36 protein-coding genes and 1 pseudogene are annotated in these 46,027 nt (G+C 41.3%); 14 read left to right on the forward strand and 23 right to left on the reverse strand.

The window, feature by feature from the left end:
* Positions 1-69: 69 nt before the first annotated feature.
* From EWV66_RS24295 to EWV66_RS01340, 3 genes and pseudogenes are all read left to right on the forward strand, one after another.
* Positions 70-732, forward strand: a pseudogene (locus EWV66_RS24295) (calcium-binding protein); the annotation flags it as partial.
* A gap of 491 nt (positions 733-1,223) precedes the next feature.
* A complete protein-coding gene (locus EWV66_RS01335) occupies positions 1,224-4,223 on the forward strand; it encodes a beta strand repeat-containing protein (protein WP_502706141.1) in 3,000 nt (999 codons plus the stop codon).
* A 736-nt stretch (positions 4,224-4,959) separates the two neighbouring features.
* A complete protein-coding gene (locus EWV66_RS01340; RefSeq protein WP_287108602.1) occupies positions 4,960-5,430 on the forward strand; it encodes a hypothetical protein in 471 nt (156 codons plus the stop codon).
* 29 nt (positions 5,431-5,459) lie between these two features.
* Here the strand turns inward: EWV66_RS01340 and EWV66_RS01345 are convergent, their stop codons facing one another.
* Positions 5,460-7,349 carry an ABC-F family ATP-binding cassette domain-containing protein gene (locus EWV66_RS01345; RefSeq protein ID WP_287108603.1) on the reverse strand — a complete coding sequence of 630 codons (1,890 nt, stop codon included), beginning with the start codon at positions 7,347-7,349 and terminating at the stop codon, positions 5,460-5,462.
* Between the two features lie 190 nt (positions 7,350-7,539).
* Positions 7,540-9,213 (reverse strand): chaperonin GroEL, encoded by a 1,674-nt coding sequence (gene groL / locus EWV66_RS01350; RefSeq protein ID WP_016516009.1) that lies wholly within the window; start codon positions 9,211-9,213, stop codon positions 7,540-7,542.
* 264 nt (positions 9,214-9,477) lie between these two features.
* Here groL and EWV66_RS01355 point away from each other — a divergent pair, with 264 nt between their 5' ends.
* Positions 9,478-11,262: a hypothetical protein gene (locus tag EWV66_RS01355; protein WP_287108605.1), complete on the forward strand. Its 1,785-nt coding sequence runs from the start codon at positions 9,478-9,480 to the stop codon at positions 11,260-11,262.
* Positions 11,263-11,449: 187 nt separating this feature from the next.
* Here EWV66_RS01355 and EWV66_RS01360 read toward each other — a convergent pair whose 3' ends face one another.
* From EWV66_RS01360 to EWV66_RS01380, 5 genes are all read right to left on the reverse strand, one after another.
* Positions 11,450-13,474: a potassium channel family protein gene (locus EWV66_RS01360; RefSeq protein ID WP_287108607.1), complete on the reverse strand. Its 2,025-nt coding sequence runs from the start codon at positions 13,472-13,474 to the stop codon at positions 11,450-11,452.
* A 283-nt stretch (positions 13,475-13,757) separates the two neighbouring features.
* On the reverse strand, positions 13,758-14,183 hold the full coding sequence (locus tag EWV66_RS01365) for a hypothetical protein (RefSeq protein WP_052275502.1): 426 nt from the start codon (positions 14,181-14,183) through the stop codon (positions 13,758-13,760).
* On the reverse strand, positions 14,183-15,454 hold the full coding sequence (locus EWV66_RS01370) for an AAA family ATPase (RefSeq protein WP_185236761.1): 1,272 nt from the start codon (positions 15,452-15,454) through the stop codon (positions 14,183-14,185). Before EWV66_RS01370 ends, EWV66_RS01365 begins: the two co-directional genes overlap by 1 nt.
* A 225-nt stretch (positions 15,455-15,679) precedes the next feature.
* Positions 15,680-16,519: an SWIM zinc finger family protein gene (locus EWV66_RS01375; RefSeq protein WP_052275500.1), complete on the reverse strand. Its 840-nt coding sequence runs from the start codon at positions 16,517-16,519 to the stop codon at positions 15,680-15,682.
* A gap of 13 nt (positions 16,520-16,532) precedes the next feature.
* Positions 16,533-19,655, reverse strand: a complete 3,123-nt coding sequence (locus EWV66_RS01380; protein ID WP_052275499.1) for a DEAD/DEAH box helicase — start codon at positions 19,653-19,655, stop codon at positions 16,533-16,535.
* 392 nt (positions 19,656-20,047) lie between these two features.
* On the opposite strand from EWV66_RS01380, the gene EWV66_RS01385 reads away from it, so the two are divergent.
* The 3 genes from EWV66_RS01385 (at position 20,048) to EWV66_RS01395 (ending at position 24,363) form a co-directional block, all read left to right on the forward strand.
* Positions 20,048-21,490 carry a sensor histidine kinase gene (locus tag EWV66_RS01385; RefSeq protein WP_072924422.1) on the forward strand — a complete coding sequence of 481 codons (1,443 nt, stop codon included), beginning with the start codon at positions 20,048-20,050 and terminating at the stop codon, positions 21,488-21,490.
* A gap of 89 nt (positions 21,491-21,579) precedes the next feature.
* Entirely contained in the window at positions 21,580-22,677 is a 1,098-nt protein-coding gene (locus EWV66_RS01390; RefSeq protein WP_052275497.1) for a saccharopine dehydrogenase family protein, read from the forward strand.
* Between the two features lie 3 nt (positions 22,678-22,680).
* The gene (locus EWV66_RS01395; protein ID WP_185236760.1) at positions 22,681-24,363 is read left to right on the forward strand and encodes a mechanosensitive ion channel family protein; all 1,683 of its coding nucleotides are present in this window, start codon (positions 22,681-22,683) and stop codon (positions 24,361-24,363) included.
* Here the strand turns inward: EWV66_RS01395 and EWV66_RS01400 are convergent.
* The gene (locus EWV66_RS01400; protein ID WP_052275495.1) at positions 24,290-24,793 is read right to left on the reverse strand and encodes a hydrogenase maturation protease; all 504 of its coding nucleotides are present in this window, start codon (positions 24,791-24,793) and stop codon (positions 24,290-24,292) included. The genes EWV66_RS01395 and EWV66_RS01400 overlap by 74 nt on opposite strands.
* A gap of 138 nt (positions 24,794-24,931) precedes the next feature.
* Positions 24,932-25,573 (reverse strand): Uma2 family endonuclease, encoded by a 642-nt coding sequence (locus tag EWV66_RS01405; RefSeq protein WP_052275494.1) that lies wholly within the window; start codon positions 25,571-25,573, stop codon positions 24,932-24,934.
* A gap of 155 nt (positions 25,574-25,728) precedes the next feature.
* Between EWV66_RS01405 and EWV66_RS01410 the strand changes: the two genes are divergently transcribed.
* Positions 25,729-26,412 carry a Uma2 family endonuclease gene (locus tag EWV66_RS01410; protein WP_193958667.1) on the forward strand — a complete coding sequence of 228 codons (684 nt, stop codon included), beginning with the start codon at positions 25,729-25,731 and terminating at the stop codon, positions 26,410-26,412.
* Between the two features lie 94 nt (positions 26,413-26,506).
* Here EWV66_RS01410 and EWV66_RS01415 read toward each other — a convergent pair whose 3' ends face one another.
* Entirely contained in the window at positions 26,507-27,919 is a 1,413-nt protein-coding gene (locus EWV66_RS01415) for an LCP family protein (protein WP_002770582.1), read from the reverse strand.
* A gap of 350 nt (positions 27,920-28,269) precedes the next feature.
* Positions 28,270-28,890 (reverse strand): GNAT family N-acetyltransferase, encoded by a 621-nt coding sequence (locus EWV66_RS01420; protein ID WP_052275491.1) that lies wholly within the window; start codon positions 28,888-28,890, stop codon positions 28,270-28,272.
* A 307-nt stretch (positions 28,891-29,197) separates the two neighbouring features.
* Here EWV66_RS01420 and EWV66_RS01425 point away from each other — a divergent pair, with 307 nt between their 5' ends.
* Positions 29,198-30,439 carry an AmpG family muropeptide MFS transporter gene (locus EWV66_RS01425; RefSeq protein ID WP_287108613.1) on the forward strand — a complete coding sequence of 414 codons (1,242 nt, stop codon included), beginning with the start codon at positions 29,198-29,200 and terminating at the stop codon, positions 30,437-30,439.
* 28 nt (positions 30,440-30,467) lie between these two features.
* On the opposite strand, the gene EWV66_RS01430 is transcribed toward EWV66_RS01425, so the two are convergent.
* Positions 30,468-31,892 carry a PP2C family protein-serine/threonine phosphatase gene (locus tag EWV66_RS01430; RefSeq protein ID WP_287108614.1) on the reverse strand — a complete coding sequence of 475 codons (1,425 nt, stop codon included), beginning with the start codon at positions 31,890-31,892 and terminating at the stop codon, positions 30,468-30,470.
* Between the two features lie 459 nt (positions 31,893-32,351).
* On the opposite strand from EWV66_RS01430, the gene EWV66_RS01435 reads away from it, so the two are divergent.
* A complete protein-coding gene (locus EWV66_RS01435) occupies positions 32,352-33,002 on the forward strand; it encodes a nitroreductase family protein (protein WP_190719405.1) in 651 nt (216 codons plus the stop codon).
* A gap of 9 nt (positions 33,003-33,011) precedes the next feature.
* Positions 33,012-34,427: a mechanosensitive ion channel domain-containing protein gene (locus EWV66_RS01440; RefSeq protein WP_072924413.1), complete on the forward strand. Its 1,416-nt coding sequence runs from the start codon at positions 33,012-33,014 to the stop codon at positions 34,425-34,427.
* A gap of 318 nt (positions 34,428-34,745) precedes the next feature.
* Here the strand turns inward: EWV66_RS01440 and EWV66_RS01445 are convergent, their stop codons facing one another.
* From EWV66_RS01445 to EWV66_RS01480, 8 genes are all read right to left on the reverse strand, one after another.
* Positions 34,746-35,528 carry a hypothetical protein gene (locus EWV66_RS01445; RefSeq protein WP_052275486.1) on the reverse strand — a complete coding sequence of 261 codons (783 nt, stop codon included), beginning with the start codon at positions 35,526-35,528 and terminating at the stop codon, positions 34,746-34,748.
* A complete protein-coding gene (locus tag EWV66_RS01450) occupies positions 35,525-36,745 on the reverse strand; it encodes a hypothetical protein (RefSeq protein ID WP_052275485.1) in 1,221 nt (406 codons plus the stop codon). Before EWV66_RS01450 ends, EWV66_RS01445 begins: the two co-directional genes overlap by 4 nt.
* 5 nt (positions 36,746-36,750) lie before the next feature.
* Positions 36,751-37,143: a MerR family transcriptional regulator gene (locus EWV66_RS01455; protein WP_052275484.1), complete on the reverse strand. Its 393-nt coding sequence runs from the start codon at positions 37,141-37,143 to the stop codon at positions 36,751-36,753.
* Positions 37,144-37,228: 85 nt separating this feature from the next.
* Positions 37,229-37,783 carry a phycobiliprotein lyase gene (locus EWV66_RS01460; protein WP_052275483.1) on the reverse strand — a complete coding sequence of 185 codons (555 nt, stop codon included), beginning with the start codon at positions 37,781-37,783 and terminating at the stop codon, positions 37,229-37,231.
* 32 nt (positions 37,784-37,815) lie between these two features.
* Positions 37,816-38,793, reverse strand: coding sequence for a glycosyltransferase family 2 protein (locus EWV66_RS01465; protein WP_002788256.1), 978 nt, complete (start codon positions 38,791-38,793; stop codon positions 37,816-37,818).
* A 29-nt stretch (positions 38,794-38,822) separates the two neighbouring features.
* Positions 38,823-40,040 (reverse strand): glycosyltransferase family 4 protein, encoded by a 1,218-nt coding sequence (locus EWV66_RS01470; protein WP_287108620.1) that lies wholly within the window; start codon positions 40,038-40,040, stop codon positions 38,823-38,825.
* A 2-nt stretch (positions 40,041-40,042) separates the two neighbouring features.
* Positions 40,043-41,002, reverse strand: coding sequence for a GDP-mannose 4,6-dehydratase (locus EWV66_RS01475; RefSeq protein ID WP_002770602.1), 960 nt, complete (start codon positions 41,000-41,002; stop codon positions 40,043-40,045).
* Between the two features lie 14 nt (positions 41,003-41,016).
* Positions 41,017-41,937, reverse strand: a complete 921-nt coding sequence (locus tag EWV66_RS01480) for a glycosyltransferase family 2 protein (protein ID WP_052275481.1) — start codon at positions 41,935-41,937, stop codon at positions 41,017-41,019.
* 265 nt (positions 41,938-42,202) lie between these two features.
* On the opposite strand from EWV66_RS01480, the gene EWV66_RS01485 reads away from it, so the two are divergent.
* Positions 42,203-43,186: a glycosyltransferase family 2 protein gene (locus EWV66_RS01485; RefSeq protein WP_287108622.1), complete on the forward strand. Its 984-nt coding sequence runs from the start codon at positions 42,203-42,205 to the stop codon at positions 43,184-43,186.
* Between the two features lie 224 nt (positions 43,187-43,410).
* A complete protein-coding gene (gene folB, locus EWV66_RS01490; protein WP_002770608.1) occupies positions 43,411-43,767 on the forward strand; it encodes a dihydroneopterin aldolase in 357 nt (118 codons plus the stop codon).
* Here the strand turns inward: folB and EWV66_RS01495 are convergent.
* Complete coding sequence (locus tag EWV66_RS01495) at positions 43,754-44,296, reverse strand: NADPH-dependent FMN reductase (protein ID WP_002759793.1); 543 nt, start codon at positions 44,294-44,296, stop codon at positions 43,754-43,756. The two genes, folB and EWV66_RS01495, sit on opposite strands and share 14 nt — an antisense overlap.
* 160 nt (positions 44,297-44,456) lie before the next feature.
* Here EWV66_RS01495 and EWV66_RS01500 point away from each other — a divergent pair, with 160 nt between their 5' ends.
* Positions 44,457-44,783, forward strand: coding sequence for an antibiotic biosynthesis monooxygenase family protein (locus EWV66_RS01500; RefSeq protein ID WP_002759792.1), 327 nt, complete (start codon positions 44,457-44,459; stop codon positions 44,781-44,783).
* On the opposite strand, the gene EWV66_RS01505 is transcribed toward EWV66_RS01500, so the two are convergent.
* Positions 44,780-45,388, reverse strand: a complete 609-nt coding sequence (locus tag EWV66_RS01505) for a rhomboid family intramembrane serine protease (protein ID WP_036401120.1) — start codon at positions 45,386-45,388, stop codon at positions 44,780-44,782. The two genes, EWV66_RS01500 and EWV66_RS01505, sit on opposite strands and share 4 nt — an antisense overlap.
* A gap of 15 nt (positions 45,389-45,403) precedes the next feature.
* Positions 45,404-46,027 (reverse strand): RNA-guided endonuclease InsQ/TnpB family protein (locus EWV66_RS01510; protein ID WP_287108625.1); only part of this gene is annotated, 624 nt, incomplete at its 5' end.

Consider the following 46,027-nt stretch of genomic DNA (forward strand, 5'->3'; position numbering starts at 1 on the left):
ACAGGGGTCTTGAAAGATTTGCGCTTGTTGTGCGAAAATTTTTATCAATAAACTTTTGCTGTTACTGTCATGACTTCTACCCTGTTGCCGATTCTTCCTGCTGTTGACGATGTTTTGTTTAATTTCGCTCAATCTGATGGTTTTTGGGCGAATTTAGAAACCGCTTTTGGCACAAGTTATGATGTGGTTAAGGCGACGGAATTACGACAACAGTGGCAAAGCCGAAATTTTAGTCAAATTCCCTCGATTGAGATACTTAGTGATGAGGTTTTGGGGACGGCGAATGGTGCTTATGCCAGTAGTAAGAATAAGATTTATCTATCAGCATCTTTTTTAAATACAGCTTCGTTAGCAGCGATAGTTAATGTAATTTTAGAAGAAATTGGGCATTATGTGGATGCTCAAATTAATCCAGTGGATAGCGCGGGAGATGAGGGGGCAATTTTTGCGGAGTTGGTGCGGGGAAATAGTCTGGATGTGGCAACCTTAGACGCTTTACGAGTAGAGAATGACCAGACAACAATTATAATAAATGGGGAAATTATTCAAGTAGAACAGGCGAATTTTACGGGGACTAATGGGAATGATAATATTACGGGAACTTCTGACAGTGATAATATTTCTGGTTTAGATGGCAATGATACTTTAAGTGGTTTGGGGGGAAACGATAATATTTATGGAGGTAATGGTAATGACTCTCTTGACGGTGGGGATGGAGATGATTACTTTACCACTGATGCGGGTAATGACACGATAAATGGTGGTAGTGGTAATGATCGCTATGATGCTAACTACAGTAATGCTAGTAGTGGTTTAACCATGACCTACGACAGCGCTACCGGGAGTGGGACAATTACTGTCGGTACGGAAACTGATACCTTTACTTCGATTGAGAGTTTTGAAGGGTTTAAGGGAACTGAGTATAATGATGTCATTTTTGGCGGTACAGCAATGGGAATGATGTCCTCAATGGGGGTGCTGGTAATGATCGGCTTTTTGGTGGTAGTGGGAATGATACCCTACAAGGAACAGATGGCGGTATAGGAGAACAAGATTATCTAGAAGGAGGAACAGGAAACGATCGCTTTATCCTTGCAGATACAACAAAGACCTTTTATGATGACGGTAACAGCACCCTTCCCGGTGATAACGACTACGCGACAATTGCTGACTTTAACACCACTAACGATATAATTCAATTACGGGGTTCAAGTAGTAACTATCTGTTATCGGTTTCTGGTTCTAATACTAAACTCTACATCAACAAACCAGGCAGCGAACCAGATGAACTGATTGCTTATATCACTGATCAAACAGCATTAAGTCTAACTGCTAGTTATTTTAGCTATGTTTCTAGTCCGACTCTTCCCAGTATTACCCTTGCAGTTTCTCCCGCAAGTGTTACTGAAGACGGAACAGCTAACTTAGTCTATACCTTCACCCGTACCGGAGTAACCACTAATCCCTTAACCGTCAATTACACCCTCGGAGGGACAGCTACCCTTAATACCGACTACACTCGTACAGGGACTAACAATACAGTCACCTTTGCTGCTGGTTCATCCACTGCTACCGTCACAATTGACCCCACTCCTGACACAATAGTAGAAAGTAACGAAACCGTTGCTTTAACTCTCGCGACCGGGACAGGTTATACAATAGGTACGACCACCCCAGTGACGGGGACGATTACCAATGATGATTTACCTAGTATCACTCTTGCGGTTGCTCCTAGCAGTGTGACAGAAGATGGTACAACAAATCTGGTTTATACCTTCACCCGTACTGGTGTAACAACAAATGCTTTAACAGTCAATTACACCCTCGGAGGGACAGCTACTCTCAATACCGACTACACTCGTACAGGGACCACCAATACAGTCACCTTTGCTGCTAATGCTACCACTGCGACGGTAACAGTTGACCCTACTGCTGACACAATAGTAGAAAGTAACGAAACTGTTATTTTAACCCTCGCTTCTGGGACAGGTTATACAGTAGGTACGACCACCCCAGTGACGGGAACAATCACCAATGATGATGTCACCCTTCCCAGTATTACTCTTGCAGTTTCCCCCAGTAGTGTTACTGAAGATGGGACAACAAATCTAGTTTATACCTTCACCCGTAGCGGTTCTACTACCAGCGCCTTAACCGCTAACTATACAGTTGGGGGGACAGCTACTAATGGAACCGATTACGCTTCTATTCCCACCAGTGTCACCTTTGCTGCTGGTTCATCCACTGCGACTGTAACCGTTGACCCCACTGCTGATACAACAGTAGAAAGTGATGAGACTGTTATTTTAACTCTTGCTTCCGGGACAGGTTATACAGTAGGTACTCCCAACGCAGCCACGGGAACAATTACCAATGATGATACCAGTGTCACTCTTGCGGTTGCTCCCGCAAGCGTCACCGAAGACGGAACAGCTAATCTGGTTTATACCTTCACCCGCAACGGTGTAACAACAAATGCTTTGACAGTCAATTACACCCTCGGAGGTACAGCGACTCTTAATACCGATTACACTCGTACAGGGACTAACAATACTGTCACCTTTGCTGCTGGTTCATCCACTGCGACGGTAACAGTTAACCCCACTGCTGACACAATAGTAGAAAGTAACGAAACTGTTATTTTAACCCTCGCGACCGGGACAGGTTATACCGTAGGTACTCCTAACGCAGCCACGGGAACAATTACCAATGACGATACCAGTGTCACCCTAGCAGTTTCCCCCGCAAGTGTGACTGAAGACGGGACAACTAATCTGGTTTATACCTTCACTCGTTCTGGTGTAACAACAAATGCTTTAACAGTCAATTACACCCTGGGAGGGACAGCTACTCTTAATACTGACTACACTCGTACCGGGACTAACAATACAGTCACCTTTGCTGCTAATGCTACCACTGCGACGGTAACAGTTGACCCTACTGCTGACACAATAGTAGAAAGTAACGAAACTGTTATTTTAACCCTCGCGACCGGGACAGGTTATACCGTAGGTACTCCTAACGCAGCCACGGGGACAATTACCGATGATGATAGCACTGTCACCTCGCAACTCTCCATCAACGACATCACCGTGGTGGAAGGTCAAAATAGTAGTGCAATCCTCACTGTTACTGTCAATAACCCCAATCCACAACAAATTACTGTCAACTATACCACTGCACCCATTGATGCTACCGCTAATGTAGATTACACTAGCCAGACAGGAACCCTCACCATTGCTGCTAATACTTCCACTGCTACTATTAGCATTCCCATCCTCAATGATAACCTCAATGAACCTGATGAAGCTTTTACAGTAACCCTATCAAATCCGGTTAATGCTACCATCAATCCCGACGAAGCAATTGGACAAGTAATTATTACTGACACCCTACAAAGCGCAATTACTCGCACCTTACCCACTAATGTGGAAAACCTCAGACTAATTGGCAGTAATAATATTAATGGTACGGGTAACGCTGGTGACAATAAAATCACTGGAAATAGCGGTAACAATATCCTCGCTGGTGCTAATGGTAACGATATTTACTGCTTCAATGCTTCAACCCCATTAGGAAGCGATACCATCCAAGAAACTACCACCGGCGGTATCGATACCCTCGACTTTACTGGGACAAATACCGCAGTAAGAGTTAACTTAGGTGTTACTACTGTCCAAACCGCCGTCACCAATAATCTAAGATTGACTTTTTCGGCAAATAACACCATCGAAAATATTATTAGCGATAGCGGTAATGACCGACTAACCGGGAATAGCCTTAATAATACTCTAACTGGTGGTGGTGGCAACGATCAATTAACTGGTCAAGACGGAAACGATAGTTTAATTGGTGGTTCCGGCGATGATTTACTTACTGGTGGTAATGGTAGCGATAATTTTATCTTCAACAGTAGTAATTTAGGCATCGATGCCATCAGCGATTTCACTTCGGGCAGTGATAAAATAGTATTAAGTAAAGCCATCTTTACTGCCTTACAAAGTAGCATCGGCAATGGCTTCAGTCAACCGGCTGAATTTGCCAGCGTCGATGACGATGATTTAGTCGCCACTAGCAGTGCTTTTATCGTTTACAGTAACAGCAGTGGCAGCATCTACTACAATCAAAATGGTAGTGCTGCTGGCTTAGGAAGTGGCTCTGAATTTGCCAGTTTGTTGACTGTTCCTACCCTGATAGCGACTGATTTTGCACTGATAAATTAACCTAGTCACACAGCCACTAATTTTAGGCGTAGGGTGCGTTAGGTGGCTAACAATTCCGTCAAAAAAACACGCATCAACAAGCCGCCGTAACGCACCACCTCTATTATTAAATCGGTGCGTTACGCTATCGCGCTTCACCCCTAAGAGTAAGCGGACAACTCAAATGAACCAAACAACCGCCAATTATACCAATTTTCAATAGTCGTGACTAACATCTAAAAGCGCAATTCCTGTCCGAGAGCGGAATTGCGCTTTGGAATAATCAACTAAGTCTGTCATCACTTTTGAAAAATGATATTATGATGAACCCTGGAAAGAAGCATTAACCGAGTATTTTGAAGCGTTTTTATGCTTCTTTTTTCCCGAAGTTAACCTAGAAAACGGGTTTCTCGGAGAAACCCGTTTTCTGGACTTTAAGACAAAAAAACGTTTCGCTGACAAACTCTATTCAGTTATCAGTTATCAGTGACTAAGTAGGTGGGTGGAATTAAATATAAGATGAACGTAGGTTGGGTTGAAGCATGAAACCCAACTCCCGATTATGTTACGCTACCGCTAACCCATCCTACAAATAATTGTGCCTCCCTACTTAATTGGAAGCAAGTAGCAATCCCTTTGCTATAATAGGGTCTGCTGAAAAGGTTTTTCCTGGTGGCAGGGTGTGGGGTGTGGGGTTTTACCGATTTTGTTCCTACCTCACCATTAGGATAACTGCTGTAAATGAAATAACCGACTAATGAAAAAGATAATATTGACTTTACTATTAGCTTGGCTTTTAGTTGCTAACATGAATAGCCAAGGAGTTTTAGCAGTGACGCTCGATTTTCAATGGTCGGGAAATCAAGGTTATACAGCTAAAGGTTCTTTTAGTTATGATGAAAAAACGGCCCCGACTATCTTTTCGGAAAAAGGTTCGGGAAAAACGCAAGTTTTAGAAAATTTTCAGGTATCTTTTTATGATAACATTGGTCAAGAGATCGCTAAATACGATAATGTCAGCCAGGGAATTTCCTCGGCTAATTATTTTCAGTTTAATTTTAATACCAAAACCGGTCAAGTTTTCGGCTCGATCGATCTGGGGGGTGAAGGGATGGGGGAAATCTATCTTCAAGGGGTGGTTAACGATAATTTGGCACTCTTGCGGGTGGAGTCGGTAGATCTGGTCATGGATGAGGATGATTCACCAGAAATTATCACTCAGTTTTAACTAAATTGATCGGGAAAATAGGGATCATCCTAGCCTAATTTTTCCGCTAATTCTAACCAGCGATCGGTTAAATTATCAATTTTTTGACTTAATTGAGCTAATTCTTCGGTCAGAGCGGTTATTTTAGTAAAATCTTCTAGGGGTTCTCCATAAAGTACCTTTTCAATTTCGGCTTTTTTTGCTTCTAAAATTGGTATTTGTTTTTCGATATCTTCGTATTCTTTTTTCTCTTTAAAAGAGATTTTCTTATTGACGGGTGAGGGAGAAGCTTTAACAGTTTTTGGGGTGACTTTTTTTTCTTTTGGTTCCTCCTCCTCTTTTTTCTGATCGAGATAAAGGGAATAATTACCCGGATATTGACGGATATTACCCCCGGTTTCAAAGGCAAAAATAGTATCAACTACTCGATCGAGAAAATAGCGATCATGGGAAACAACAATCACACAACCGTTAAAGTCCTCTAAATATTCTTCTAAAATTGCTAAAGTCTGCACATCGAGATCATTGGTGGGTTCATCTAAGATTAAAACATTAGGCGCACTCATCAAAACTCGTAGTAAAAATAAGCGTCTTCTTTCTCCTCCAGAAAGTTTATAAATTGGTGCATACTGTTGATCGGGAGGAAAGAGAAATTTTTCTAACATCTGGGAAGCGGTAATCACGCTGCCGTCTAGGGTTTTGACTAATTCGGCCACACTTTTCAGATATTCGATCACTCTTTGATTTTCGTTGATATTGAGATCATCGGATTGTTGATCGAAGTAACCAATATGAATAGTGGAACCGATGTCAACCGTGCCTGAATCGGGGAGAGTTTTCCGGGTAATAATATCCATGAGAGTAGATTTTCCTACCCCGTTACTGCCAATAATACCGATGCGATCTTCAGGGGTAAAAATATAGGTAAAATCTTTAATTAAAGTGCGATCTCCGTAAGCTTTCGAGATATTTTCTACTTCAATAACTTTTTTGCCGATGCGTCTTCCTGCGGTGGCAATATCGACTTTTCCCTCCACCTGTTTAAATTCCTTATTACCCATTACCTGAATGCGATCAATCCGCGCTTTTTGTTTGGTACTGCGCGCTTTTGGTCCCCGGGATAACCATTCTAATTCCCGTCGTAAAACTCCCGCGTGTTTGCGTTGACTACTGGCGATCGATTCTTCCGCTAAAGCTTTTTTTTCTAGATAATAGGCATAATTACCGGAATAAGTAGATAAATCTCCCCGATCGATTTCAATGATGCGATTAGTCACTCGATCGAGAAAATAGCGATCGTGAGTAATTAATAATAATCCTCCCCGAAAACGGGACAAATAACTCTGTAACCACTCCACGGAAAGCGCGTCTAAATGGTTGGTGGGTTCATCCATCAATAAACAGTCAGGATCGGCTAAAAGTGCGGTAGCGATGGCGATTCTTTTGCGATATCCCCCCGATAAATCTCCCACGCGAGCATTAAAATTATCGATGCCCAGTTTACTTAAAATAACTTTAGCATTGGTTTCTAAATCCCAGGCGGCAAGTTTATCAATTTGTTGCGAAACCCTTGACAAACGTTCCATAATAGTATCCAGATTTTCTGGCTCATGGACAAGGCGATCGGACAATTCCTCGTATTCCTTAATTAAAGTCATACTTTCGCCACTATCGGCGAAAACCTGCTCTAAAACCGTTTTATCATTGTCTAGATCGGGTTGCTGGGGTAAATAGACGATTTTCATCCCGGAATTGATTTGAATTTCGCCACCATCGATCGCTTCTAACCCGGCGATCATTTTCAATAGGGTCGATTTTCCCGATCCATTCGTACCGATCAGGCCGACTTTATCGCGATCATCGAGACTAAAACTCGCATCTTTGAGAATTTCCTTGATACCGAAGTCTTTTTTGAGCGATCGAACCGTCAGCAGTGTCATGATTTCTGGGAATAATCCTTCTTTTCTAGTGTAGTGTCTGGACTAATGCAAAGGATAGATTAAGCAGGTTCTGCTGAAAAAGTTTTTCCCGAGGAAAAAAAACCTGTCCCTAATGCCGACGATAACGAGAAAAGGGACAGATTGGCTCAATTGCATGAGATTATTTTCAGGGGCCAGACGGCATTAGGAATTACATCATGCCCATGCCACCCATGCCACCCATGCCGCCCATGCCACCCATGCCGCCCATGCCGCCCATATCGGGGGCTGCGGCTTCTTTAACGGGTTTTTCGACCACGAGGGCTTCCGTAGTTAGGACCATACCGGCGATAGAAGCGGCGTTTTGAACGGCTGACCGTACCACTTTAGCCGGATCGATAATTCCGGCGGCGATTAAGTCTTCGTACTTGCCGGTGAGGACATTGTAACCGACGCTAAAAGCGGTTTCGCGCACACCTTCCACGATCACATCCCCTTCCACACCGGCGTTATTAGCTAACTGACGCAGGGGGGCTTCTAGGGCTTTGGCGACGATATCGGCGGCGACTTTTTCCTCATCGTTAGTCAAAGAAGCTTTGAAAGCCTTCACCTTAGAGGCCAGATGAATCAAGGTTGTACCACCGCCCGGGACGATACCTTCTTCCACGGCGGCTTTGGTGGCATTGAGGGCATCTTCGATGCGGAGTTTGCGATCCTTGAGTTCGGTTTCTGTGGCTGCCCCGACTTTAATCACGGCCACACCGCCGGCTAATTTAGCGATGCGTTCCTGTAATTTTTCCTTATCGAATTCGGAATCGGTTTCTTCTAACTGTTTTTTCAGTTGGGCGAGACGTTTCTGCACATCGGCCTTATTGCGGCTGTCCCCAGAGGCGACAATAATTGTATTGTCTTTCTCTAGGGTGATTTTTGCCGCTTGCCCTAGCAGATCGAGGCTAACCGTGTCAAGACTCAAGCCCACTTCTTCGGAAATCAGACGACCGCCGGTGAGGATGGCGATATCTTGTAAAACCGCCTTGCGACGTTCCCCAAAACTGGGGGCTTTGATAGCGACGACATTTAGGACTCCCCGGGCCTTGTTGACCACTAGAGTGGCTAAGGCTTCGCCGTCCACATCTTCGGCGATAATTAATAGGGGACGACCTTGACGAGCAACGGCTTCGAGGACGGGGACTAATTCAGCGATCGCACTGATTTTTTTATCGGTAATCAGGATCAGGGGGTTGTCGTACTCGACGATCTGTCTTTCTTGATCGGTGATGAAATAGGGAGAGATATAACCGCGATCGATCTGCATCCCTTCCACTACTTCTAATTCGGTGGTTAAGGATTTCGATTCTTCCACGGTGATTACGCCATCGGTGGTGACTTTTTCCATGGCGGCGGCGATCATTTTTCCCACTTCTTCGTCGTTGCCGGAAGAAACGGTGGCCACTTGAGCGATCGCATCTCCGGCGATCGGTTTAGCGACGGCGGCGATTTCTTCCACCAGATAGGCGATAGTTTTGTCTAGTCCGCGTCTTAAAGCGACGGGATTGGCCCCGGCGGTAACGTTTTTGAGACCTTCTTTAATCAAAGCTTGGGCGATGATGGTGGCGGTAGTGGTGCCATCTCCCGCTAAATCTTTGGTTTTTGCCGCTACTTCCTGAATTAATCTCGCCCCGGTGTTTTCGAGGGGATCGGACAATTCGATTTCTTTGGCGACGGTGATGCCGTCATTAACGATCTGGGGGGCGCCGTATTTCTTTTCTAACAAGACATTGCGTCCTTTCGGACCGAGGGTGATTTTTACCGCATCGGCCAAGGCGTTGACACCTCTTTCTAGGGCGCGACGGGATTCATCTTTAAAGGCAATGATTTTGGACATGGTATCGCTGTTGTGATAGGACTCCTTATAGTTAATTTAGCACTCTTAGGGCTTGAGTGCTAAGATGCGGCTGCGGTCATTGAGGAGATAACGATGTTGAGGAGATAACGATGTTATGTCCCTACGGCAGACTGAATTGAGTTAAAAAAATAAAAATTTATCAAGATTTATGAATAATTGCAGAAAATCAATGATAACTATTGTAGCATCTGGAAGCTAACCGAATTTTAGCCCATTTTCGCCTTTTTTTAGGAGAAGACAATCATGATTAATCTAAATCCTGCTATCGAACAAAAAATTAATCAATTTATTCTGGAAACCCAAAATAAATTTAGTCAGGATAAATCAGCTACCCTTGCTAGTTACCAAACAGAAGCCAAAACAATCACTCAAGAGACTAATAATTTAAGAGATGAACTTATTCAAAAACTAGGTGAATTAACTTTTTCAGACCCTTTACCTAGCAGAGAAGAATTAGAAAAACAAATAATAGCCCATACAGATCAGCTTGTGGAGACAATCCACCTTCTATCTACGGGCAAAAATTCAGAAACTCCTCTTGATACTTTCAGCCAAGAAACTGATAGTTTAGTTGCAACAATTACGATTCTATTCGATGCTAATGCTAACGATGCAAACTTGCCAAAACTCAAAGAAAAACTAACTGCTTGGCAAACAAAAGTTAAAGATACTTTGGTTAAATTTTCCACGACTGTGGAATTACAACAGAAAAATGAGTCTTTGATTGCTGAACTGAAGGATAAATTAGACAAATATAGTTCAATTCCTGAAGTAGATGAACCCTTTGAAAAGTTAGTCAAGGAATTTAAAGATAATTTTGCACAACTACAAGTACAAGAAGAAAGTGTTTTATTTCAAACTTTAGACGATTTAATCAATGAAATTAAAGCTAGAGATGAGGGAATCAAACTAAATAAAAGAATTGATATTTTGCTGGAAAAAACCCAAGAACAAGTAGCGGGATTCCCTCAAGAATTAGACCGGGAAGTACAGGGAGAATTAGCCAAATTAATTAAAATACTAGGGATGGCACAGGTGGAACTCAAGAACATTTCCAAACCTGGTGATATCATGCAAGTAAAGTCGGTGGTAGATGCTGGAGAAATTGCGATTAAATCTTTAATAGGTAAACCTAATATTATTCTGGCACAAAAATTACGCTATGCCGCCAGAACGGGATTAAGAAAAACCCAGACAGGTTTTTGGACTCGTCTAGCCGAATTCAGAGATAATCTGTTCCATTCTTTCAAAATACCTACAAAAGTTTTAATTGGATTAGTGTTAGCTCTCCCTTTGAATTGGGGTATTATGAACTCCCTTCCAGTGAAAGATTTGCTTATGTCTTTACCTCCAATCAATACTGAGGGTAAAAGTAACCAAAATACTGAAGACAAAGACGGAAATTTTAGACTCTTGATATTGATATTGATGACAGGCACTTTAGGGGGAGCAGTTAGTCTTCTAACTCGTTTGCAAGATTTTGATAATCCCAAAAACCAAAAATATGACGATGACCTCTTGCCATTTATAATTGGTCTAACTAAGCCGATTTTAGGGGGAAGTTTTGCTTTCTTTATTCTGCTAATTCTTAACTCTAATATTTCTCCCTTAGAAATTCGGGGTGGCACTGAAGATAATCGGAATGGCATCTATTTATATGGACTTTTAACAATGGCTTTTGTGGCTGGATTTAGCGAACGTCTTATTCCCGATTTAATTAATCAAGTGGAGAAAAAAGTAACTGTAGAGGCTAGTTCCACTGGACAGGGACTACCTCCAACGATTCTGATCGCTCCCTCTAGCGCAACTTTAGCATTAAATGGAATCCAAGAATTTATCATTAATCCCGTTGGTAACTACACCATCACAATCTCACCGCCAGACAGCGGTAAAATTGATAAAAATACCACTGATGCCAAATTTACCTACACTGCACCTGCACAAGGAAATAATGGGGATAAAATTACTATTACTGCTACTTCTGATTCTGGACAAACTGCCAAGGCTACGGTCACTTTAACTGCATAAAAAAAGACCAAGAGAGCCTTCTAGTTTGATAAAAAAGGATAAGTAGGTAGGTGTTAAAAGTTGTCAGACACCCCCCTTATTAAGTAGGGCAGGGGGGATCCCCCCGCCTATCGGCACCCCCCTTAATAAGGGGGGGCAGAGGCAAAATCTATCTTCAATTTAATTATAACTACTTACTTAACTCCGATTAACTCGATTTCGGGTTAATGGGAATAGCCAGCGCTTGAACTTGAATTTTTTTTAACTCGGAAACTAATCGAATCGCCTGCTGTTCGTAGAGGGGGGCGCCCAGGGTTGCTGGCAAATTTTCCATGAGATCGCTGGCGGTTTTCAGGGGACAATTAGAAAAACGACTGATTACGGTGGGCGCTTCCGCGGCAATATTGCGATTAAAGGCTTTTTCCACCCGCACGCGCCAAGTTTTGGGAGTGCGACGACCCTGTTCCACCCGTCGCAGTCCGTTGATGGTGGCCAGCACCACAATGCGATCGCCGATGCGTAAGTTGAGATAATCTTCGGGCATTAATTTCGGGGCTTGCCGTTCTCGTTGGTGTAGGATCGGCACGACTCGATAACCGTAGGCAATATCCCCGAGCGAGCTACCATTGAGAGTATCTCCGGCTTCGATCTCGTATTCTGTCACCAGAATCGTTTTTTGCGCCCAACGGAACAGATAGATGATATTTTCTCCGAAAGCCGCTCCCGTAAAGGCTTCTGCCGCCACGGTGTTGGTTCCTAAAATGTGAGAGCGGGGCAGAATTTGACTTAATTGTTGACTAAGGTTGTCGTCGGTGGTGCGGATGACTAAGTAGCTTTGGGGGTTGAGTTTGCGGGTGGTTAGGGCCACTTCTAAATTGAGGATTTCGTCATCAGTAACAATCGCTATACTTTTAGCCCTATCTAAATTGACATTTTTTAAAGATTCTTCGATATTTCCCGTCATCAGGGGCATTTTTGGCAGGATAGTCGCATCAAAATCCCTATTTAAGCTCACCCCAACGATTGCCTGTTGCATTTCTAGTAATAAATTAGCCACTTCTTTGCCGACTCGACCTAAGCCCACAATAACGATATGATTTTGTTGGGGAACTGGGGGACGGTTGGGGATAAATTGAAATCTTGATGATAATAAAGTTTCTGTCAAAATGGCATAGAGAACCCCGATAAAAGCGGTTCCAGCTAAGGTTAAAAAGAGACTAAATAGCTGCATCCACCAGGGAACCGCATTTAAATCTTCGGGGTTAGAGGCACCGAAAACATCACCGTAACCACCTAATAAAAGAATCGCCGTTCCTGAAAGAGCGGAAATAAAGGAAGCTCTCGGGGCGTAGAGATGGAAAAGAAAAGTCCCGATCATTACTAGCAGGATAATGATAAATACTGACAGGAAAGCCACCCGGTGAATTTGCTGCTGAAAACTCAATTGCCAGAATTGTTGGGTTTCTTTGCCTAATTTTTGCCAAAAATGCCGCAACTTCTGGCGAGAATTTGACGGTTTCTGGCGGGTAGCATCGATATTTTGATAGGTAGTTTCGATGGTGGTAATGGTATCACCGGCCCGGATAGTGGTGGTGGGGGACCATTGATAAAATCCGGCCCTTAAAGGTTCATCGGGGGCTGTGTGTGCTAACAGACGACGGGTGGGGGTATTTAAATCACCTAAAAAGCGATCGAGTAAACCATCTTCGGGACTAATTTGTCTCTGGATAATCCGCAATTTCTGACCGTCGAGATGCAAAAAACCGAGGGTTTCTGTGCCTAATGTGGCTAAAGCAAAGGCATTGGCGGGTAGTTGGGTAGGTTCATAGGCGATAAAATTGCCTAAACGTTCCTTAAGTAGCTGATTGAGATTATCTTTAGAAGAACGCACCACTAAGCGGGTATGGGGATTTAATTGCCGAATAATTAGGGCAGTGGTGGCATTAATTCGCTCATCACTGGTGACAATTAAAGCAGCCCGACAGCGATCGATTCCCGCTCTTGCTAAAATGTTTTTTTGACGACAATCACCGATAATTATTTCCTCTAATAAATCGGGAAAATCATTAATTTCCCAACTGGGAGGCTGTATTAGTTCGATACCGACAACGCTAACCCCAAACTCTTTTAAAGATTTGACGCAGTGTTGTCCGAGACTACCCAATCCACAAACTAAAAAGCGATCGGCTAACTTGACATTCCCATGGACAAAGCTGAGAGATTCTTGGTTCATAGATTCTGCTTGTCTTAAAAAATAGAATGCTTTTTCAAACTTCTGATCCCCCTTTAATCCCACTTTAATCTACCCTTAATTTTTTTTTAACCAAGGGGGTATTAGACGATTTTAAACACCTACCTAATTATAACATACCAGCGTTTTTATTGCGTACCCGTTGATACATTTCTTCCATATTTAATTGGGAGGCAACGAAGTAATAAACTTCAGCAATATGTTTACAGGGATTTTGTCAATCGGGACAGGAATAATTAGTTCAGCTTTTTTCTGAGGGAAAAACCTAAATAGTGATTTCAGCTTTCATCGACCTGACTTTTAAACTAACTTCGGGATGAGATTGCTTTAATCTCGCCTGATAAACCTGAACATTGGTTCCAGCTTTTGGTACTCTAGAAGCCACAATATAGCATTCTTTTTTAGATTTTTTATGTCTTTCTTGTAAGTAAGAATGATTTAGAGTTGACAATAATTGATCATAAGCTTGTTCAATATTTTTACCCTTGAGTTCAATATAAAGAGCCAAGCTACAGGGATAATCAATTTCTAACAGCCAGTCGCATCTTTTTCCCTCGATGATTAAACAATTATCTATTTTTATCTTAGTAACTAATTTCTGACTATTATTGTTGACGATGAATTCTTTACCATTTTCTTTAACTTTGACTATTTTATTAGTATTGCATTCAGAACAGTGACTAATATCCATTATTGTTGAGCCTTTCTTTCTAAGATTTCTTCAAACTCTTGACTAAGTTCATCGGAGACAGCATCGAGGTTATTGATACCAATCAAGTTCACCTCTGTATCTAAGATACTTTGAGTTTGTCCGTTGCTAATTGTGTAGGCTGACACATCTTGAAATTGAATAGTATTTTTATAACCTAAAGATTTTTCCGCTTTGACAGGCTCAACGTTAGCCGCCATGATTTTATTATTCAAAGCTGTGAGAATGTAGGGACTATGGGTAGTGAGAAAGAAACGACAATTTTTATTAGCATAAAGTAAGGTAAATAGTTCTACCATATCTCTTTGAGCGGAGGGAAAAAGATGGGTTTCGGGTTCCTCAATAAAGAATTGATTAGATTCGTGAGTGGCAAAAAAGGGGAAAACTAAGAGAATTAATAACATTGGTAAGGCTTCTTGTTGTCCGCTTGAAGCATCAATTAGGTTGATCTTTCTCCCATCGGCATGATAAAGCCAATCTTGATCTTTCTCGCGCGCATAGCTGCCTGATAGAATCTTTTCGCTAATTAATTTAATTTGATCATAAAGTTTTTTATCATCTTTTTTATCTTGGAATAAACTTTCTGATTCATTAATTATTCTGTATAGGCGTTGAGCATTTTCATAATTAGAGCCAAAGTTGATAATCAGAGGATCAAGATCAAAATTATTAGCTAAAAAGGTAAAAATATTATTGGTAAAGTATTTAACAAACAGAGTGCGACTAGCTGGGACAAATAAAATCTTTGTAGAAAAAATTTTTTCATTGCCTTGAAAAAAATCAGCAATATTTTTGACCACACAATCATTCATATATGAATAAATATCTTGAGTGACTTTGTTATTGCTTTTGGCAATTTTACTCACTTGTCTAATTGTTGTATTGTAAAACTTTTTAAAATTATCTGAATAGGTAAATTGTAGTTTAAAATAGCCAGATTTGTCCTTATATCTTTCAATCAAAAAGTTCATGTCATCCAAACGATAAACTATTTTGAATACTTGCTCTTTCCATGCGTATTTAGGAAATAATTCCTCAAATCGCTTCTGTATGTGCCTTTTGAGTTCTTGCTGATCTTGAAGATTAGTGACTAATAATTTAACTTGATAAAACAAAAATGTTTCAAATAAAAAAACTAATTTAGCAATAATACTTTTACCAGTGGACTGTTCACCGATGATAACATTAATTTCTTTTATCTCTATTTCCGCATACTTAATAATCAGAAAATTTTCAATAATTAAGGATTCCATTGTATGTCTCTTATGTCCAGTCTCATAACAATACTAGCAGGTTAGGGGTAGATTTTCAATTACTGTCAGTTGTTAACCTGTTTATTCTAATCTACCCTCCTATGGATAGATACCTAAGTCAAAAAGTCAGCAATTTAGCTACAGCGTTTCTCATCAAGATAAAGTGTAACCTAATTTTGCATCGGGACTGACTCCTGACTCCCCAAAAGGAAAACTTATATTTTTTTAAAGTATCCCTGCATTTTTATTGCGTACCCGTTGATACATTTCTTCCATTACCTCGATAAAGGAAGTATCCTTATCCCAAAATGCAGGATAATCACCAGCTTTTTTAATGACAATTGCGGGAATAGTTGCGGATTTAACTAACTGAGGATTTTCTGGTAAACGGTGATGGGAGTGCCAAAATTCTTTGAGATCAATTATTTCTGATGCTGGTATAGTTTCGGGTTTAGTGTGATAGGAAGTGACAGGGTTAAGAGGAATTTTTTCCTCTTGGATAGAGGAGGAAAGCAGCTTACCGAGGGGAGTTTTTGCTAACTCTTGCAGTAATTTTTGACGAGAGATACCGCGTAATTCAAATAAGAGGAAAGGATCCTGATCTAATTGGGAAGCAACGAGGTAATAAACTCCAGCAATATGTTTACAGGGATTTTCCCAATCGGGACAGGAACAATTGGTGATAAAATCCTTTTGACTGTGGGGTAATAAGTGCAGATTCAGATCGCTAAATGCTTCATCAATATTATCGGGAACTTCTTTGAGCAGCAGTTTAGAGATCATACTCGCTCTTGAACCAAGATTATATAAAGCTTGTGACCACTCTGCTTTAGTAATTGGTTTAATCTCGATACTCACCTTATACAAAGGTTCTTTGTAAACTCCAAAGTAGGGATTAATGGAACCTCGCACCTGAGCAGTAATTAAATTACCGTCAATTTCGTAATTCTTGACTTTATCATTTTTAGCGTAGGAACGTCCTCGACTCAAGCGCGCTGAGTCGGTAAATTCCTCTAATGCTTCTATAAAGCGTTGTCCCCACCAAGTTTTACTAAATTTATTCATAGGTTTACCTCGATTAAATAATTGTCTGTTTATTCAATGCGATTAACTGACGAAAACTTTCGTTATCTAATTCCGTTAACCAGGATTCATCATTACTAACAATAGCATTAGCTACCTTTTTCTTTTCCTCGATCATTTCATCAATTCTTTCCTCTAAGGTTCCCAAAGTAACAAATTTATGCACGAAAACATTTTTTTGTTGACCAATTCTAAAAGCGCGATCGGTTGCTTGATTTTCCACCGCAGGATTCCACCAACGATCAAAATGAAAAACATGATTTGCTTTGGTTAAAGTAATCCCCACTCCCCCAGCTTTTAGGGATAAAATAAATACGGAAGGTTCTGTTTCGGGATGTTGAAATTCTTCGATCATTTGTTCTCGTTTTGGTTGAGAAGTCCCCCCGTGAAGATAATAGGTATTGTAGCGAAAAGTTTGTTTGAGGTACTTTTGTAAGGAGTCACCGATTTCAGTAAATTGAGTGAAAATTAGCAAACTATCTCCCTCTAAAATTACTTCTTCTAGCATTTCTCCCAAACGCTCTAACTTATGCGATCGCTCAGGAGTAAAAGCGCTGTTATCCTGTAGAAATTGACGGGGATGATTACAAATTTGTTTCAAGCGCATCAGGGTAGATAAAATTAATCCCTTGCGTTTTATTCCCTCTGCTTCTTCTAATTGTTTTTCCACTTCTTTGATAACAACTTCGTAGAGAGAAGCTTGTTCTTTAGTTAAATTACAATACTGTTTGTTTTCCACTTTATCAGGCAAATCTTTAATTATCTGCTTATCGGTTTTTACCCGACGCAGAATAAAAGGTTCCACTAATTTTTTGAGAACCGTGGACTGGAGACGATCATTTTGTTTTTGGATTGGCACTTCAAAAGCTTTACGAAATTGAGTTTCTTTGCCTAAATAACCGGGGTTAAGGAAGTTAAAAATTGACCATAAATCAAGCAGTCTATTTTCCACAGGAGTTCCCGTTAATGCGAGACGATGTTGTGCAGATAAACTCAAGATTGCTTTAGTTTGTGCTGCTTTAGGATTTTTGATATTTTGTGCTTCATCAATTACCAAACGTTGCCAAGATTGCGAGTTAAATAATTTCAAATCCTTGCGAACTAAGGTAAAAGAAGTAATGACGATATCCTTTTGACTAGCTACTGTCTGAAATTCGTTCTCATCTTGATAGCGCTTACTACCATGGTGAATTAAAACCTGAAGATGGGGGGCAAATTTTTCAATTTCTTTTGCCCAATTTCCCACCACAGAAGTGGGTGCAACTAGCAGAGTTGGCAAAACATTATTATCTCCCTCTCTTTCCCCAATCAATCTAGCAATTACCTGTAGGGTTTTTCCCAGTCCCATATCGTCAGCAAGACAACCATTTAACCCCAATTGTTCTAGGTATTGAATCCAGGCAACCCCCCGCTTTTGGTACTCCCGCAGCGTTCCCTGTAATTGGGGAGGATTTTCGATCGGTTCTAGTTGACTAGGATTTTGTAATTTCTCTAGCATAGAACCTAAAAAATCATCGGTTTCAACAATAATTTCTTCTGGGTATTCGGCAGCTTTTTTCATTAATTCAATCAGATTCATCTCAGGATTTTCCTGCTGATATTTCTGCCAAAAATCCAGCATTTGCTGCATTTTATTTTGTTCTAATTCTACCCATTGACCTCGAAATTTAACTAGGGGTGTTTTGGTGTTAATTAATTGTTGCCATTCCTCTTGACTAATAGTTTCTTCACCGATGGCTAATTCATATTGATATTCAATGATGTTTTCGAGGCTAAAAATCCCTTTACTAACGGGGGTAGATTTGCCCGATTTAGAAGTAGTTTTTAGCCGAACTTTGGCGCGCTGACGACCTTGGGGAGTCCACCAAGCGGGAATAATCACTTTATATCCCGCATCTTCTAAAATCCAAGCAGTTTCTTTTAAGAAAGTAAAAGCTTCTGTAAGGTTTAGAGAAAATCCCGTCGGTTTATCCGTTTCTAATCCTTGCCAAATGGTGGGATAAATACGGGCAGCATAACCCAAACTTAGTAAAATATTTTTGTCTAAATCTTGACCAAAATGCGCTTGTATGCTTGTTCTAGTATCGGGGACTGCATACCAATATTCGTCTAATTCTAATCGCAGGGAGGGGTCTTGTTTAGAGATGAGGATAAAGGTAATTTGCCACTGTTCAATATTATCTTCTGGCGCTTCCGTTAGTTTAAAACCAAGGCTAAAACTAGATATATTTTGGTCTCCTAGTAATTGCTGTCTCCAAGTTTGCCACTGTTGATATTTTTCTAAGGCAGCGGCAGTTTGCAGAAATCCAGCAGCTTTAGTCACAGAGAGGCAGTCACCTATAATTGTCTCGCCAATTTTTTTATCAAAACTGGCAGGAATTGCCGTATTAGTGACAATTTCATTGAGGAGACATTCGGAGAAGTGCCGGAGTAGGGTTTTGGGATCGTATAATTGTGGTGAAGCATGGGGATTTTCAGCACCAGCAAGACAAATGCGGGGAAGATATTCGAGATAGTGATCGAGATTGGTTTCGTAGGTTGCTGATATAATTTCCCAAAGAGGGTAGATGGCAAAGTTAGCGGTTTTCTGGTTATTTGTAGCTAATTCTCGATATTTAAAGGCAGGAATATAGTTATCTTTGAGAATTATTTCTTTAAAAGCTTGACTGTAGTGATACCAAAAAAGTAAATCTGCACCTAACTGAATCTCTGAGGAGTTGTAAAGACAGATAAAGTGCAGATCATTGAGCAGTTTAAGTACAGGATTAAGGGGATAACAATCAATTTGCCAAGATTGCCATTGGCTATTTTCTGGGGGTTCTTTTTCTAGATAACGCAGTAATTCTAAGGAAGGTAAAGGTTGATTATCCTGGCTAGGTAAAAGAAAGTAGCGGGGGACAAATTGCCGACTAAGAGGATTATAATTCGATTGAACTATTCCTAACTCTCCGGTAAGGAAGCTAGTTAATTCTTCTTTGCTTAACTGAAAAGGATGATAATTATCGGCAGTGGTGCGACTCTTTTTCGGGGTGCTAGTTTCTCCCCAAAGATAAAAGCTACCCTTCTGAATAAATTCGTCCGTTGATTGAGGAATCCAAGTACCGTGAAGAATTTTCATGGTTTTTAATGAGTACAAAAGAACTTAAATGAGGGCAACATTTAGCCTCTAGAAAAATTGTAGCGATTATGGGAGGATTCTCCACACTTTCCTATTCTTATCCCTTTGGGAGCCCAAAAGTTCTCTGGATCAGAGAAAAATATGATCAGCAAACTGAAAACTCACATCTGATAACTGATACAGCCTTTCTGATCATCCTCGATGAAGTGTAACCTAATTTGCTATCGACTACCGACTCCCCAAAAGTAAAACTTTGTACCTCACCATTAAGATAACTGTTATCAAAACGCGGATATCACTGCCAATAGAGTTCGGTTTTACCGTTATGGGATGAGCATTGACGGGGGTACTATTCTAGTTAAGGAATTTGTATCTAGTCAGTGATGAAGACGATGTTAAAGGGGTCTTTACCGAAATTAAGCGATATTTTCCCGCCGACTGACCATCAGGACCGGGAAACTTTCACCCCCAATGCTTTTTATCCTAATTTATCAGAATGGCTCAAGCGATCGCATCTAAAAGCGGAAAGTGAATGGTTCGCAGCGATCGCCGCTTTAGAAAATATCTTATTACAAAACCAAAATAATGCTGCCGCCGGTCGGGGTTTAATTCTCTCCGGTCCGACGGCTTTAGTCAGAGAAAGCAAGGCTTTAACGGGTTTTAAATTCGGTGTTTTCACCGTTAAAGCTTTAAAACATTTACCATGGCTGGGTTTGCAATTGCCTTCTCAGGAAAAATCCGCCGCCGATATTTCCCCGACAGAGATTCATGAATTGCCTCTCTTGCCAACGGATCCGATTGCTAATGAAAGATTTTGTCTGGTTTTTAGCGAAAGTTTCGCTCTTTTGCTGGTTTTAGGCGAAGATCAGTGGGGTTTATCCTCTTTTCAATTTTCCTTTGATCCCGTCCTCACTCAGCAAGCTTGGCAGCAGTTGCGGCAACGATTAGTTAATCTGCGTTATCCGCAAATCGAGACTTTAGAGGCAATTATCGAGGCTAATGGCAGTCCCTCGCCGGATTATCGTCTAGTTAGCCAATTTAGTCGCCAATTACTGCAAAATTTACCCGACCAGTCTAACTTAGACCTGAAAAAAACGAAATCGCCTATCAATGCCGAAATCACTCCGCCAAAGGAAGATAATTCTAATTTAGAATCGGGTTGTGATTTGGAATTATTGCGCGCTTTAACCCACGAAATTCGCACCCCTTTAACCACCATTCGCACCATTACCAGATTATTGTTAAAACGGGCAAAAGTAACGGAAGATGTGCAGAAATATTTAGAAACAATCGATTTAGAATGTAGTGAACAAATTCAGCGCATGGAATTAATTTTCCGAGCCGCAGAATTGGGTATTAATCCTCTGGGGGATAAACCGATTCAATTAATTCCAATTGCTCTAGAAAAAGTCTTTCAAGATAGTATTCCCCGGTGGCAAAAACAAGCTAAAAGGCGCAATGTCAATTTAGAAGTTAATGTACCGAAAAAATTGCCTTCGGTAATTAGTGATCCGAATTTATTGGATCAAATGTTAAATGGAGTCGTGGAAAAATGTACTCGCAGTATGGCTAGTGGTGGCCTGTTGCAAGTACATATATCAACGGCAGGAAATCAATTAAAAATGCAGTTTCAAACTCAAATAAAATCACCTAATCTTACCCTCAAAGCTTTGGGAAAAGTCCTAATGTTTCAACCAGAAACCGGTAGTTTAAGTCTGAATATGAAGGTAACTAAAAACCTTTTTCAAGCTTTGGGAGGTAAATTTATTGTGCGTGAAAAACCCGAAGAAGGTGAGATTTTAACCATTTTCTTGCCCCTCGGACGCATTAAATAAGTTGGGATTATTCTAAAATTTGCATCTTGGAAAATAGGGAAACTTGCCAAGAGGATGCTATACTAGGGCAAACATTATTAATAGTTGCCATGGAAAAAACTGTTTTAATTTTAGGTGGCACTGGTCGCATTGGTCAAAGTGTCGCCCTAGATATTATTAATCATACTGCAGCTAAAATTATTATCACAGGACGCAAGGAAAAAGCGATTAAATTACTGCCAAGAATGCAGTTTTTGGCTTTAGATTTAGAAGAAATAGACAAGCTTAGACAGGCAATTAAAAAGAGTGATTTAGTTATTCATTGTGCTGGTCCCTTTCATTATCGCGATGGCAGGGTAGTAAAAATTTGCATCGAAGAAAAAGTCAATTATATTGATGTTAGTGATCATCGTTCTTTTTATCAAAAGTTAATCCCCTATCGAGAATTAGCGATAAAAGCGGGAATAACTGCCGTGGTTAATACGGGAATTTTCCCCGGTATTTCTAATAGTATAGTGCGAGAGGGAGTCGAACAGTTAGATAGGGTAGAAACGATCCGTTTAAATTATGCCGTAGCCGGTTCAGGAGGTGCGGGATTAACTGTGATGCGGACAACTTTTCTCGGTTTAAAAAAGCCTTTTTTAGCTTGGATTGAGGGAAAATGGCAAGAGATTGAACCCTATACTGCTAGAGAAGTAATTGACTTTCCCGCTCCTTTGGGTAAAACTGGTGTTTATTGGTTTGATATGCCAGAAACCTATACTTTTGCTGAATCTTTTCCAGTGCAAAATGTGATCACAAAATTTGGTTCTATTCCCGATTTTTATAATCATTTAACTTGGATTACTGCCCATATTTTTCCCGATGCTTGGGTAGAAAGTTCTCGGGGAATCGAGTTTTTTTCCCAAGTTAGTTATCGCATGACAGAAGTAACCGATAAATTTTCGGGAATTGGGGTAGCAATGTTAGCAAAAGTCGCCGGATGGCAAGGGCAGCAAAAAGCAGTTTATCAAGCAACTATGGTTCACGAGAACACTGCTCAAGCAGCTGGCTGGGGAACTGGCAGCGTGGCAGAATTAATCTTAGGGGCAAAACTCCAAAAAGCCGGGATTTATCCCGTGGAACAGGTGTTATCCACAGAACTATTCCATGCTACGATGAAAAAAAGAGGTATTAAACTCGATCGCTCCTGTGCAATTGTGGCTTAGAAGATGAAAAAAATCTGGCGTTACCTAGGGCTGTTTTGTTTAGTTTTGTTACTGACTTTATCCCCCATCCTCATGATAGCAGCCCAGAATAATCCTGCTAAACAAGGACAGGAAACACCCCTGGAAACTTTGGGAGAAGTTTTTCCCGTCATGCTTGATAATCAAGAACTTTTTACGATTCGGCAGGGAATAGGTTCTTTTTCAGCGCAAGAAAGAGCGAAATCGATTACAGCTAGAATTGAAAAAATTGCCGATGACGATGCTCTTTCTCCTGAAGATTTAACCATAAAAATCGATCCTGAAGACAAAAACCCTTCGATTATTTTGGGAGATACGGTTATTGCTACTATTACTTCTAAAGATGCCAAATTACACGCGGTAAGTCAAGAAGTATTGGCCGAACGAGCTTTAGCAAAGATTAAAGCGGCCATTGTCCGTTATCGTCAAGAACGTCAACCAGATAACCTCTTAAAAGATGCAGTTTTGACGGTAAGTGCTACCCTGTCCACGGTCTTAATTTTCTGGGTGATGATTTTTATATCTTCGCGGGGTTTTCCCCAGATTCAGAGATTAATCACCTCCCTAGTTCCTGGGGTCGGATTCCAAAATTTTGAGATTATTAGTTCTAGGACAATAGGAATTTTTTCCCTAAGAATTTTGCAATTTATCCGCACTCTAATTATTTTAACTATTCTCTATTTTTATTTAACTTTTGTCCTTCGTCTTTTTCCCTGGACTAGAAAATTTGGTGATGGTTTTCTGCAATACTTTTTTCGTGCTTTGGAAGTTTTTTCCCAAGAGATAGCAAAATATTTACCCAATATTTTTATTATACTGCTAATTGTTTTTATAACTCACTATCTGTTGAGAGCGATTAAACCATTTTTCACCGCCTTGGCAAGAGAAAATTTAGTAATCCATGGTTTCTATCCCGATTGGGCAAACCCAACCTATAATTTACTGTCACTGCTGATAATTGCCTTAGCTATAGTCATCGCTTTTCCCTATCTACCCGGATTTAATTCTCCTGCTTTTCAGGGGGTGTCGGTATTTTTAGGGGTGCTATTTTCCTTGGGTTCCACCTCTGCTATCGCTAACGTGGTAGGAGGAATTATCCTCATCTATACCCGCTCTTTTCAACTAGGAGATAAAATTTCTATTGGTGATGTTATTGGAGATGTGATTGAAAAAGGATTATTAGTCACCCGTATTCGCACACCGGCTAATAGAATTATCACGATTCCTAATTCATCGCTGTTAAACACCAATGTGATTAACTTTAGTGTCTCTCAAAGGGAATTCAAACAGCCTTTAATTTTGCAAACCACAGTCACTCTCGGTTATGATTTACCTTGGCGTAAGGTTCACGCAACTCTGAAAGAAGCAGCCTTAGCCACCCAATTTATTGTCTCAGAACCTGCTCCTTTTGTCTTGCAAACCAGTCTCGATGATTTTTATGTCAGCTATCAGCTAAATGCCTACACCGATCATCCTAACAAAATGGTGTATATTTATTCTGAATTACACCAAAATATTCAGGATAAATGTAACGAAGTCGGTATCGAAATTATGTCTCCTCACTACAAGGCTCTCCGGGATGGCAATCACAGCACTATTCCTGAAAATTATCTGCCGGAAGATTATCAAAGTCCTGCTTTTGGTATTCAGTCAAATCCTCAGAAGTAATAATTTTCCTAATAGCTTTAATCGCATTTGTCAAGCCCTTTTGAGTTATTGTTGATAATTCTTCACCAAATTCACAGTTAATAGCAGGAATAAATATTCCCCAGGCCCTGGGAGTTTGTTGATAAATTGCTTGAGTTAATGCTAATAAAGAAGCGGGACTTTCTGCATGACCGAAATTATTCCATTCGGTAACTGCCGCTAATTTTTCTATCCGGATATCGGTTTGACTAGATAATACTGCATCAACAAAAATAACTAGGGAAGCATCAGCTATATCGGCTGCTAACTCAGGAGTCAATTGATGGGTAGCGATAACTTGCACATGAGGCCAATTCTCCCCGGCAATAATTTCGGCTATTCTCACTCCCACTCCGTCATCATTTCTTAAAGTATTACCGTAGCCGATGAGCAGTATTTTAAAATTATTCATGGTTATAGCAGTTATCTTAATGATGAGGTACAAAGTGGAATTAAATATAAGATGAACGTAGGTTGGGTTGAAGCATGAAACCCAACGTCCGCTCATGTTACGCTACCGCTAACCCATCCTACAAATAATTGTGCCTCCCTACTTATAAAAATCTTCGAGATGTTGTTTTAGTTGACGAATTGCCATACTACTATTGCGATTGTCGGCAATTTCTCCACAGAAAGAAACTAGATTTTGTAGGTTAAAGTTAGGAAAATATTGACTTTGATGGCGAGGGATATACTCTTGATTATCTAGCCAATAAATATAGAGATTTTTCTGACGATACAACCAAATTTCAGGCACTTGATAAGGCAGATAATCATCCACATTCGAGTAACTGGTGACATCAATTTCTAATACTAAATCGGGAGGAGGATCATTTACCCAGTCAATTCTGGCTTTCCCTGCTATAGCCGGCCAATGGTCAATATAAAAACTATAATCTGGTTCAATACCACTTGTTTCTGGTAATGCCATGGTTACGGGAGTAAAAGCCTCGTACTCACGCCCCAGATAATCCAATAAGGTGATGATAATATTAGCAATTAAATGGGCATCACGTCCATGCTTAGGAAGTGGAGACATAAGCAAGACTTCTCCATTGTGATATTTGATTTTAGGCTGAGAATTGTCGCCCCTTTGCCGAGACAAAGTTTGATAATCTAGCCAAGTGGCAGGTAATCTCACTAAGGATCCCGCCGGTAGCTCGATTTTATCTAGTGAAACTAAGGCAAACATGGCGCAAGGTTCCAGGTAAATGATGAGAAACGCTGTAAAATAAGTATAGGATATCTTCGATGTTCTCGATACCCAGCTGAACCCAATCGATAAATTAACTGAGTTTGGTAAGAAAACTTAAGCCTTGATAGTAGTTTCTTGATGAGCCAAAAATTATGCTATCGACTAACACAGTTTCCCCCCATATTATTCCCCCTCTCGAAAATGGCGATAGATTAACTCGTCCTGAATTCGAGCGCCGTTATCAAGCAATGACACAGCTAAAAAAAGCTGAATTAATCGCAGGAGTTGTTTATATGGCAGCCGCAGTGAGAGCCAAAAACCACGGTAAACCCCACGCTAATATTATCGGTTGGTTAACTGCCTACGAAGTGGCGACACCGGGAGTAGAAACACTGGATAATACTACTGTGCGACTGGATGGGGATAATCAACCACAACCAGATGCTTTATTAAGAATAGAAACCAGTGGACAATCAAGCATTAGTGAAGATGATTATGTAGAAGGCGCGCCGGAATTAATCGTAGAAATTGCCGCTTCTACTGCTTCCTACGATTTACACGAAAAACTCAAAGTTTATCGTCACCATGGAGTACAAGAGTATATTATCTGGCGAGTTTATGATGCTCAATTGGATTGGTTTCGCTTAACTGACGGGGAATATTTGCCCCTAGAATCAAATCAAAATAACATCTTTTGCTCCCAAGTCTTCCCTGGATTATGGCTAGATAAAAATGCTTTATTATCGGGTAATTTAGCCGAAGTTTTGGCAATGTTACAGCAAGGAATAGCTAGTCAAGAACACCAAGATTTTTGTCAAACTTTGGCTAATAAATAACCCAGATAAACTTGATTTTTCTCTGAGAACGTAGGTTGGGTTGAAGCATGAAACCCAACGCTAATAAATAACCCAGATAAACTTGATTTTTTTCTTAGTTGCCTAGGGATGGCTCAGAAAGATTAGCCGATTTTTCTTGCCAATCTTGACCGATTTTAATCGTCACATCAGAAGCGAGATTCCCCGTACTTTCCACCAAAACTTCCCCGACACCAAGGCTATTATGTAGGGCAGCAGCCAGGGAATTATCCCCTTTTTGAGCAATAATTTTGGTAGTTTCTAGAATTGGCGATGAAGACTTAGAGACAAAAACATTTTCATAACCCAATGAGCGCAGATATCTGACTAGAGTTTGCACCGCTTCTGGATTATCGGTGCTATCTTCCACAGCTATGCGAGTCGGTTGCGTGGTTTCTTCGATGTCAGCCATAAAAGAGCCGTGGTTAAAATGTTGAGCCACTAGCTCTTGAATTTTACTTTGATTGGGTAGCCAATAACTGATCCCCTGCCGACCATCACCATTAAAGTCTCCGGGTAGCAGTAGCATTTGCACATCAGCGCGCTGAGTTTTGGAGGCAAAACCGGCTAGAGCGAGTAACTCCTCTAAACTGAGATTAGTATCGATATGAGTGCGGATAACCTTAATAATATCGGGAATTTTCAATAAAGTTGCTGGTTTTAGGGTTTGTTCCACTAAAGACCGCATTAATTGCTGTTGTCGTTGGATACGACCGATATCGCCGTTAGCATCGTAACGAAAACGGGCAAACTGGAGGAATTTCTCGCCGTTAAGGTGTTGTTCCCCTTTTTTCAGGTCAATGTAGAGGTGTTGACTAAAATCTTTGTACTTCATGTCTTTGGGAACATATACCGTCACCCCCCCCAAAGCATCAATTAATTTTTCCACACCCTGCACATTAATGCGAATATAGCGATCGATAGCCACTCCGTCCAAAAGATGACTAACCGTTTCCGCCGTTAAAGCAGGTCCACCAAGGGCGTTAGCTTCATTGATTTTTTTCTCCCCATAACCCTCGATATCGGTGCGGGTATCCCGGGGGATGGAAAGCATGGTTAACTTCTGTCTTTGGGGGTCAAAACGCAGTAACAGCATGGTATCGGTTAAACCATCTAAGGAATTAACCGGGGCATGATAACCCAAATCTGGGGTTTGTGCCTCCTTGACATCGGATGTCAACACTTTAGCCCCAACTACCAGAATATTAACGGGACGGTTGAGGGCGGGAAGTTGCAGATTTTGATAGGATATGGCCTGCTGATTGTTAAAAGCGGCGGCTTCTTGGGGACTGAGAGCAGCTTGTCGCAAAGGTGTGGAGGAGAGAGACACAGCCAACATAGCGCCGGCCGTAGCGGAAACTAGGGCGCAGCCGGTTAAGCCTAGGGCTGTCAGGAACCATTTACCGGACAATCGCCGCTTTTTAACAGGTTTAGCCGCTAATTTGCTTGATTTTCCGCTTTTAAGCCTTGATTTTGTCTTATTAACCACAAATTGCCTCACACGGTCACTAAATATCTCCCTAAAACCATATTTTAAAGAGATGAACTATTTTTTTTCTCAGATACCCGGAAAAGATTATTAAACTAAGTGGGTTTTCTAGAGAGTTAGCAGATAATATAGCAGAATTTTTCCTTATAATTGTTCTGCATCGCAATTTTGTCGAAATATCTAGGGTTTGTTTCGTGGGAGCGGGGAAGTGGGGTGTGGGGTGTGGGGAAGTGGGGAAATGGGGAAGTGGGGAAATTGAACTAAAACCCCAAAACCCCAAAACCCCAAAACTCCAACCCCCAACACCTAAAACCTGTCTCGGAGTCTCCTATCTCCTATCTCCTATCTCCTCATTGGCTGATTTTCTTGTGCAGAAATAACTTTTGTGGTCGATTAAATAACCAATTGCTCAACCAACCGTCGGTTTTTTGCAGACGATAACCGCTACTTGAGTACAGTGACTGGGCCGCTAGATTATTATCGAGAACATGGAGGGAAAGTTCCTCAAAACCCCATTCTCTAGCGATCTGTTCACACTTGAGCAGCAATCTCCGGGCCAGACCGGCACGCCGGCGATCGGGACTAACGGCTAAATTAGAGATATAAGGAATGGGAACAGCTAAAAAAGAACTGGATTTTAAGCCGATTTCCGCCGTAGCGACAATAATTTCCTGAGAACCCGCAGCCGTGACGCTGGTTTGACTGACTACCAGACAGTGATAGTAAGGGGTATCGGCGCGCAATCGTCCCCGTAAGTCCTCGTAAATGCCCAATTTAAAGATAGGACGCAGAAAAGACCAATAATTGGCCGTGGGGAAAAAACTATCGGTGAGAATTTCCGCCAAGCTTTTGAGATCTTGGCTTTGGGCCAAACGCACCTCGATGGTAATGGTGGCATTGTCACCGGTCGCTTCCGAGTCGGAGGGATTAGACAATAGGTATGAGATAAAACAGGAGTCCACTTTAATCACAGGAGTCGGCAGGGAAGGTGGGGATGGCAGTCCTTATCTGGGAAAGGTAAATAGGGGTAGGAGCTAGTTGGGAGAATCAAGCATCTATCTTAAGGAGAATACCGCAATTTTTCAAGACTACTGAATCAAAATCTCATCCATTCTACTGCCTATAGCCCCAGTTGGGGGAAAGACCGCTATTTTTCGGGAATTTTTTTTGATCGCCGGGCTATGGTTAAGATGGGACGATGCCGGTCAGAACTAATTTCTTTCTTTTTGGGTCAATTAACTATATTCTTTAATCTAATCTATCCTCCTACCCCCCTCTATGATCAAAGAAATTTCCGCTTATTTGCAAGTGTTCCGCAGTCAAAAAATGGCGGCTTTGTTATTCTTAGGTTTCGCTTCTGGATTGCCCTTGTTGCTCACCAGTCGCACCCTGCAAGCTTGGATGACCACCGAAGGAGTTGATCTGAAATCGATCGGTTTATTTAGTTTAGTCGCTCTCCCCTACTCTCTTAAATTTCTTTGGTCTCCCTTACTCGATCGCTATCTTCCCCCGCTGCTTGGTCGTCGTCGCGGCTGGATTTTAATCGCTCAAATTTGTTTAACTTTAGCGATTGGTTTCATGGCTTTTCAACAACCGCAACGATCTTTAGAATTATTGGCAATTAATGCTTTACTGATCGCTTTTTTTAGTGCCAGCCAAGATATTGCCTATGATGCCTATCGCACAGATATTTTAGAAAAATGGGAGATGGGTGCTGGGGTGGCGATCGGGGTTTTAGGTTATCGTTTGGCTTTAATTTTAACTGGTTCGATCGCTTTAATTTTAGCCGATCTCTTTCCCTGGCCTCTCGTCTATCTTTTCCTAGCTGGATTGATGGCTTTAACGATTATTTGGTCTTTTTTCGCCCCAGCTACTCCCCCTAGAGATGATACTCCTCAAACTCTTTTAGAGGCAGTTTGGTTGCCTTTCCAAGAGTTTTTTCAACGCTATCGATTCGGTCAAGGAATCGGTATTCTCGCCTTTATTGTTCTCTATCGTTTAGGGGATGCTTTAGTTAATAATATGGTGACTCCTTTTCTCTTAAAAACTGGTTTCAGTCAAACCGATATCGGGGCGATCCAAGGGGGCATGGGCATGATAGCAACTATGGTGGGAGTTTTATTAGGTGGTTCCCTGTTAAGTCGTTGGGGAATTAATCGATCGCTCTGGATTTTTGGCGGCTTGCAAGCTATTAGTAATTTAGCCTATTTTATTTTAGCAAATTTAGGGCAAAATTATCCTTTTATGGTCTTAGCTATTAATATTGAAAACTTCTGCGGCGGCTTAGGCACTGCCGCTTTTGTGGCTTTTTTAATGAGTCTTTGCAATGCTCGTTTTACCGCTACTCAGTTCGCCCTTTTATCGAGTTTAATGGCCTTTAGTCGCGATATTTTAGTAGCTCCCGCCGGAGTTTTAGCCGAGGCAATCGGTTGGCAGTGGTTCTTTTTAATCACGGTAATTGCCGCTTTACCTGGGTTAGCTTTATTGCCTTTATTTGCTCCTTGGCAAGAGCCGAATTAGGCTAATTTATGAGCTAGGTAATGATAATTTATTCCTCCGATTTCACTCGCATAACTACTAAAGTCATATCGTCGCTACTGTCATTTCCCAACCCAGTAAAAGCGGCCACTTTTCCAAATAAATATTCTAGAATCTGTTCGGGATCGGTGTACTGTTGACAGGCTTCTTTAACTGCCGATAGCCAATTTTTCTGATCAAATCTTTCCCCTTTCGAGTTGACTGCATCGGTAAAGCCATCGGTGTAATAGATCAGCGTATCTCCCGCTTCTAATTGCACTTGGGCATCATCATAGATAGAATCGGCCTCTAAACCAACTAATGTCCCTTCCGTGTCGAGAGGCTCTAACTCTCCCCGTTTAGCCCGCCACCAGAGGGTGGGATAATGGGCAGCATTACTGTAGCCAAGACGGCGCGTCAGGGGATCATACTCGGAATAAAATAATGTCACGAAACGATGAGAATTATCGAGATCGGCATACATAACCCGATTGAGATGACGCAAAATCTGGGCCGGGGAGTGACGATTTAACACTTCCGCTCGCAACATTCCCCGGGTCATGGTCATCAATAATCCTGCTGGGACACCTTTACCCATGACATCACCGATGACTATACTCCAAGGAGCGGTACTGGCTTCCCTTTCCGCCTCCGTTGCCGGTTTAAATTGATCGTAGTTGCAGGGGATAAAATCATAATAGTCGCCACCAACGCGATTAGCCGTTTTGCAGTGGGCTGCCAATTCTACCCCCTGAATTTTCGGACATTGCCGGGGTAAAAGACGATTTTGGATTTCGGAAGCGATTTCTAACTCTCGATCCTGACGTTCCTTGGCCCGTAATTCGATCGTTAATTCATTATTAGCTATAGCCACCGCCGTTTGATCGGCCACTAGCTGCAGCAGTTTACGACGGGTGGGGGTCCAACCATAATCGGGATCGCGACTGAAAACGTATAAACGTCCCCGCTCACTATTTTTTACCAAAACAGGTGTACTATAAACCTGCGTACCCTGTCCGAGAGTTTGCCGGATTTTATGGTCGAGACTATCGAGAACCGATCGATTATTTTTATTCTCAAGTGCCGCTTCTTGGTTTAATTGTCGGATAATTGCCTCTAATTGTCGGCGTAGTTCCCCATTAATTTGATTATCTTGGCAATGCAGTTGATCAAGCGCCACTTGACCGTTATTTTTGCTCAAAATCAACGCCCCTCCTTCTGCATCTGCCACTCGTGCGGCCATCAGGGGGGTAAGATCGAGGAATTGGTTTAAATTATTGAAACTCCGCAGGGCAAAACCGAGGGAACTTAAGAGATTTTGAACTTTGTTTTGTTCGCGATATAAACTGGCTACCAACTCTTTTAAAGCTAAAATTGGCTTGATATCGGTATTTTGATCGCCCATATTGACGGTGGCAGTGGTGAGGGTGTCGCTCGGTTCCGGCTCAGAACGCATAAAATGATTTTTGTGGCGGTGACATGATTATAGCTAGATGGTCATTGGGTTATGACCTGTTTAAGTCTAACAGTATAGTGGATCTTTTCCTGACTGCCACAATTTAATCCTGATGTTTTACTATTTCTGTGGGTGCATCTCATTTTTGTCAATCTACTAAGTTGGGATTTTTCAGGGGAAACTCTCTTTTAAAATTGGGCATTACTTGCGATTTTATCACTCAATCCCAGCTTTTGGTGGGTTCTACCCCCCAAAAGCTGGAGCGCATTAGTTTTTCGGTGGGATGCTTACAGACAGCTGCTGATACATTTGTCATCATTTAAGTCACTGATAATTGCTGATTGTCGGTATTTCTGCAAATGTGAGATGCACCCCATTTCTGTTTTGTCACACCGAAGTCTGAGGCTGATAGCTTGACCCTATAATAATTAGGAATATGTAACTCAATCCATTGACTTTATGACCTTGCCTCTCGATGTTCCCACGGCGATCAATCAACGTCGTTCTATTAAAAATTTTACCACCGATCCGATCGCCCCAGAACTGCTGAAAACCCTAGTAGAATTAACCGTTGCCGCACCTAGTAGTTTCAACATCCAAGATTGGCGAATTATTTTAGTACAAGATGAGGCACAAAAGGCCGCTTTAGCCGAGGCCGCTTGGGGACAAAAGCAAATTATCCAAGCGCCGGTTACTTTTGTTTTCGCTGCCGATGCTGCCGCAGGAGGAGGAGATCTAACCCCCATCTATGAACAGGCTCTCAGTACAGGTGCCTGGAACGAAGGCACGGTAAAATATTTTCAACAGGCAATCCCGGGATTTCACAGGGATTTGGGCGAAAAAACCCGGGAATACGCGATTAAAGATGCCATGATCGCCGCTACTCATCTGGTTTTGGCTGCCGAAAGTCTCGGTTTATCTAGTTGTTTTCTCAACGGTTGGATCGAGGACAAGGTAAAAGCTGTCATTGGTGCTGCCGATCATCCCCATCTGGCGATCGCTGTTGTCGTTCCCATCGGTTACGCGGCGGAACCACGGCTTAATCCGGGGCGTTTACCCTTAGATTACAATGTTTTTGTGGATCGCTTGGGTAATCCCTATCAAATCTAAACTTTAGCGATGACTTTCTCTCCCTCAGCTTGGTTAACGCCCTTTTTTTACACTCCCCTTTGGCGCGCTGGGGGTGTGTCCATCACTCTCGGTTGGATTATTGGTACTCTTGTACTGTTTATTCTTGTCACCTGTCTGACGATCGCTTTTAAAAGTTTACTAAAAAATCGTCTGCTGAAAAGTATCGGTTTTGATGAGGGTAATCGAGAAGCGATCGCAACTCTGGCTAGTTTTGCTTTTGGGGCTTTTGGTTATATTATCGCCCTACAATTGACTGGATTCAATCTCGCTTCGATCGCTGTTTTAGCCGGTGGTTTGGGGGTGGGTATCGGTTTCGGTTTGCAGGAGTTAACCAAAAATCTCACCAGTGGTTTAACTTTGTTGGTGGAACGCAAGTTAAAAGTGGGCGATTTTATCGAATTTGAGCAAACAAAGGGTTATATCCGGGAAATATCGATTCGTTCCACCACCATTCGCACTGTTGATGGTGCAGAGTTAATCGTTCCTAACACAATCCTAACTAGCAATCGCGTCCAGAATTGGCATTATACCGACTCGCGCATTCGAGTCATTGTACCGGTGGGAGTTGCCTACGGTACGGATCCTTTGATAGTAACGGAAATTCTGCTGCAATCAGCCTATATGTCGGGAGAAATTGCCTTTAATCCGCTTCCCAAGGTGATTTTTAACGGTTTTGGTGATAGTGCTTTAAATTTTGAGTTGTGGGTATGGGTGGAAAAAGTCGAACAGGCCGTTTTTCTGAGAAGTTCCCTACACTTCATTATCGAGCATAATCTGCGTCATCGGGGCATAACGATTCCTTTTCCCCAGCGAGAGTTATGGTTGCATAATACCGACAGTTTTGAGGCAGTTAAGGAACAGGATCAGGAGATAGTTAAACCTTCAAAACCGCTATCGTTAAAAGAAATGTTATTGGAGGTGAGTTACTTTAAACATTTTAACGATCTGCAATTGCGTGTATTAATTGAAATGGGTTGTCGTAAACATCTCCAGGACGGGGATATTTTAATTAGACAGGGAGAAAGAGCTAATTATTTCTGTATTGTTTTGCAGGGACAAGTGGATGCTTTTTATGAAAACGATAAAATCAGTCGTAAAATTTTTACTTTTAATAAAGGTCAATATTTTGGGGAATTACCGTTAATATTAGAGGTTCCCTATCCCACCACTATGCAAGCAGTGGGGGAAACCTTGTTATTTTTGCTCGATCGTCAGGGGTTTCAGCATCTTATCACTACTTATCCGGCTCTAGCGGAGGAATTCACTCAGGCACTCACCCAACGTCAAGAGGAATTGCGCGAATGTCAGCAGAAATTGGGAGAAATGGGGCTTTTAGACTCGGAAGACCTGAAAAATCCCGTCTCTTGGCTGCGACAACGGTTAAAGAGCTTTTTTGCGACTTAAAAGGGAATGACAACAGATTTACAGCCTTTTTTCTCTAGCAGTTATCCTAATGATGAGGTACGAAGCTGAGAATAGGGAGTCGCTACCTGCGGACAACTGATCAGATATCCCTGTTGTTTTCAGGGATGAGAAGATGTGGACGTCCAAACCCCCTCGTACTCCCAGTCAAACCAAAATTTAAGTTATAAGCTAAACGGCACTTAACCTGCATGATCCAATAGCTATAACCCTTTTGGAGTCTATATCGGTGATCCGAAGTAAAAGCCGTTTAGCTTACTTCATCTATTTTAGCTTTTAAGAGCAGGCTAGGGAAAAATCCTAAAATCCGAAAGAATAACCGATTTTTAGCTTTAATTGACTTTGATCATTGCCATTAGTGGCAATATCTCCCTCGATACCCCAATCGATCACACCTTGGCGATTAATTTGCTGACGAATTCCCATACCAGTGCGAATTAAAACGCCACCATTACTATTATCGCCGGTAATTACGCCCAATTCTGCTAAAAAAGTGCGATCAAAACGTTTCGGATAACCAATCGGTCGCGAATAACCGAGAATTGCTGCCGGGGAAAAAGCTCGATCGCCGTTATCGGGGTCAGTTTTTATGTTTAAATCGAGATTAAGATGCACGCGATCGAATTGACCAACAGTTTTACTAGCAATTCCCCGCAGACGAAAATCTAATCCCCTAGCATTATTTCCCGTCGGTAATCCTAAATCGGTACGAATGGCAAAAGCGGGAACATTATCGTATTCTCGATTGAAATTATAGAAAAAACCTACAGATAAATTTCCCACATCAAAATCCGTATCATCACTATTAACTCGTCCTCCCACTTGCGGATCGATGCCGATAATAATGTGACCATTGCGAATAATACCGTTGAGGTATTCAATATCAAACTCACCCCCAAGATTACTATTTTCAGGAAAGACTAGACTTCCTCCAAATTCTATCGATTGTTCCCCAAAACCAAGACTTTCAGCATCATCAAAAGAAAGGGGACGACCGGAATCAAGATTGTTATGATCGTTGGCAAAAACTGGATTAGTAAAACTGGCAACTAAACCCACAGCAATTAATAAAAATCTTCTCATTTTTTCAGTTCCTCTTGATCATTGCTGTCATCAGGTTTTTTCTCCGTATTAGGAGGTTTTTCTGGAGAGTAATTTTCGTGGTTATGGTGTTGGTGATCTTCTTCCTCATGTCCCTGAGAATTATCAGGTTTTTTCTCAGAATTATCAGGATTATCGTGATTATGACCTTCGTGAGAAATATCTGTTGGCATTAATCCCATACCCGGAATTCCTGACTCAAAACGATGATCATGTAGTCCTTCACCACCATAATTTTTTCCTGCTGCCATTCCTTGATGATTAGCGGCCATTACTAACCAAATAGCGCGGGTAATTTGTTCGTCTTTTTGTTGGGGAGTTAGCCAAGCTGATGCCAGAATATCATTAACCATATCGTGCAACATATGCAGGTTATCAAAGGTGTTAGATATTGCGGGAAAACGTCGGGCAAACTTGGGACTAAGTTCGGCAAACATCGGCATAAAAGCTCGATCGGTGCGATACAATTCCTGACTATGGTATTGTTTTCCTACCTGTTTATAAGCTTGTTTTTGTTCTTCTAGCGTCTTCTCATAGAGCAAGTCATACATTGTTCCTTGTAACCAATGGTAGCCCCAAAATAAGCCATTAACTTTCGGATATTTCTGGCGAAAGGCTTTAGAATAAGGCTGGGAATCCAGATAACCCATATTCATGGGTAATCCCGTAATCGCATAGGGAACTTTTGTCAAGTAAAATTGATATAATTTTTCAATTTCCGCCTCTTTTTCCTTGTTGGTTAATTTGCTGCTGGCTAAAACATCAACGGTTTGAGCATGGAAAATATGCGCCCACTCGAAAACCTGTTCTAAAACACCGTATTTTCTGCCAAAAGTTGGGGAAATATTACCCTCATCGGGCATAAATTTAGGCGGATTTTTTAAAACCCAATTAATTTTTTGGTATGTCTTAGTTTCTAAATCTTTCGCTTTTCCTGTTACGATATCTTCGTAGGCAAAGGCATGACCAACAGCGATCGCATTCAAGTCTAAAGCTAAATCTCTGACATTATAAATGGCATTGTTATAAACCCCTCTTTGGGGATAAATATGATTACGTTGCTTGTTATACATCCAAGCTGGTATATTATCAGGAATTGCTTGTAAAGTCTGAGTTTGAGGTGAATCAAGATGTAAATGTTGAGCAATGACAGGAGTAGAAATCATTGCTACAGTTACCAATAAAATTAACTTTTTCATGATAGTTAAACCTTGAGATTAGGGCAAATAAATTGATCGTCTTTTACTGGTGTATCCGTCCATCCTTGCAGGGTTTCGGTTAATTGTTGACGCAATAAAAGCAATTGTTCCACTTGTTGATCGATCTCAGCAATATGTTTAATTAATTTTTCTTGAATATCTCCACAGGGTAACTCACCATGGTCATGAATTACTAAACATTCGCGGATCTCTTGCAGACTTAAACCCAAAGATTGTAATCTTTTGACAAACAGCAAGCGATGGACAGTATCGGGAGTAAATAGGCGAAATTGTCCCTCTGTCCTCTCAGGGGACTGAATTAGTCCTAATTCCTCGTAATAACGAATCGTTTTAATTGAAACACCACTTTCTAGGGAAAGTTGACCGATTTTGAGCATTATTTTTGCTCCTTAATCCTATCGTTACCCTATTATAAAATCTCCCCCTGACTGGAGAATCAAGGGGGGGGAAAGAAATATTTTTTTAACTGACTTTACACTCAACTCCAAAACCGACCAAGAGAACTTTTTCCAAGGGTTCCCCCTCCTTGGGACGTTGATAGTTAATAATTTTGCGAATTCGCAGGTCTGGATTGATTAAAGTAATTGAATCCACGGAAACACTGCGAGTATAATTGGTGGTCATTAATAACTCTCTGGTAGTGGAATCAAAGCGAAAAGCGGAGATAATTGGTCTTGCTTCTTCGTAGGCGCGATCACGAAGATAATCCCCTTCTAAATAACCGTTATTTTCTGCTTTAACCACAAATAAAAGATTAAGATTTTGTCGCACTTCTTCCCCTTTTTCCGAGATGGTATAGAAACCTAAATTAAACCCGGGGATACTTTCTAAATCCGCAATATCAGGATAGTTATTATCTGTCAGAACTTTCTGTTTAATCTCTCTGGTGAGGGGTTGAATGAGGAATTCAGTACGGGAACGTTCCACTTCTTGAGCAGCTAGATAATGATAGGTTCTTTCCGTTTGCCAACTACCGACACAATAGGCAAAAAATTGCTGAAAAACTTCGGTATTCATAAATTTAACTCTCCTCATGTCATATCTTAATTTTAAGTTATTTTATCAGTAACTTGTTCCCTATTTTCAAAACCATAACAATCTCGAACAAGATAAAGTGGCCTACCCTTGACTTCCTCATAAACCCTGCCAATATATTCGCCAATAATACCAAGAGTCAGTAATTGAATTCCTCCTAAAAATAGGACAGCAACCATCAGAGAAGCGTATCCAGGTACATCGATTCCTAAAATAATAGTCCTGAGAATTAAAAAACTAGCATAAACAAGACTAATAAATGCAATGATAAATCCTACATAGGTCCAGACTTTCAGAGGTAAAAAACTAAAGGAGGTAATACCATCAAGGGCAAAATTCCATAATTTCCAGTAATTCCATTTAGTTTGTCCTTGATACCGGGGTTCTCGATCGAATAAAATTGATGTCTGTTTATATCCCACCCAAGCAAATATTCCTTTCATAAATCTTTGACGTTCGGGCATTTTTTTAATTGATTCTACCACTCGGCGATCAATCAAGCGAAAATCTCCCGTATTAGGGGGAATAGGAACGCGACTTAATTTATTAATGACTTGATAGAAACCTTCTGCTGTAAAACGTTTCAACCAACTTTCGCCAATTCTAACCCGACGGGACGCATAAACCACATCATAACCCTGCTGCCATTTTTCGATCATCTCGGCAATTAATTCGGGGGGATCTTGTAAATCAGCATCAATAGGAATGACTGCCATCCCTTGACTATAATCAATTCCTGCTGACATGGCGATATCTTTACCAAAATTACGGGATAAATTAACTACTTTAATTTGTGGATAACGTTGATGATATTCCACGAGATTTTTGAGAGTATTGTCACGACTCCCATCATTAACGCAAACAATCTCATAACTGGTATTTAGTGCCTCTAAAACTGCTAAAAGTCGCCGAAAGAGAGCATCGATATTTTCTTCTTCGTTATACAGAGGAACAACAACAGATATTTTTACAGGTATTTGATTTGATAGCATATTAATTGACAAAAAACTAGAGAAATTTCCTAACAAATGTCAGCAATTAAAACTTGTTCATACTTACCTGCTGCTTGTTGCCAAGTATATTTATCTTCGATTAACTTGCGAGCATTTCTAGATAATTTTTCTCGCAACTCTGCCGATTCAAAAAGACTACTAATCGCCGTACAATATTCCTCAATACTATTAGCTCTTAAGGCTACTATAGGAACATTATTTCCTGCCACTGTTAATCCTTCTAAACCTCGATCGCTGGCCACCACTGGCACCCCCGCCGCCATGGATTCTAGGGTTTTGAACTTCATTCCAAAACCCGTTCTTAGGGGAATAACTGCCACAGTTGCCTGATGAAGATAGGTGGTCATTGATGGTACTCGTCCCGTCACAATCACTCCTTTTAACTTAGTTAATTCTTGCACTTCTAGGGATGGATTAGCACCGACTAGAGTTAAAGTAGTATCGGGGTAAGTAAGTTGAATACGAGGTAAAATTTCTCTAGCTAAAAAACAGGCCGCATCGATATTAACCCAATAATCTAAACCACCGATAAACACTAAATTATGTCCCGCAGCATCCTGGGAACGATAGGGAAACAAATCTAAATCTACTGCATTAGGAATTAAATAAATCTCTCCATTGGGGGCAAATTCTTCCATTTGTTTTTGATCCTCATCGGTGGTGACGACAATTTTTGAGAATTTCTGCACAGTTTTTTGTTCGTAGCGACGCAGGAGAGGAAGGTAGAGACGATCCCGTAATTCTTGACTAGAAACCCCAATTTCTAATTGACTTTTGCAGGTTTGATAGAGGGAACTATGCACATCAATTACTGTCCTAATTTGCTGTTGCCATTGGGGACGAATATAAATTTCATTAACACTATGTTCGCTGGTAATTACTGAGAATTTTTGACTCTTAACTGCCCTATCTATCCAGTTCTGCATCTCTTGAGAATAGCCAAAAAGTACATTGGGAGGGGTTCCCGTTCCCAGGAATTGAGCTAATCTTTGCAGTTTAGCAATTATTCCAGTTTTGGCATCTTGAGGACGGGGAAAAACTACCAATTTACTAACAAAGTTACCTAACTTTTCTACCTCCTCATCTCCGACATCAGCAGTACGCTGAACGATGAGAGTAATATCATGATTTTTGCTGAGATGCTTGAGTAAATTAAAAGTTCTGCCCTGAGTTCCTCCTTTGCTAGGTGGATAGGGAAAGGTGGAACTAATCATTAAGATATTCATAGCTATTTTTCTAAACGATTTTCTACCATCATGCGGACAATATCGGTCATTTTGTATTGTGCTTGCCAACCTAATTTTTCCTTAGCTTTGTTGGGATTGCCACGACTAATGGCTAAATCTGTTGGTCTTAATAAACTTCGATCGGAAATTACATGATCTGGCCAATTTAAGCCCACAGTAGCAAAAGCTGTGGCGACAAAATCCTCTAGTTTTGAACTTTCTCCCGTGGCAATGACGTAATCATCGGGTTGCTCCTGTTGCAGCATTAAATACATCGCTTCAACGTACTCCGGCGCCCAACCCCAATCCCTTTGAATATCCATATTTCCTAGTTGCAAAGTTTCAGGACTTCCCTGGGCAATTCTAGCCACGGCAGCGATAATTTTTTGGGTGACAAAGCGCTCGGGACGCAGGGGAGATTCATGATTGAAAAGTATGCCTGAACAGGCAAAAATTCCGTAGGCTTCTCGATAATTAGCCACTTCCCAAAAAGCCGCCGATTTAGCCACAGCGTAGGGACTGCGAGGACGAAAAGGGGTATTTTCGTCGGCAGAATTATCGCCGATATCCCCGAAACATTCACTCGATCCGGCATTATATAATTTAATTTTTGCTCCAGTAAATCGAATTGCTTCTAAGAGATTTAAGGTTCCCGTGGCAATACTTTCTAAGGTTTCCACTGGCTGCTCAAAAGATAAACCCACAGAACTTTGTCCAGCCAAATTATAGACCTCATCCGGCTGAATTTTAATTAAGACCTGTAGGACACTGCGAAAGTCGTTCAGTGCCATCGATTCTAGTTTTACCTGTTCCTTGATTCCCAAACGTTTCAGGTTACTAAAAGATGACATTTGGGCATCCCGGGAGGTGCCACAAACTGTATAGCCTGCTTTTAACAGTAATTCGGCTAGGTAGGCTCCATCCTGCCCCGATATACCACAAATTAACGCTTTTTTACTCATTTATTTACAAAAATTTACTTTTGAGGGTTTAACATCGCCTTGGCGGCTTCGCTTAAATAACCGATTTGTCCATAGGCATAGAGAAGATTATCAAAGCTTTTAGCAGGATCATTGATAAATTTGACAGATTTAACCAATCCTCTCACCAAACGCTCACCTCCTCGCCTAAATTGAGCCAATCCCGTTCTTCCTGCCACTTCTTCCCGGTAGTGTTCGCTGATGCCTTGCCACCAACTGCGACGCATAAACCATTGACGATTGATTCTTTCTGGGGCAACATTGTGTTCCACCAGTGCTGCGGGAAAATAGCCCACTTGCCATCCCTGGGCCAGTGCCAGTTCTGTAGTGTATAATTCCTCGTTAGATAGAAGTTTTTTGCCAATTCTTCCCAAATTAGGGTCAAAACCGCCAATCTTCTCCAAGAAATCTCGCCGAATTGAGTAATTAACCCCTCGCGGAGTTAAATTCGCTTGGCTGATATATACCACATTGTCGCCCAAATCGAAAGCCCCTAAACCCGCTGCTAACTGATCGGATAACCAATTGGGTTGACTGTAGCCTTGCGGCCAAATTAAGGTGACTTTTCCCCCCGCTACTGCCAGTTTTTCGTTATTTTCGTAGGCATTTAACAGAATTTGCAACCATTGACGACTAGCGATCGCATCGTCATCCAAATAGGCTAAAATCGGCGCTCTAGTTTCCTTCGCCCCGCGATTTCTGGCGGTAGATAGCCCTAAAATAGGTTCGTAAACGTATTTTAGCCGCCCATCTCCCAGACGTGACTGGGCCACTTGACGGGTTTTATCGGTAGATGCGTTATCAACCACTAAAATCTCACAATCTGGGCAGGTTTGCGCTAAAAGACTATCGATCGCTGCTGCTAGGTAGTGATCGCGGTTGTGGGTACAGATAATCCCTGCTATTTTAGGAGCCATGGCTATCAAGGTTACTCATTCAATACCCTAAAACTTAACATTCCTTTGCAAAAATGTAAAAATGCTTGAGGAGACTCCGAGACAGGACACAGGAGACAGGAGATTGCTTTTTACTTATAGAGTTTCTCGTAAAGATGAAGTATAACCTAATTTGGTATTGACGACCGACTCCCCAAAAGGAAAACTTCCTATCTCACCATGAAGATAACTGCTATAACACTCTCCACTGATAACTGATAACTGATTACTGATAACTGAAAATATTATGCCGAAAGTAACTATTTGTATTCCCACCTATAACCGCGCCGATTATCTCACCTATTCGATTAATACTGTCTTGCGGCAGACTTATGAAGATTTTGAGTTAATTGTTTGTGATGATGGTTCTTCTGATCATACCCCAGAAGTGGTGGCAGCATTTCAGGATTCGAGAATAATTTATCTGCGTCATCCCCAAAATCTTGGTAGAAGTTTAAATATGGGATCAGGTTTTACGGCTGCTCGGGGAGAATATTTTATTAAATTCGATGATGATGATGGACTAACTCCTGAATTTTTAGCGAAAACTGTACCTATTTTAGAGCAAGAAAAAAACGTTGATTTTGTCTGTACTGATCACTGGATTATTGATAAATTTGGACAAAAAGTTACAGCTGCCACCCAAGAAAATTCATCGAAATGGGGCAAAGACAGATTACAACAAGGGATTATTCCTGATTTACAAAGACAAACTTTTTCCTATCAAAGTTTACAGGTGGGTTCGACTCTTTTTCGTTATCAATCTTTAGTCGATGTGGATTATATGCGCTCTCAAGCGGATGGTTGTGAAGATTTTGATTTATTAGTGCGTTTAGCTTTAGCGGGAAAACAAGCTTATTTTCTGCCAGAATTATTAATGGAATATCGTTTCCATGGCGGTCAAACTAGCTTAAAACAAGCGGTTCACTTTTTGCAAGCAAAACTGTTTTGTACAGAAAGTTATCACTTTAATGATGTAAAATTAGAAGAAGAAAGAGTAAAAAAAACGGCTTTTTTACAGGAATCTTTGGGAATAAAATTAATTGAAAAGGGAGAAAACGAAGCCGGGCGAGTTTTAATAGAAAAAGCCTCGCAATTGTCAGGAAAATCCCGACGGGCTAGACTGGGTTTACTGCTTTCCTATTTACCTCTGAACTTGAGACAACTGGCTTTTCAAGGTTTCCGTCAACTACGCTCCAAAGATTACACCGAACAGGTAAGAGCCGTCTAAACTATAATTTATAAGTAGTCATGCAAAATTAATTACCTGCCCGATCGAGCTAAAACCCTTACGGGGCAATGATCGTCATGTGTAAATAATTTTGCCTAGGTACTTAGCAGTTATCCTAATGGTCGGGTAGGAAGTTTTCATTTTGGGGAGTGGGTCGTCGATACCAAATTAGGTTACACTTCATCTTTGTGACCAACGCTGCCAGTTTTTTAATTTAACTATCTATGGATACTATTCACGTTACAGGAATTCGGGCCTACGGTTACACAGGATATCTGGCCGAAGAACAGGTTTTAGGTCAATGGTTTGAGGTGGATTTATCCCTAGAAGTTGACATCAGCATTGCTGGCAAAAGTGACGCGATTGAAGATACCCTAGATTATCGACAGGCGATCAAAATTGTCAAACACCAGATTGAAACCAGCAAATTTGCCCTAGTGGAAAAATTGGCCACAGTCATCGCTGAGGATATCCTAAAACTCGATCGAGTGCGACAGGTAAGAGTACAATTATCGAAACCTGCCGCCCCAATTCCCCATTTCACCGGTAAAATCACCATCGATATTACTAGATCCCGTTGAGTTTACGGGTATTATCGACTAAACTTCGCGCAAAAGCGTCAAAACGTTGGGAAAGCTTCTCGTCAAGGATTTTTCCGTCTTCGTTGAAGACTTTCCACGCTTGTCCTAAGCTAATTTGTTCGGGAATTACCCAAGCATGAACCCAACGGAGAATGATTCTTAAGTCATTTAGGGCGTTACTATTGGATTGGCCGCCTAAAACACTGATTAATCCAGCAACCTTTCCCGATAACTCCTCAAAACTCATTAAATCTAGGGCATTCTTCATCACACCACTGACACTGCCATGATACTCCGGTGTCGCCAAAATTAATCCCGCTGCCGATTTAACCGTTTGCTGCATTTTGGCCACATCGGGATAGTCAGAATAGTCATCTCCCCCGTTACAGAAGGGTAAAGAGAGTTTTCTCAGGTCAATTATCTCCGTTTCTACTCCTAACGCCTGTACTCGACTGATAGCAACTTCTAACGCCATCGCACTATAGGATCCTGGGCGTAAACTGCCATTAATACCAACAATTTTGATCATAGAACTTATACAAACTCATAACGACTACATATAAGCTAACAAAAAAAGAGACAATTGGGGAAGCTTAGTTAAAAAAATATGTCGATGGGGCGGAGGGGGCGATCGATCTAAGTTTTAATAGGAGTAGAAAGAAAGATTTATTCCATTTCCCCTCATTGCCATGCCAGAATTTCTCGATTTTCTCAAACATAAATATGCCTATGTGGCTATTGGTGAATTTAAACCGGGGTGTTTTTCCGAAGCCCAAAAACTCTACGAAAAAGCCGTTTCCACCTATTCCACGGGATTCCAGGGAGCTTTTCTGTTGCAAAAACCCGGAACCGATGAAGGAATTGCCGTGATCATCTGGGATAAAATCGATGATATGGAGGCAAATAAAAGCGAAGCCCACGAATTATTGCTGAAATCCATGGCTCCTCTGTTTGCGAAACCTCCTGTCACCGATTTTTACGAAGTATGTAGCGAGATAGAAGGTTCCCCCATTTAGGAATAATGTTTCTTTTCGGTGGCGATTAATTTGGCGGCTAAAACCCCGCCTAGGAAACCAAATAAATGTCCTTGCCAAGAAATCCCCGGACGGGAAGGCAAAACGCCCCAAATTGTGCCACCGTAGAGTAAAAAGACTAGAATTGACAAGAGTATAGAAGGAATATTTCTTTGGAAATAGCCCCGCAGTAATAAAAAACCTAAATAGCCAAAAATCAAGATACTTGCCCCGATATGGATGGATCCCGGAGCAGCAAATAACCAGACTCCTAACCCCCCCACCAGCATAGTCAACCCAGTCACAATAAAAAAGTCGCTGGTTTCCTGTAACATCACCAACCAACCGAGAATCAGGAAAGGAACCGTATTAGCAATAAGATGGGGAAAGTTACCGTGTAGGAAAGGTGCAAAGAGAATACCCCGCAATCCGATGACTTGATGGGGAATAATCCCGAAATTGTCTAAACTGCCCCGAAAAACAAATTGATCTAAAATCTCTAACAGCCAAAAAATCGCCACAAAGGTAGCGAGGATTATTGCTTGGGTTTTTATTTCTTGCCGTGATCCTTGACTCATAAGATTGATGGATGAGTTATTTTTTCCCATTTTGACTCTCCCCCGCTAACCGCTCGCGCGGTGTAGCGGGGGATTCTCGGTTCTTAGGCTTTTAACTAGATCGACTTGGTTTAACCGGTCGATCCCCGTCAAATCGCCTCCGCGAGCGTTTTCTAACACGGTCAGTCCGACCGCGTTTTTTCCCCGGTTCTCGATTACCTTTGCTGATGCCGTGTCTCTCGGTTCAATGTGGCCGCAAGAATCACACCGGTGAACTCTTTCTGATAACGCTTTTTTGCCGGTAATCGCGCCACAATTAGGACACTCTTGCGAAGTTCCGTTTTTATCAACCTTAAGATAATATTTTCCCCGTTTCCAAATAACAAACGGTAGTATCTCATTAATAAAACTACCGATGCCTGAATCCAGAGATTGTTTTCTAACGATCCCTCTAGACCAGGAAACGAAGTTAATATCTTCGACAAAGATATTATCAGCAAGATCACAAAGGTAATGAGCTAGTTTAAAGTGCCAATCTCTACGAGTATTAGACACTTTTTCGTGTAATCTTGCTATCTTCTCCTGAAGTTTTAACCAATTGCTAGAGCCTTTAGTTTTCCGTTTCAAGCGTCTTTGTAGCAATTTAAGCTTACTCTGTACTTTCAACAAAAATCGAGGGGCTTTGATTAA

Origin of the sequence: Microcystis sp. M_OC_Ca_00000000_C217Col, from assembly GCF_007095585.1 — a bacterium.
Classification (GTDB): Bacteria; Cyanobacteriota; Cyanobacteriia; order Cyanobacteriales; family Microcystaceae; genus Microcystis; species Microcystis panniformis.

What these genes read in the sequence shown, in the direction of transcription:
- EWV66_RS01340 (WP_287108602.1), top strand. Translation starts at nt 4,960, where the DNA reads ATGAAAAAGATAATATTGACTTTACTATTAGCTTGGCTTTTAGTTGCT.
- EWV66_RS01345 (WP_287108603.1), bottom strand. Translation starts at nt 7,349, where the DNA reads ATGACACTGCTGACGGTTCGATCGCTCAAAAAAGACTTCGGTATCAAG.
- groL (WP_016516009.1), bottom strand. Translation starts at nt 9,213, where the DNA reads ATGTCCAAAATCATTGCCTTTAAAGATGAATCCCGTCGCGCCCTAGAA.
- EWV66_RS01355 (WP_287108605.1), top strand. Translation starts at nt 9,478, where the DNA reads ATGATTAATCTAAATCCTGCTATCGAACAAAAAATTAATCAATTTATT.
- EWV66_RS01360 (WP_287108607.1), bottom strand. Translation starts at nt 13,474, where the DNA reads ATGAACCAAGAATCTCTCAGCTTTGTCCATGGGAATGTCAAGTTAGCC.
- EWV66_RS01365 (WP_052275502.1), bottom strand. Translation starts at nt 14,183, where the DNA reads ATGGATATTAGTCACTGTTCTGAATGCAATACTAATAAAATAGTCAAA.
- EWV66_RS01370 (WP_185236761.1), bottom strand. Translation starts at nt 15,454, where the DNA reads ATGGAATCCTTAATTATTGAAAATTTTCTGATTATTAAGTATGCGGAA.
- EWV66_RS01375 (WP_052275500.1), bottom strand. Translation starts at nt 16,519, where the DNA reads ATGAATAAATTTAGTAAAACTTGGTGGGGACAACGCTTTATAGAAGCA.
- EWV66_RS01380 (WP_052275499.1), bottom strand. Translation starts at nt 19,655, where the DNA reads ATGAAAATTCTTCACGGTACTTGGATTCCTCAATCAACGGACGAATTT.
- EWV66_RS01385 (WP_072924422.1), top strand. Translation starts at nt 20,048, where the DNA reads ATGTTAAAGGGGTCTTTACCGAAATTAAGCGATATTTTCCCGCCGACT.
- EWV66_RS01390 (WP_052275497.1), top strand. Translation starts at nt 21,580, where the DNA reads ATGGAAAAAACTGTTTTAATTTTAGGTGGCACTGGTCGCATTGGTCAA.
- EWV66_RS01395 (WP_185236760.1), top strand. Translation starts at nt 22,681, where the DNA reads ATGAAAAAAATCTGGCGTTACCTAGGGCTGTTTTGTTTAGTTTTGTTA.
- EWV66_RS01400 (WP_052275495.1), bottom strand. Translation starts at nt 24,793, where the DNA reads ATGAATAATTTTAAAATACTGCTCATCGGCTACGGTAATACTTTAAGA.
- EWV66_RS01405 (WP_052275494.1), bottom strand. Translation starts at nt 25,573, where the DNA reads ATGTTTGCCTTAGTTTCACTAGATAAAATCGAGCTACCGGCGGGATCC.
- EWV66_RS01410 (WP_193958667.1), top strand. Translation starts at nt 25,729, where the DNA reads ATGCTATCGACTAACACAGTTTCCCCCCATATTATTCCCCCTCTCGAA.
- EWV66_RS01425 (WP_287108613.1), top strand. Translation starts at nt 29,198, where the DNA reads ATGATCAAAGAAATTTCCGCTTATTTGCAAGTGTTCCGCAGTCAAAAA.
- EWV66_RS01430 (WP_287108614.1), bottom strand. Translation starts at nt 31,892, where the DNA reads ATGCGTTCTGAGCCGGAACCGAGCGACACCCTCACCACTGCCACCGTC.
- EWV66_RS01435 (WP_190719405.1), top strand. Translation starts at nt 32,352, where the DNA reads ATGACCTTGCCTCTCGATGTTCCCACGGCGATCAATCAACGTCGTTCT.
- EWV66_RS01440 (WP_072924413.1), top strand. Translation starts at nt 33,012, where the DNA reads ATGACTTTCTCTCCCTCAGCTTGGTTAACGCCCTTTTTTTACACTCCC.
- EWV66_RS01445 (WP_052275486.1), bottom strand. Translation starts at nt 35,528, where the DNA reads ATGAGAAGATTTTTATTAATTGCTGTGGGTTTAGTTGCCAGTTTTACT.
- EWV66_RS01450 (WP_052275485.1), bottom strand. Translation starts at nt 36,745, where the DNA reads ATGAAAAAGTTAATTTTATTGGTAACTGTAGCAATGATTTCTACTCCT.
- EWV66_RS01455 (WP_052275484.1), bottom strand. Translation starts at nt 37,143, where the DNA reads ATGCTCAAAATCGGTCAACTTTCCCTAGAAAGTGGTGTTTCAATTAAA.
- EWV66_RS01460 (WP_052275483.1), bottom strand. Translation starts at nt 37,783, where the DNA reads ATGAATACCGAAGTTTTTCAGCAATTTTTTGCCTATTGTGTCGGTAGT.
- EWV66_RS01465 (WP_002788256.1), bottom strand. Translation starts at nt 38,793, where the DNA reads ATGCTATCAAATCAAATACCTGTAAAAATATCTGTTGTTGTTCCTCTG.
- EWV66_RS01470 (WP_287108620.1), bottom strand. Translation starts at nt 40,040, where the DNA reads ATGAATATCTTAATGATTAGTTCCACCTTTCCCTATCCACCTAGCAAA.
- EWV66_RS01475 (WP_002770602.1), bottom strand. Translation starts at nt 41,002, where the DNA reads ATGAGTAAAAAAGCGTTAATTTGTGGTATATCGGGGCAGGATGGAGCC.
- EWV66_RS01480 (WP_052275481.1), bottom strand. Translation starts at nt 41,937, where the DNA reads ATGGCTCCTAAAATAGCAGGGATTATCTGTACCCACAACCGCGATCAC.
- EWV66_RS01485 (WP_287108622.1), top strand. Translation starts at nt 42,203, where the DNA reads ATGCCGAAAGTAACTATTTGTATTCCCACCTATAACCGCGCCGATTAT.
- folB (WP_002770608.1), top strand. Translation starts at nt 43,411, where the DNA reads ATGGATACTATTCACGTTACAGGAATTCGGGCCTACGGTTACACAGGA.
- EWV66_RS01495 (WP_002759793.1), bottom strand. Translation starts at nt 44,296, where the DNA reads ATGATCAAAATTGTTGGTATTAATGGCAGTTTACGCCCAGGATCCTAT.
- EWV66_RS01500 (WP_002759792.1), top strand. Translation starts at nt 44,457, where the DNA reads ATGCCAGAATTTCTCGATTTTCTCAAACATAAATATGCCTATGTGGCT.
- EWV66_RS01505 (WP_036401120.1), bottom strand. Translation starts at nt 45,388, where the DNA reads ATGGGAAAAAATAACTCATCCATCAATCTTATGAGTCAAGGATCACGG.